Source organism: uncultured Chloroflexus sp. (assembly GCF_937129525.1).
Classification (GTDB): Bacteria; Chloroflexota; Chloroflexia; order Chloroflexales; family Chloroflexaceae; genus Chloroflexus.
In genome coordinates this window covers 1-41,712 of the sequence record NZ_CAKZNK010000082.1, presented here as the reverse complement: position 1 = coordinate 41,712, position 41,712 = coordinate 1, and the positions used below count along the sequence as shown (strand labels likewise).

The 41,712-nt window shown below is 56.8% G+C and carries 31 protein-coding genes; 21 read left to right on the top strand and 10 right to left on the bottom strand.

The window, feature by feature from the left end:
• From Q0650_RS10325 to Q0650_RS10300, 6 genes are all read right to left on the bottom strand, one after another.
• Positions 1-188 (bottom strand): hypothetical protein (locus Q0650_RS10325; RefSeq protein ID WP_298818640.1); only part of this gene is annotated, 188 nt, incomplete at its 3' end.
• A gap of 332 nt (positions 189-520) precedes the next feature.
• On the bottom strand, positions 521-1,519 hold the full coding sequence (locus Q0650_RS10320) for a ribose-phosphate pyrophosphokinase (protein ID WP_298818638.1): 999 nt from the start codon (positions 1,517-1,519) through the stop codon (positions 521-523).
• A 30-nt stretch (positions 1,520-1,549) separates the two neighbouring features.
• Positions 1,550-2,020, bottom strand: a complete 471-nt coding sequence (locus tag Q0650_RS10315) for a hypothetical protein (RefSeq protein WP_298818636.1) — start codon at positions 2,018-2,020, stop codon at positions 1,550-1,552.
• A gap of 355 nt (positions 2,021-2,375) precedes the next feature.
• Positions 2,376-3,269: a hypothetical protein gene (locus Q0650_RS10310; RefSeq protein ID WP_298818634.1), complete on the bottom strand. Its 894-nt coding sequence runs from the start codon at positions 3,267-3,269 to the stop codon at positions 2,376-2,378.
• 3 nt (positions 3,270-3,272) lie between these two features.
• Positions 3,273-3,686, bottom strand: a complete 414-nt coding sequence (locus tag Q0650_RS10305; protein WP_298818632.1) for an HIT family protein — start codon at positions 3,684-3,686, stop codon at positions 3,273-3,275.
• Positions 3,683-4,702, bottom strand: a complete 1,020-nt coding sequence (locus Q0650_RS10300) for a lysylphosphatidylglycerol synthase transmembrane domain-containing protein (protein WP_298818631.1) — start codon at positions 4,700-4,702, stop codon at positions 3,683-3,685. Before Q0650_RS10300 ends, Q0650_RS10305 begins: the two co-directional genes overlap by 4 nt.
• 398 nt (positions 4,703-5,100) lie before the next feature.
• Between Q0650_RS10300 and Q0650_RS10295 the strand changes: the two genes are divergently transcribed.
• The gene (locus tag Q0650_RS10295) at positions 5,101-6,894 is read left to right on the top strand and encodes a S8 family peptidase (RefSeq protein ID WP_298818629.1); all 1,794 of its coding nucleotides are present in this window, start codon (positions 5,101-5,103) and stop codon (positions 6,892-6,894) included.
• 46 nt (positions 6,895-6,940) lie between these two features.
• Here Q0650_RS10295 and Q0650_RS10290 read toward each other — a convergent pair whose 3' ends face one another.
• Positions 6,941-8,098 (bottom strand): sensor domain-containing diguanylate cyclase, encoded by a 1,158-nt coding sequence (locus Q0650_RS10290; protein ID WP_298818627.1) that lies wholly within the window; start codon positions 8,096-8,098, stop codon positions 6,941-6,943.
• A 115-nt stretch (positions 8,099-8,213) separates the two neighbouring features.
• Between Q0650_RS10290 and Q0650_RS10285 the strand changes: the two genes are divergently transcribed.
• Positions 8,214-10,622 carry a penicillin acylase family protein gene (locus Q0650_RS10285; protein WP_298818625.1) on the top strand — a complete coding sequence of 803 codons (2,409 nt, stop codon included), beginning with the start codon at positions 8,214-8,216 and terminating at the stop codon, positions 10,620-10,622.
• Between the two features lie 93 nt (positions 10,623-10,715).
• Here Q0650_RS10285 and Q0650_RS10280 read toward each other — a convergent pair whose 3' ends face one another.
• Both Q0650_RS10280 and Q0650_RS10275 read right to left on the bottom strand, forming a co-directional pair.
• The gene (locus Q0650_RS10280) at positions 10,716-12,140 is read right to left on the bottom strand and encodes a DNRLRE domain-containing protein (protein WP_298818623.1); all 1,425 of its coding nucleotides are present in this window, start codon (positions 12,138-12,140) and stop codon (positions 10,716-10,718) included.
• Positions 12,141-12,229: 89 nt separating this feature from the next.
• Positions 12,230-13,216 carry a GHMP kinase gene (locus tag Q0650_RS10275; protein WP_298818621.1) on the bottom strand — a complete coding sequence of 329 codons (987 nt, stop codon included), beginning with the start codon at positions 13,214-13,216 and terminating at the stop codon, positions 12,230-12,232.
• A gap of 198 nt (positions 13,217-13,414) precedes the next feature.
• Here Q0650_RS10275 and gmhB point away from each other — a divergent pair, with 198 nt between their 5' ends.
• The 16 genes from gmhB to Q0650_RS10195 all read left to right on the top strand — a co-directional run bounded on the left by gmhB (position 13,415) and on the right by Q0650_RS10195 (position 36,438).
• Positions 13,415-14,020, top strand: a complete 606-nt coding sequence (gene gmhB / locus Q0650_RS10270; RefSeq protein ID WP_298818619.1) for a D-glycero-beta-D-manno-heptose 1,7-bisphosphate 7-phosphatase — start codon at positions 13,415-13,417, stop codon at positions 14,018-14,020.
• A 12-nt stretch (positions 14,021-14,032) separates the two neighbouring features.
• Positions 14,033-15,610: a biotin/lipoyl-binding protein gene (locus Q0650_RS10265; protein ID WP_298818617.1), complete on the top strand. Its 1,578-nt coding sequence runs from the start codon at positions 14,033-14,035 to the stop codon at positions 15,608-15,610.
• A 10-nt stretch (positions 15,611-15,620) separates the two neighbouring features.
• Positions 15,621-17,657 (top strand): tyrosine-protein kinase domain-containing protein, encoded by a 2,037-nt coding sequence (locus Q0650_RS10260; protein WP_298818615.1) that lies wholly within the window; start codon positions 15,621-15,623, stop codon positions 17,655-17,657.
• Positions 17,658-17,716: 59 nt separating this feature from the next.
• Positions 17,717-19,615, top strand: coding sequence for a hypothetical protein (locus Q0650_RS10255; protein ID WP_298818641.1), 1,899 nt, complete (start codon positions 17,717-17,719; stop codon positions 19,613-19,615).
• A gap of 16 nt (positions 19,616-19,631) precedes the next feature.
• On the top strand, positions 19,632-22,097 hold the full coding sequence (locus Q0650_RS10250) for a hypothetical protein (protein WP_298818613.1): 2,466 nt from the start codon (positions 19,632-19,634) through the stop codon (positions 22,095-22,097).
• 36 nt (positions 22,098-22,133) lie between these two features.
• Positions 22,134-23,300 carry a DUF1624 domain-containing protein gene (locus tag Q0650_RS10245; RefSeq protein ID WP_298818610.1) on the top strand — a complete coding sequence of 389 codons (1,167 nt, stop codon included), beginning with the start codon at positions 22,134-22,136 and terminating at the stop codon, positions 23,298-23,300.
• A 91-nt stretch (positions 23,301-23,391) separates the two neighbouring features.
• Positions 23,392-24,501, top strand: coding sequence for a glycosyltransferase family 4 protein (locus tag Q0650_RS10240; protein WP_298818608.1), 1,110 nt, complete (start codon positions 23,392-23,394; stop codon positions 24,499-24,501).
• The gene (locus tag Q0650_RS10235; protein WP_298818606.1) at positions 24,498-25,943 is read left to right on the top strand and encodes a flippase; all 1,446 of its coding nucleotides are present in this window, start codon (positions 24,498-24,500) and stop codon (positions 25,941-25,943) included. Before Q0650_RS10240 ends, Q0650_RS10235 begins: the two co-directional genes overlap by 4 nt.
• 11 nt (positions 25,944-25,954) lie before the next feature.
• Positions 25,955-27,286, top strand: a complete 1,332-nt coding sequence (locus Q0650_RS10230) for a glycosyltransferase family 4 protein (RefSeq protein WP_298818604.1) — start codon at positions 25,955-25,957, stop codon at positions 27,284-27,286.
• The gene (locus Q0650_RS10225; RefSeq protein ID WP_298818602.1) at positions 27,283-28,206 is read left to right on the top strand and encodes a glycosyltransferase family 2 protein; all 924 of its coding nucleotides are present in this window, start codon (positions 27,283-27,285) and stop codon (positions 28,204-28,206) included. The genes Q0650_RS10230 and Q0650_RS10225 overlap by 4 nt, the downstream gene beginning before the upstream one ends.
• Before the next feature lie 21 nt (positions 28,207-28,227).
• Positions 28,228-29,418: a glycosyltransferase family 1 protein gene (locus Q0650_RS10220; protein WP_298818600.1), complete on the top strand. Its 1,191-nt coding sequence runs from the start codon at positions 28,228-28,230 to the stop codon at positions 29,416-29,418.
• Between the two features lie 114 nt (positions 29,419-29,532).
• A complete protein-coding gene (locus Q0650_RS10215) occupies positions 29,533-30,750 on the top strand; it encodes a glycosyltransferase family 4 protein (RefSeq protein WP_298818598.1) in 1,218 nt (405 codons plus the stop codon).
• The gene (locus Q0650_RS10210; RefSeq protein WP_298818596.1) at positions 30,731-31,672 is read left to right on the top strand and encodes a glycosyltransferase family 2 protein; all 942 of its coding nucleotides are present in this window, start codon (positions 30,731-30,733) and stop codon (positions 31,670-31,672) included. Before Q0650_RS10215 ends, Q0650_RS10210 begins: the two co-directional genes overlap by 20 nt.
• 12 nt (positions 31,673-31,684) lie before the next feature.
• Complete coding sequence (locus Q0650_RS10205) at positions 31,685-33,097, top strand: O-antigen ligase (protein WP_298818594.1); 1,413 nt, start codon at positions 31,685-31,687, stop codon at positions 33,095-33,097.
• Positions 33,094-34,740, top strand: coding sequence for a glycosyl hydrolase (locus tag Q0650_RS10200; protein WP_298818592.1), 1,647 nt, complete (start codon positions 33,094-33,096; stop codon positions 34,738-34,740). The genes Q0650_RS10205 and Q0650_RS10200 overlap by 4 nt, the downstream gene beginning before the upstream one ends.
• Before the next feature lie 21 nt (positions 34,741-34,761).
• Positions 34,762-36,438: a hypothetical protein gene (locus Q0650_RS10195; RefSeq protein ID WP_298818590.1), complete on the top strand. Its 1,677-nt coding sequence runs from the start codon at positions 34,762-34,764 to the stop codon at positions 36,436-36,438.
• Between the two features lie 6 nt (positions 36,439-36,444).
• On the opposite strand, the gene Q0650_RS10190 is transcribed toward Q0650_RS10195, so the two are convergent.
• Positions 36,445-37,920, bottom strand: a complete 1,476-nt coding sequence (locus tag Q0650_RS10190; protein ID WP_298818589.1) for a hypothetical protein — start codon at positions 37,918-37,920, stop codon at positions 36,445-36,447.
• 356 nt (positions 37,921-38,276) lie between these two features.
• On the opposite strand from Q0650_RS10190, the gene Q0650_RS10185 reads away from it, so the two are divergent.
• From Q0650_RS10185 to Q0650_RS10175, 3 genes are all read left to right on the top strand, one after another.
• Complete coding sequence (locus tag Q0650_RS10185) at positions 38,277-40,043, top strand: PQQ-binding-like beta-propeller repeat protein (protein WP_298818587.1); 1,767 nt, start codon at positions 38,277-38,279, stop codon at positions 40,041-40,043.
• A complete protein-coding gene (locus tag Q0650_RS10180) occupies positions 39,997-40,824 on the top strand; it encodes an alpha/beta hydrolase (RefSeq protein WP_298818585.1) in 828 nt (275 codons plus the stop codon). The genes Q0650_RS10185 and Q0650_RS10180 overlap by 47 nt, the downstream gene beginning before the upstream one ends.
• Before the next feature lie 688 nt (positions 40,825-41,512).
• The coding region (locus Q0650_RS10175; protein WP_298818583.1) for a hypothetical protein at positions 41,513-41,712 on the top strand (200 nt) is incomplete at its 3' end.

Here is a 41,712-nt window from a genome sequence, read left to right as displayed (position 1 = left end):
GCAATGCGGTCGTGTCTAAAGAGGAAAGAGCGGCGCAGGGTAAAAGGGGAAAGGGCTGGCCAGCCCCAGCAGGGCAGGGGTGGAAGGGCGTAGCACATCCGGGCACCGCTCGCAAGAACGAGAGCGCTGGCGCGCGCCAGCAGGGCAGGGGAAAGGGGTGAAATGGTGATTCGCCGGACAGATGTCACAGACGCTACCTTTGCGCGGGGAAGGTAGCGTTTCTACAAACGGCTGTTCACGATGCAATGCGATACGATGTGATGTAGAGATACGATGTAGAGACGTTGCAATGCAACGTCTCTACATCCCTCGTGAGGCAGCCGATCACCGCTGCCCGCCCCTCAACCGTCGGGCCGTCTCTGCGCAGCGGTGGCGATTGGCAGCCACAAAACCGATTCTCGTCAACAGGGAGCATGTGGGAACGAAAACTGCGAGACAGGTGTTATTGCATAGCAAGGTGATTCACTGCCAGCATCCAGGGGCGACGCGAGCGCCACCCCTGATCTTGTCGGCGCTACGCTCAACTAAGAGCCGGATGGCGGCGATGCTGGAAGATGGTATCAACACTGACACCACTATGAATGCGCTGAATCACTTCGGCGATCAGCGTGCTTACAGAGAGGATGGTCAAACCGGGCCAGCGCTGTTCGGGGGCAACGGGGAGGGTATCGGTCACCACCAGCTCGCGGATTGAACTGGCTCGCAATCGTTCGATAGCATTGCCAGCAAAGACCGGATGGACGCAACAGGCATAGATCTCACGCGCACCCTCGCGCTCGAGCAACTGCACAACTTCGAGGATGGAACTACCGGTCGCAATCTCATCATCAACGATAACACAACGCTTGCCACGCACATCACCGATCAAATTCAAAATTTCAGGCACGGTCAGCGAACCGTCGCTGCGATCAAAATGTTGCAAACGGCGCTTTTCGGCAATTGCCAGCGGCGCGTTCAACGCCTCGGCAAAATTACGCGCGCGTTTGGCAAAACCGACATCAGGCGAGACCACGATCAGGTCATTCCACCCCTTATCGGAAAAATAGCGCACGAGCAGGTTCATCGCAGTTAGCTCATCCATGGGGATGGAAAAGAAGCCTTGAATCTGGCCAGCGTGCAGATCAATCGTCATCACCTGATGCGCGCCGGCCACCTGGATCATATCGGCCAGCAACCGGGCCGTAATCGGCACACGCGGCTGGTCTTTCTTGTCAGTGCGACCATAGGCATAGTACGGGATAACTGCTGTAATCCGGCCAGCCGATGCCCGCTTGCAGGCATCGAGCATGATCAGCAGCTCCATGATCCGGTCGCTTAGATTGGGCATCGACAGTGATTGGATTACGAAGACATCTTTTTCACGAACACTTTCGTTCAGTTTGACAAAAATATTCTCATTGCTGAATTTCACAATAGTGACATCACCCAGTGGCACGCCAAGGCGCTCGCTGATCGCGCGCGCCAGCAGCGGATTGCCATTACCGGCAAAAATCCGCATCTCATCGAAGCGGCTCCCCATTCCGTTCCTCCTTACCCGGTGAGAGACAGTTCAGAAAACGCCTGCATCAATTGCAAACAATGATAGTACATCAGGTCGAGACAAATGCCATCCGGTTGGCAAACCGTCAACAATATGACCATCCTCATATGCGATGCGCAAAGCACTTAATGCCGGTTGTTGCAGAAATACTGTTAACAGTCGCGCCAGCGAGAGGGTATGCAACTGCGGCACGCGGGTCAAACCGGCGGATTGCGCAAAACTAACTGCCGTATCAGCGCTGAGGAAGGCAAGCAAGATGCGCGGGCGCACAGGTGGTGTAGCCGAGGTCGTTACAGGTGCATCGACTTTCGTTCCGACGCTGGCTGTACGATAAACGTATAGCGTTTGTGGCGGCGGCTGACTATCAGCAATCAGTCGCTCTCGGAATAATTCTAACACATGAGCAATCCGGGAAGGCTCACCTCCGGCCCGTCTTACAGCCGTGGTCAACATGGCCAGATCAACCTGCGCTGTCGCCATAATCACTCCACTGTTCTGGACATTACCGCTTACGGAACATTACAACAGCGAACAGGACTCAGACCGTCTCGGCTAATATGATGTATAGATAGACGCGGACATCACCGGTTCAGAAGCAGGCAAGATGTTTCTCAGAAAAGTGCGTTTATCCCTCGTTGCCTCCGACGTTCTGGCGGGAACAGAGCGATCATGGGCCGTATTCGTCGCGAACGATCCAGATTATATGCTGCCAGCTATGTGAAGCCAGCAGCAGCTCTTGTTGTGCCACCAACACCGGAGGCAGGTATTGGCGCATTCCGCCATAAACCCTGCGCGCGAAACGAAGTTTCAGGCGCACACGTTGGCATAGCCAGTTTTATTGCGAACCTTCTGTCGCGACAGAAGGAACAGGAGTTGGGCGCGGCTGCACCGTCTGCGGACGCGGTTCACCGAAGTATAGCGCCGACCCGAGCAAACCTAATTGCACTTCGTAGGAGGGGTCACTCGCCTCAGGATGCCATTCAAAGCGCGCGCGCTCGAAATACTGCACGCGAAAAGCTCTACCATCAGGTTGCACCTCATCAAACTCGGCGCTGATTGGATACCCAAACGACGTTAAACCGCCATTCTCTTCCCAGTAGCGCAAGAAGCGACCACCAACCGCGAAACCGGTTTCGGGGAAGTACCTCAGATCGGGTCGCGACTCAAAAGGTTCAGGACGCAGAAACGTCCGTCCGGCTACATATTCTACCCCAACCAGACCGATTTGAAATTCGTAGGGGGTGCCGCTCAATTCAGGCCAATACTCGACTCGGGCGCGCTCAAACCATTGCACTTCGCGCCCATCGAGGATCAGGAGCGGGCTGATTGGCAAACCCAATCGGCGCAATCCGCCAAGTTGTTCATAAGCAGCGGCAAAGCGTGGCGCCACATCAACAACCCTGGACGGAGAGTTCACCCCACTCCGATTACCCGGCGCAATCGTGGGCGACTGCAAGATCAGATCGCGCGGAGTGAGGCGGGTTTGCGCCGTACCCGGCAGGCGAAAACCACCGATGCCACCGATGATAAGGGCGAGGATGATCAGGAGCAGCAACACCAGCAATGCTACCATTCCCGACCGCAGGCGATTATTGCGCAGTGGACGCTGACGCAGCGGTCGCGTCTCCACGCCGGATGAAGGGGTGGTTGCCGCCGTTGCCGTCTTCCTACCGCCACCAGCAGTGGATGATGGTTGTCGATCAGAGGGAGGCGAAACGGTACCGCTCATCGATCACTCCTGGATATGAGCGATTATCTCGTCGGCAACTGCGCGCAAATCATCGGTAGTGGCTGAGCCAGGACGCCACAACTTCACCGATCGATCGCCTTCCCAGCGGGGGATGATATGGATATGGAAGTGAAACACAACCTGACCGGCAGCCGCGCCATTATTCTGAATGATATTGAAGCCATCGGGCTGGAGCGCCGTCACGATTGCCCGCGCCACCCGTTGGGTTGTGAGCGCAGTGGCGGCAACCAGCTCTGGCGGGAGATCGAGCAAACCGGGCAATTCTGGTTTGGCAATGACGAGCGTATGACCGCGCGCAGCCGGATTGATGTCAAGAAATGCCAGAGTCAAGTCATCTTCGTACAACTTAAACGCAGGCAATTCCCCACGCACAATACGGGTAAAGACCGATGTCATACCACCTCCGAAGTATCCAATGCCGTCAGATCGTCCTGAGTACCAGCAACCCGGCCAAGCCATGCCAGGGCGATGACACCGAGCAGCACGCCGAACCAGAGCGTGCAAAAACGAATGACAATGGTCGCGGTGGTAGCAGCACTTGCGCTCAATCCTACCAGCGCGAGCAACAGGCCCACACTGCTTACTTCAGACGCGCCCAAACCGCCAGGCAAAAACGAAACCAGACCGAAGAGAGTGCTGGCGGCAAAGATGAAGGTTGCCTGCAACAACAGCAACCACGACGGTTCACTACCAACTCCCATCAGCACAAAAAAGAAGGCGAGGCATTCGAAACCCCACGAGATGAAACTGATGAGGGTCGAAACCAGCAAGATGCGCCAGTGTAACAATTGGGCAGTCGTGGTATAGATTGTCTCAAGGCGCGGCGCAATCCGCGTACCGAGCGGCAGACGGGCAATGAGTCGGATGGTCGCAAAGGCCAGATCGCGGCGCTGCGCAATCACAATCCCGGCAACGGTCAGCACGACCAGCACAACGAAGAACGGTCGCGCCGGCGGATAGAGCGTCAGCCCCAGACCCATCAAGAGCAACATCGCGATGCCGTCGGTGATCCGTTCGGCCAGCACAATCGGCGCTGAGCGTGTAATCGGGGTAGCGTTACGCTGGCGCAAGAGAAATGATTTAAGAACTTCACCCATCTTGCCCGGCGTGACCGACATCACCAGACCGGCGGTGAAGATCAAGCCGCTGGTCGCGTGACTGATATTGCGATCAAGGCGCAAGTAGCGCAGGTAATAGTCCCACTTTAGCCAGCGTAACCAGTAGTTGATCACGGTGCCGATCAAGATCAGCGGCAATAGTCGCCAGTCAAAAGTGAGAAGGTCATTGCCAACAGCGCGCAAATCGCTGAAGAGGCTGATCACGATCACCACGGCCAGGCCGATTGCCAGTGATGTGAGAATCGATTTGCGCAAGCCGGCGCGCAGTGAAGTTGTGGGTTTTGGCTGTTCCATAACGACTTCAATTATAGCATAGTGGCGTAGTAACTATGCCCAATCCTTGCGGGGCCCGCTTCCAGGGTCGAAACCTGCGCTGTGCAGGCCCACAGCCTGCATGTTGATCGCGGCATTGAGATCACAGTTGATTACAAGACCGTAGACAGGACACTGATGAACGCACAACACTATTATCCAACGGCTACAGGGTTGCGACATTCCGCGTAAGACAATCTCGATTCTGGAGCGAGTCAAGGTTGATTCCAGCTTTGTGAAAGACGCAGCGCGCGACAAACCAACCCGATCCACGCAGAGAGCGCCAGGGTCATTGCATTGTAACAAAGCCTTGCATCACACAACTGCCAGTGATCAGCTACAATACCCTCAGATGTGATAGCCGCTTGCGAGGAAGACCAATGCCTGCCCGTTTCATACTCTTCTGTCTGGTTGCGCTCGCAATCAATCTGATACCGCCATCTCCGATCTACGCCAGAACGACGAATGATGTGATCGTCAAATTGACTGATCCCCAACATCTCGCTACGCTCACGCAGATGCTGCGAGTGCAGCACATCAGCCTGATTGGCGACCATACGTACCTGATGCGTTTACCTGCCGGCAGTTCAGCCGAACAATTCAGCCGAGCGGCGCAACGTCTGAGTGGCGTCATCTACGCGGTACCTGACTACGAACGCACTCTTGCGTACACTCCAAATGATACGCTGCGCGAACAACAATGGGCGCTGGGCACGATTGGCGCTTACGAAGCCTGGAATATTACCACCGGCGGTTCAATTGTGATTGCGGTGATTGATACCGGCATCGATGCCGGTCATCCTGAGCTGAGTGGGCGAATTCTGAGCGGTTTCAACGCGATTACAGGCAACACCGATACCACCGACGACAACGGGCACGGCACGGCAGTCGCCGGGCTGATTGCCGCTGCCGGCGATAATGGCATCGGTATTAGCGGAATCTGCTGGGGATGCATGATTTTGCCGGTGAAAGCCTGCTTCCGCAACGGTCGCTGTCGCGACTCGAGCGTGATCAGCGCTATCCGATGGGCTACCGATAACGGCGCGCGCATTATCAACCTTAGTCTGGGCGGCACGATTAATTCACCCGCGTTGCAAGACGCTGTGCGCTATGCGACGGAACGCGGCGTGTTGATCATCGCTGCCAGCGGTAACGAACGAACCGAAGGCAATGGGCCGAGTTATCCGGCGGCCTATCCCGAGACGGTGGCAGTTGGCGCTACCGGTTATAGCGATGAAGTCACCAGCTTTTCCAATACTGGACCGTATCTCGATCTGGTTGCGCCGGGAGTCGATATTGTCACCACTTTGCCGGGCAGCAATTACGCTATCGCTAACGGCACATCTTTCGCCAGTCCGCTGGTGGCTGGCGCTGCCGCGCTGGTCATGACAGTACGACCCGATCTGAGCAGTCATGACATTCGCTGTATCCTGTCCATTTCTGCCGATGATCGCGGCGCGCCGGGGCACGACGACGAGTACGGTTACGGGCGCTTGAATGTTTTCGCGGCAGCGCAGACCGCAATGACCTACGGCGGTTGTCCGCTTGGCGCGCCCAATTCGACTGCGCAGACTAACTTCGATCCCTTTGCGCGGGTCGCTCCGCCGGCTGATGGTCGCCTGTATTTCCCGGAAACCGGTCATACCCTGGGCGGCGGCTTTCGCGCTTATTGGGAACGAAATGGCGGCCTGCCGATCTTTGGTTTTCCAATCAGCGAAGAGTTTACTGAGATTGGCAGCGATGGTCGCCCCGTGACCGTGCAATACTTTGAGCGGCATCGCTTCGAGTGGCGACCAGAATTTGCGCCGCCATACAACGTACTCCTTTCGCGGATGGGCGATGATCTGTTGCGCCGACAGGGACGCGATTGGAATACGTTCGAGCGCACCGGCCCGCAACCTGGTTGTCTCTATTTCAGCGAAACGAATCAGGCGCTGTGCGAGCCGTTTTTGAGTTACTGGCAGCGTAATGGGCTGGAATTTGACGGTCGATCTGGCAAGAGTTATGCCGAGAGTCTGGCCTTGTTTGGGTTGCCCCTCTCGCCGCCGCAGCTTGAAGAGACGCGACCGGGTACGGTGGTGGTTGTGCAGTGGTTTGAGCGAGCGCGGTTTGAACTGCATCCTGATGGTCGGATTTTGCTAGGATTGCTCGGCAATGAGCTGGTTGGGCGGTAGGCGATAGGCGATAGCCGATAGCTGATAGGCGATAGGCGATAGCCCATCAGCTCGCAAACACACAGCAATTACGCCCATTCCGCTTGGCAGCGTACAACGCGCGATCAGCCTCTTCAATCAAATCACACACATCGGCCATCGTCTCAGTCAGGATCGCGCCGCCGATACTGATCGTTACCGGCTGGTACGGCCAGGCTGCCTGCTGCACAATCCGGCGGAGCCGTTCGGCCAGTACTTGCGAGCCTCCGTGGCTGGTGGCCGGCAAAATGACAGCAAACTCCTCACCGCCGTATCGAGCCAGTACATCGTATGTGCGACAACCCTCATTCAACAGTTTGGCCACAACGCGCAAAGTTTCATCACCGGCAAGGTGACCGAAGGTGTCATTGAACTGCTTGAACCTATCGACATCGATCAGCAGCAGCGCCAGCGGTGTCTGGTAGCGTCGGGCTCGCCCAAACTCTTCGCGCAACCGTTGATCGAAGCCGCGTCGATTGTGCAGCCCGGTGAGCGGATCGGTCAATGATTGCTGGCGGGTCTCGATGAGCTGCAATTCTAACTGCTGTAGATGGGCGTAGAGCGCCTGATATTCCCGGTCTTGTTGCAGTACACGCTGCTCTAAGCGCAGGATATTGCGGCGTAACTCGAATTGAACGATAACCTGGCGTGATAGCGCGCGCAACATCTCGAGCTGTTCGGCAGAAAGCTGGCGTGGTTGGCGATCGATGACACAGACGGTACCCAATGCCAGACCGCTGGGAGTCACCAGGGGAGCGCCGGCGTAGAAGCGAATATGCGGGTCGCCGGCGACGAACGGGTTGGTTGCAAACCGGGGGTCGCTGGTAGCATCAGGAATAACCATAACCTCATCCGGGTGGTTGATCGCAAATGCGCACATCGCGAGGTTGCGATCAACATCGCCAGCGGCGAAGCCGAGCTGCGCTTTCGACCATTGTCGGTTGTGGTCAATCAGGTTGACCAGCGCAATTGGGGTCTGGCAGATATAGGCAGCCAGGCGAACAATATCATCGTAGAACTGCTCGGGCAGCGTGTCGATGATCTGGTAGTCGGCAAGTTCGCGTAGCCGTTCCGGTTCGTTTGGTGGAATCGGCGCCTGAATCAATGCGTTACCTGATGTGTGAGAGGGCTGCACATCATTGCTCGACGACTGGTCTGGTTGGAAGTGGCAGCTACGGCGTGTCATATATATATCTTACACTAAATGCGGCACGCATGTACAGAGCCATATGCAAAGAAACAAATTGCTCCTGTGTTATAATCCTTTCCATTCATGGCACAGGCTTCGATGAGAGGCAACAATGCGGTTGCAAAAACGTTATCTCGGTCTGATACTGATCGGATTGATCGGATTGTTAGGATTAAGCGCTGGTGGAGGGTTCCTCTGGCTGCGCCGGTCGTTGCCACAGACGAGTGGCGAGATTCAAGTGACAGGAATTAACGCGCCGGTCACGATCACGCGCGACCGCGATGGGGTCACGCATATCAGTGCCACTACTGAAACCGATGCCGCTTTCGGGATGGGTTTTGCGCACGCCCAGGATCGGCTCTGGCAGATGGAGGTGCAGCGAAGGATCGGGCATGCTCGTCTATCGGAGGTATTTGGCGAGACAACGTCGCGCACTGACATGTTTCTCCGCGCGCTGGGCGTTGCCCGCGCAGCTCGTAACGCGCTGGAACGACTCGATAGAGAGACGGTCGCCATACTCGAGGCGTATGCGGCTGGAGTGAATGCATTTCTGGCTACCAATCCACCCCTTCCCGTCGAGTTTTTGATTCTGGGAGTGCAGCCAGAACCGTGGCAACCGGTAGATTCGCTGGTTTGGGCCAAGATGATGGCGTGGGATCTCGGTGACAACTGGCGCGATGAGATTACGCGCGCGCTGTTGAGCGCTAAGATTGGTCAGGAAGATGCTAATTTTCTGATGCAGACGTATACAGTCGATGGGCCGTTGATTCTGCCGGAGGGTGTGACCACAACTACGCCATCCGGCAACGATATTGCGCCCATTCAGCCGGTTACAGCTCAGTCAATGCTTGAAATCTGGGCGACGATCGAGCAGACGCTCGGACTCGATGATCTGCTTGCCGGCTCGAATAACTGGGTGATCGGTGGTTCTCGCACGGCAAGCGGCAAACCACTGCTTGTCAACGATCCGCACCTGGCCAATCGGATTCCCTCGATCTGGTATCTGGCGCATATCCAGGGTGGTCGGATCCATGCCATCGGCGCAACGTTGCCTGGCTTGCCGGTCATCGTGATCGGTCATAACGAACGGATTGCCTGGGGAGTGACGAATACCGGTCCAGATGTGCAGGATCTCTTTGTAGAACGGATTGACGCGCAGAATTTTGTCGAATACAACGGACAGCGCGAGCCGGTCACTCTGATCAGCGAGGTGATCAAGGTCAAAGACTCTGATCCGATCACGATGACGGTGCGCGTGACCCGCCACGGCCCGATTATCAGCGATGTGCAAAGCGATCTGCCTGACAACCTTGCTTTCCGCTGGACTGCGCTCGACGATGAAGATCCAACCATCCGCGCATTCATCAACATCAACCGGGCGCAGAATTGGGATGAGTTTGTGGCAGCGCTGCGCGACTATAAGGCGCCGATGCAGAATTTTGTCTACGCCGATGTCGATGGCAATATCGGCTACTACGCACCGGGGGCAGTACCGATCCGGCGAAATGGCGATGGACGGTTGCCGGTTCCGGGATGGACTGACGAATACGAATGGGTTGGTTACATTCCATTTGAACAGCTACCGCATATCTATAACCCGCCCAAAGACTATGTAGCCACGGCCAACAATCGGGTGGTCGATAATGAGTACCCTTACCTGCTGAGCACTTCGTGGGCAGCGCCGTTCCGCGCCCAGCGCATTATCGAGCTGATCGAGCAGGGCAACCGGTTTACTGTAGACGATATGCGCGCCATGCTGGGTGATGTTGTATCGGTGCAGGCGCGCGAGCTGTTGCCGATCCTGAGCAATGTCACACCGGCAGGAGCGCGCGAAGAGACGGCGCTGGCGCTCTTGCGCGGATGGGATGGCGCGATGCGCGGGGAGAGCGCGGCGGCTGCGGTCTATCAGAGCTACTATCTTGCCACGCTCGAAGCGGTATTTGGCGATGAGTTGGGCGATCTATTCACCAGCATCTATCGGAACCGGCACGACTTTCAGGCGCTGGCAATCCGTGCTGTGCTGCTAGAGGGACATCAAGAGTGGTGTGATAATGTGCATACGATTGATGTCAGGGAAGATTGCCCCACAACGTTAGCCAGCGCATTGGTGAAGGGTCTCGATGCGATGGCAGCGGCGCAAAATGAGAGTGATCCCGCGCGCTGGCGCTGGGATCGAGTTCATCAGGCGGTCTTTCCTCACAACCCCTTCAGTCAGGTAGGGCTACTCCAGGGTTTCTTCGAGCGACGCATTTCCAACGGCGGCGACTCCTTCACAGTGAACTTTGCGCCGGTGCGCGTCGCCGAGCCATATCTGCAATACAATGCGCCGTCATACCGCCAAATCATCGATCTGAGTGACTGGAACGGATCGCGATTTATGCATACTACCGGCCAGTCGGGGAATGTGCTTAGCCCGCGTTACAGTGATTATCTTGAACGCTGGCAGCGGGTAGAGGACATTCCAATGCAGTTTAGCGGTGAGATTGAGGGTGAGCGACTGGTGTTGCGGAATGGCAGGTAACGATTCCGCGCTCAGATGACGAAGACAGGGGCACGGCATGCCGTGCCCCTGGGGGTGAAAGGCGTACCCTGAACTGATCGATAGTGATTGCCGTTACGGCTGGCCAAGTGTCACGATCAGAAGAGGGCGATTTTGGGCATTCCAATCGCCGGTGCGACTGGAAACGAAATATTTCCCGCTGTGATAGGCGCTATCAGCGGAATAGAGCGCGAGGCGCAGCGGCTGGCCGGCAGCATAGGCGCGCGCGACACCGCGGGTGACATCGATCTCACGTTTGGGCAGATTGTTCCAGTCAGGGAGGCTGGTCATCACTCCGACCCAGCCGGAACCAATATTCTCGCGCGCGAGTGGCGCATTATTCCAGGTAAGCGCATTGGGATCCCAATCTTCGCCGACAATCATCGCCTGAATCAGCGAAGGTTGGGCCTCGGTCGGTTCTGCATTTCCCATCTGACTTAAGATGAGTTTCGCTGATACCACTACGCGCCCGGCAGGCAAACTGGTGAGGGGAAAGGTGAGGTAGTATTTGGCAAAACATGGCCAGTCGGCAATATCAGACTGGTTTTGGACGCTGACATCAGCTTTGTCAGGCGGTTGCGACCAGTTGCCCCACCGATCCCAGAAATTTCCATCGGCATTGCACATATTGGTATCCTGACCACCAACACCAGCATCGGCGACGGTGATACCGTTGAGGCCATGACGGATGCGAAACTCTTGCGTGGCGCTCACAGCAGGTGGAGTGTAGACCGGGAGACCGAAATTGAGCGTTGCCCATGTTGCCGGCGCGTCAGGATTCAGGGTCGGTGGCCATTGCTGATTGGCGATTGGGGTACCGGAGGCATCATCGCGATCGTGCAGGATCATGGCGATCCGCCAGCGCGTGCCGTCAGGCGGTCGCTGCGAAAGGCCGAGACTAGAGAACGGTATGCGCAAGGTCATCGCCCACCCCCGATCTTCGGTGTCGTTATTGTCGTTCAGGCGGTCGCCGCGCCAACCGGGGATGGATGTGAAGGCAATATTGGCCGCCGACCATGCGCCGCCATTCCCGCGTTGGCTTAATTGATAGGCGGCGTTCGGGGAAGGGTCGCCACGAAACTGGGCCACGAAGCGATAACTGCTGGCACTGAGCGACTGATCGGTACCGGTATCGATCAGCAATGTGGCAGCGTCCCAGGCAGTGAGATCGGCGCTAGACGGCGTCGTGTCATACCAGAGCTGGCGATCAAAGCTGGCCAGATAGAGATACAGTTCGCTATTGTTGAAGGCGATGCGCACATCGGTATAGTTGGTGGAGCGACTGAGCTGACCAAACCAGAAGATGGCCATCTCAGCGAAACGATCGTCAAGATTGGTATTCGGAAAATAGGGCACATTGACCAGATACTGCGGCTCGGCTGTCGGCGCAAATATGGCCGGCAACCACTGGCGGAAAGGTGGATTGTTGGCCGTTGTCAGGGAAAAGGTGCAGAGTAGAACGAGCGTGATCAGGACAGCGGGTGACAAAGTGCGACGCATCAGGGAATACCCTCCTCGTGAAGCCGGTTGAGCAGCGATCACGGCAATCGCTGCCCCCACCGCGCAACCACCCTGGGATGTAGTTGCTGCTACGTCTCTTCGACGTAGATAATTTTACTGCCCTGGGGTTCGAATTGCATGGGCACATAGCGCAACTCGGGTAAAGCGGCGCGAATCGCTTCGTGTTGATCTTCGAGGGCATAGAGGAGCAAAAACCCGCCGCCACCGGCGCCGAGAATCTTGCCGCCGACAGCGCCGGCGGCGCGCGCGCGCGCGTACCATTCATCGATTAGAGGGTTGGTAATGCCGCTGGCCAGTTCGCGCTTGCGCAGCCAGCCTTCGTGTAAAATCTCGCCAAACGCATCGAGATCATCGTTTTGCAGCGCGACCCGCAAATCGTGAGCCAGCGCCGCCATGCGACGCAGATGCTGGCGACGGTTGTCATCGCGTTCCGTGTTTTCACGCTGTTCGCGCAGGAGATCGTTGGTTTTGCGCGTGATACCTGTATAGAGCATTATGAGCCGACGCTGAAGACGCTGCTTCGTCTCTGGCCGACAGATGATTGGATCAACAAACACCGTTTCATCAGGATTAAACTGAATAAATTGTAGTCCGCCAAATGCGGCAATGTACTGATCTTGTTTCCCAATCGGCGCGCCGCAACGCTCAATTTCGATATAGCAAGCTTCGCGCGCCAGTCGCTCGGCGCCGACAAAGCGACCGGTGAAGGCGTAGAGGGCATTGAGCAGGCCAACAGTGTACGTGCTGGAGGAACCGAGGCCGGTACCCTGAGATGGAATGTCGGAAATCGAGGTGATCTCGATAGCGTGCTGACGATTGACCAGCCGCAATGCCTCGCGGATCAGTTGATGCTTGAGATCATCGACGCGATCAACAATTTCCGTGATCGAATAGCTGGCGCGAATCTGATGATCGAACTTCTCATTTACCGTGATGTAGATATATTTGTTGATAGCAGTGCTGACTACCGCGCCCGGTTCGTGGCGATAGAAAGCCGGTAGATCGGTGCCGCCGCCGGTAAAACTGATGCGCAATGGTGTCCTGGAAATAATCATACCCTGTCTCCTGTGACTGCAATTCGTTCAATGGTAACGCATAATCGGCACATTACCAGAGCAAAATGACAAGATTGTCACAATTCATTCCTAACCCTGTTAGCAGATCTTCAGCAAAACGATGTACTGTAACCCTGTCGTAGCCTGCCACCTGCTTACTATGTCTCCATCTGCTTGCAGCGCTAGGGGAGGGGTCTCATGCGCGCTGTCTTTCTCGACCGCGATGGCGTTATTAATCACAATCGCCCTGATCATGTAAAAAACTGGGAAGAGTTTCAATTTCTGCCGGGAGCTTTGACAGCGTTACGTCTCCTCAGTCAGACCGGCTATCGCATCTTTATTATCACGAATCAGGCTGCGGTAGGGCGAGGATTGATTTCCATTGCCACCCTTGAACAGATTCACGCGCGCTTGCGCGCGATCGCCGCTTATCACGGCGCGCAGATCGAAGATATTCGGTATTGCCCGCATCGACCGGAAGAACAGTGTCGTTGTCGCAAACCGCAACCGGGTATGCTGGAGGACCTGGCGGCAAGGTATCGGATCGACTGTCGCCAGGCGTATCTTGTTGGTGACGCGCTGAGTGACATCGCTGCCGGCAAGCAGATGGGATGTCAGACCATCCTTGTTAAGAGCGGACGCGGCACCGACGAACTACGCAAGCCGGAATTGCGACGCTATCAGCCAGATCATATTGCGTCCGATCTGCTTGACGCAGCGCGCTGGATACTGGTTGAAGAGACGACGCGCGCGCCGACTGTGGCCTTGCCGCTGGCAGCAGGCACACTGATGGCACCCCAATGACCAGAGGAACGTATGGAACGCTATGTATACCTTGCCGTTCGTTATATCCTGGCGATCGGACTTGCAATTGGGCTGAGTGGCTGTAGCATTGGTTCACTGGTCGGCGCGCCGACACCCGAACCCTGGACGCCACCACCAACGCCTGAGCCAACTGCGGTCGCGGTTGTGCCGACACCAACCGAACCGGCTGTTGTTGAACGAACGGTGGCCGTTGCGGTCGGAACTTTCGCCGATCGCCGCGAGTTGAGCGGCCAGGTGACTCCGGTGTTGGAGCGTGGTCTGGCATTTCGTCAGAGTGGGGTACTGCGGAACCTGTACGTTGAAGTTGGCGCGCAGGTTCAGACCGGTCAGTTGCTGGCCGAGATCGATCTTGGCACACTCGAAGATCAACTGCGCCAGGCGAAGATCAATGCCGAACAGGATCGGCGGACGATTGAGCAGGCGACAGCGCGCGCGCAAATTGAGGTGCGCGCGGCTGAAGTGGCGCTGGAGTCAGCCCGTGATCGGCTAGCCGAACTCACAGCACCGGCCTCGCCGACCGAGATCGCAGAAGCGCGCGCCGCATTGCAACGAGCGGAGGCGGCGCTGGCCCGCGCGCGCAATGACGCCTCGGCAGTAAAGACACGGGCCGAACGGACCCTGGCCGACCGGGTCGCCGAATTGCAGCGGGTTCAGGAGGCTTACGGTAATGCCCGCGCCCGACTGGAGGTAGAAGACACCCCCGAAGTTCGCGCGCTGGTTGATCGATTATCGGTGGAATTGCGCGCTGCCGAGAGCGCCGTGGCGCTGGCTCAAATCGAACTCGACACGGCGCGCGGCAACGAGATTGCGGCGGTGCAGGCCGCCGAAGCCGATGTTACGCTGGCCCGCACCCGGCTTGAGCGTCTGCTCAATGGCCCCGATCCATTTGAAGTTGCGGCTGCTCAGCGAGCGGTGCAGCAGGCACAGATACAGCTTGATGCCGCGCGACAGCGCACCGCGCCCGATCCGTTGCTGGTTAAGAGCCTGGCAGCTTCCGAACTGGCAATTAAGTCGATTGAGCGTCAGATCGAAGATCGGCGCATTTACGCGCCGTTTGATGGCTCGATTACCGCTATCGAAGCGCTGGTGGGGTTTCCGGTAGAGGCCGAAGTGCCGGTCTTGCGACTGATGGATAACTCGGGCCTCCAGGTCACCGTCAGCGGCCTGAGTAGTGATGATCTTCAGCGAATTCCCGATGGCGCAAGGGTTGCGGTGCAGTTTGTGCGTTACCCCGGACGCACCTTCAGTGGCGTTGTTCGCAAAACGATAACGATGGCCAATCCGCTCCAGGGGACGGAATTACAGATTGCCTGCGATTGTGGCGATCTCCCGCTGGTTATTGGCGATCCGGCGCTGGTGACGATTGATTTTGGTCAACGCGAAGGCGCGCGCTGGCTACCACTGGAAGCCATTCGACGCGATGGTGGAACCTACGTGTTGGTGCCAACCGAACAGGGTCCGCAACGAGTTGACGTGCAGATCGGGCTGGTAGCTGATGGCAAAGTTGAGATCATAAGTGGACTGGAAGCGGGCGATCTGGTCATTTTACCCGTCTCTGGTTCAAATTGAGGAGAGAATCATGCTCACTTGGAGCGACATCTGGTCATACATCCGTATCATGCTGCGCTGGTGGTGGGTTGCCGCGCTTGCCACTATCCTTGCCGCCGGAGCTGCACTGATCTTTGTGATGCGACAGCCCGACTACTATGTCAGCCGGGCAACCTTGCGAGTTGGTGATACGCTCTCAACCGCAGCGCCCGATCCGCAAAGTCTGGGACTGAGCAATACGGTTGCCGGTTTTTACGCCGAAATGGCGAAACGCGCAGTGATTTTAGCGCCGGTAGTGGAAAAGCTGGCTCTGCCATTTCCATGGCAGGTGATCAGCACCTATATGCTGTCAACCGGCGTCAATCGGCAGGCCAGTTTGCTGGAAATAACGATCACCGATACGAATCCGCAACGCGCGGCAGCAATTGCCAATGCTATCGCCAGTGAACTGATTGTGTTCGGGCCGAATTCACCTGAGAATATCGCAGCCCAGCGCAACCTGCTGAATGAGCAGATCGAGCGCAGCCAGCGTGAGATTGATTTTCTCGAACGCCAGATCGAGCAGACCCGCGACATGATTACGCAGGCGACAAGCGCGACCGACCTGCGCGAAGCGCGTAACCGGCTCCAGGAACTTGAACTGTCGCTCAACAATGCGCAAAATGCATATGCCCAATTATTGCGCTTGCAAAACACCAACCTGGTCAACACGCTGGCAATCTTTGAAGCGGCACAGGCGCCGGCTGCTCCATTGCCGAATAAACGCAATCTCACCGTTGCTATAGCCGGACTGGCCGGATTGTTATTGGGACTGATCGCATCGTTTGGGCTAGAAGCGATTGATACGCGCTGGCGTAATCACAATGACCTGCGGAGTCGGTTTGGCTTGAACTTTCTCGGTAACGTGCCGGGTAGACGACCATTGGTCAGTTTGAGTGATGAAACGGCCCAAATGCGCGCTTCGGCGGTGAAAGAAGCGCATACTCAGATTGTCCTGGCCGGATTGCCACGCAATGCTCGCATATTGATGGTGAGCGGGCCGCGACCATCAGATCAACGTAGCGCCCTGGTCGTTGACCTGGCGTACTGCTACACGTTATCTGGTTATCGGGTATTGCTGGTTGACGCCGAAACCGAGCAGGCAACCCTCAGTAACCTTTTCGGCGATACGAGCAAAGTTCTGCAACCCATCACGATTGAAGGCGAAGCGCAGGTCTGGTCAAGCTTACAGGCAACGCCGCTAAAACACGTATTGCTGCTGGCGCGCAACACTGACGAATCGGGTCGGCCATTGCCGCCATCACAACCGTGGCCGGTACTGGTCGAGGGCTTGCAACGCGCCGCTGACATCCTGATCTTTGATGGGCCATCAACCTTAAGCGGTGTTGAAGCGGCGCTGCTGGCTCCGCTGGTCGATGGGGTTGTGCTCGCGCTTAAGCCAGATGCAGATAGCAGTCTTGACATTCAGCAGAGCCTGAAACGTCTGACGTTGAAACGAACTGACAGCGTGCTCGGCGCGGTGATGCTGACCGATGAATTCGTTCTCCCGCAAGCGGATCGGCCACGCCTACCGCTCCCCACATTGCGCTGGCTATTGAGCGATACGCCGTTACGATTACTGTATCCCGGCAAAACAGCGCAGACTGGAAACAATCTCGATCAGCAAGCTGAACACGATACTCAGCACACCGAAGCTGAAGCCAACGTTATTCAGCAACCGATTGAGCCGATAGATGCCGCTTCCCAAACGATCGCAATGCCAACGGGAGACGACCGGCGTATTATCATCACGCCATCACCCGCTGATGACTCGATCGTCGTTACGATGTCGGTAAACGAAGCAGAGCAGAGGCACGAATCGGTTGAGATCGGCCTTACCCGCGCGGTGGGTGAAGCCCTCGCGCGCCCACATGATGAACCGCTTGAGGCAAGGCAGGCTCGCGCAGTGGGAGAAGCGCGCCATATTCCAGTCAACACACAAATTGCCGCCAGCGAAGAAACTGTATTACCAGCATCACCAAAAGTCCGTCGCCGACGAACGCGCGATAGCCGCCGGCGCCGAACCTGACACCGACGCTTATGCACTATCTGTACCGATCGGTTACGAGACGAACCTTTTTGACCGGTATGTTGACTGCTGCCGGTTTGGGGGCCCTCGCTACATACAGTGCCGAGCACTGGCCGCTGTCGGAACCGAACCTGACCTCGTACCCTGTTGAGATAGCGCCGGTCAACGGCGTGGCGCCACTCTTGCTGGTTACCGACCCGGCGCCACGGCCTGATTTCACTGCTTATCTGGGCGAAATTCTGCGAGCGGAGGGATGGCTCGGTCTGCGCCAGATCAGGTTGCGCCAGCTTGATCGACCGATTGAAGGCGCCGTAGTCGTACTGGGTTCGACACCACTCGGTACCGAAGGGAAAGAGTGGCTACGCCAGTTTGTCAGCGCTGGCGGGGGATTGATTGGAATCCGACCTGATCCGGCGCTGGCCGACGTGTTTGGGGTTGCTTACACCGGCACGGCGCGGATTAACGATTTCTTCAAACCGACAGCAGCGACCGGAATAAGTGGACCGCTTCAGCTCCATACCGTCTATGACCGAATCGAATTGCGTGGCGCGGAGATCGTCGCAACGAGTGGCAACGGCGATCCGCTGGTGACGATACATCGATTCGGGGCCGGCATGGCCGCGCTGTGGACGTTTGACCTGGCGCGGACGATTGCGCTGATCCGACAGGGTAATCCGACCTGGAGCAATCTGGAGCGGGATGGGATGGATGGCGTGCGGGCCAGCGATCTGTTTACAGGATGGATCGATCTGGAGCGAATTGCGATCCCGCAAGCTGATGAGCACCAGCGGCTTTTGAGCCGCATGATAGAAGAAGTCAGTCCGGTACCGTTGCTACGGCTCTGGTATTTGCCAGATAACGCACCGAGCGCAATTATCGCTACCGGCGACGCTCATGGCAGTCGAGTCAGCCACATCGAACAACTGCTCCGCATCGTCGAACGACATAGCGGTACGGCTTCGATCTACTACACGCCACCACCGACTGATGCAAATGGCAGACTGGCGCGTAAGCTGCGCTGGATGCTCGGTCAGACACCGCTGATCGGCTCTCACATTGGCGGTGATGATCCGCTACCGGCACCGTATCACGTCGCCGCCTGGCGCGAGCGCGGCCATGAGTTCGGTATGCATCCATATGTTGAACATGGTCTGGCGGAGGGGTATTACCGGCACTGGAGCGAATTTCTAAAACTCGGCTACGGCCCGGTACCGCCTACTGTGCGCACTCACCGCATTCTCTGGCACGGTTGGGTCAAGAATGCCGTGGTGCAGGCTGCATATGGCATTCGCATGAATCTTGATCACTACCATAGCGGCCCGACGGTGCGTAAAGCCGATGGTACGTGGACGATGGGCTATCTGAATGGGAGTGGCTTGCCACTGCGGTTTGTTGATGAAACCGGCACTGTGATTGATGTCTATCAGCAGGCGACCCATCTGGTTGATGAGCATCTGATGCCGGTGTTTCAAACCGGCTACGAGGTTGGATTGGATGGCGCCGGCGCAGCAGCGCAGACTATTGCGCTGGTAGCCGCCGGGATCGATCGCTATCCGACGGCGTTTGGTTTGCAATGCCATGTTGACCCATTCTTGCTGGGTGAGCCGATTGCCGGTGAAGTCGCGCACTGGCTCGATGCGACACTGGCTTACGCTGAGGGGGCGCGTATTCCGATCATGGCTGCCGAACGCTGGCTCCGCTTCATCAATGCGCGCAATCAGAGCGATTTCAGCGATCTTAACTGGAATGGGCAACGACTGAGCGGTGTAATGACCACTCCGTCTGCACCGCTGCCACTCACGCTTCTCATCCCGGAAAGCCATCGCCATACTCGCTTACGGGCCGTACAGGTCGCCGATAACCGTCAGGCGCAACAGCAACGGACGATTGCCGGCAAGACATATCGAGCCGTAAGACTGGTCAGTGGACAACAACAGGTGATCATCGATTATAGTTGAACGAAGTGAGCATTGTATGACGTTTCCAACGCTGCAATCATCTGGCAAGTATTTCGGTCTCACGCTCTTGAGTGGAAGCATCCTCGCGCTTCAGATCTCATTCACCCGCATCTTCTCGCTGATGATCTGGCACCATTTCACTTACATGGTGATCGGTATTGCCTTGCTCGGTGGTGGTGCGGCAGGCACGTTCCTCGCAGTGCGGCGTTGGGGACCTGATAAACTGCAACAACAACTCGGCTGGTTGGCGTTACTGTTTAGCCTGACCAGTCTGAGCAATCTCCTCGCTATCAGCACGATTGCCATCGATCCACTCCGCGCTGCGCAGATCGTTTGGGCGATCATCGGACTCGGCATCTATTTCATCTGTCTGTTCAGCACCTTCTTCACCGGCGGACTCGTGATTGCAGCCATTTTCGGGCGTTGGGCCGGCGCGGCGCATCGGCTCTATTTTGCCGACATGCTGGGGGCAGGATTGGCGACGGTAACCGTATTGCTGGTCATCGAGGCGCTCGGCGGCCCAGCGGTGATCGGTCTGGTTGGATTGATTGGCGTGGTAGCTGCCGCTTTGCTCGGCTACAAAGCGAAACCTCGCTGGCTGTTGCCGGCAATCATGGTTGTGGAAGGATTGCTGCTGATTGCGCTTATTGTTCGTCCGCCAACCCTGGCCGTGCCCGGCTCGAAAGAGCTGGGGTGGGCGATACAGGCGCAGCAGGCAACACCTGAGTTTACGCGCTGGGATGCTGTGGGACGGGTCGATGTGATGCCGGAGATCATCGTCACCGAACCGATGATTGTTGGCGCAGTCAGTTCGAGTTACCCGCAAGAGGGCCGACCTGAATTGCCGCTGAAGCTGGTGACCATAGACGGCACCTCGATGACCGGCATGTATCAGTTCGACGGCAGTGAACGCGATCTGGAACGGTTCCGCTTTCTCGATCACGCCATCATTAGCGCAGTGTATCAATTGGGGGTAGAGCGTCCCCATGCGTTGTTGATCGGTGTCGGTGGCGGGCTTGACATTCTGCTGGCGCGCCGCTACGACGCCGAACGGATCACGGCTATTGAACTCAATCCAACTATTGTCGAGCTGCTCAAAGGGCGTTACGCCGACTACACCGGTCGCATCGCCTATCACCCATCGACCGAACTGATCGTCGCCGAGGGACGCAGTTTCCTCAGTCGCGCGACCGAACGGTACGATGTGATTCAGGGCATCGGGCTAGACAATCTGGCTGCGTTGTCGGGTGGCGCTTACGTGCTGGCCGAGTCGTACCTCTATACCGTTGATGCCTTTGAGCAGGCACTGCATGCGCTGACACCAAACGGGGTAATTTCCTGGACGCGCGATGTTAACAGTCCACCCCGTGAAATGCTCCGCTTGACCGGGCTGGCCGCCGAAGCGTTGCGGCGGATGGGGGTGAGCGATCCGGCGCGCCATATCGTCGTTATCGCCAATGAGAGCGGGAGAAATGCCACACTGCTGGTCAGCCGGTCGCCGTTCCGCGCAGAACAGATCGAACAACTGCGCGCATGGGGGGAAAGTCACAACTTTACAATGCTGCATGATCCATTCTCCCGGCTCGATACGGTCTTTGCCGAATATCTGCACGCGGCTGATCCACGCGCTTTTGAGCAGGCATATACTTTCCAGATCTTTCCGGTGACCGACGATAACCCCTTCTTTTACAACTACTTTCGCTGGGAGAGTCTGCACTTCGACCGCAACTATGAAGGTCGGCTCAACCGTTTCCCGATCGGCAATCTGATCTTGATCACGATGGCCGTCTTTGCGCTTGGGGCTGCCATTACCTTCATCATCTGGCCACTCGCGCGTTACCAGCGTGACGGTCTGCGCATACCCGGCGCTGCGCCGGCTCTGGCGTATTTCAGTCTGTTGGGAGCGGCCTACATGTTCATCCAGATCGTCTTGATCCAGCGTTTCACCCTCTTTATCGGCTATCCGATCCACGCTACAACGACAACGATTGCCAGTATGCTGGCCTTCGCCGCTGTGGGCAGCTTGCTGTTTAGCAAATATGTACGCTCCGCGAGCAGATTACGATTGGTAGGACTGGGGATCGCCGGACTGACCACGCTCTACATCTTCGCGCTACCGGTTTTGTTTGATATGTGGCTCCAATGGCCGGATCCGGTGCGAATTGTGGTCAGTGCGGCACTGATTGCGCCACTGGCCATCATGCTGGGGATTCCCTTTCCGGCGGGATTGCGGCAACTTAGTAGCCGCGCGCCTGAGCTGGTGGTATGGGCCTGGGGAATGAACGGTGTCTTTTCGGTGCTGGGTTCGGTATTGGTGATTGTGGTGAGTATGGCGAGCAATTTCACAACTGCAATGTTTGTCGGCGCAGCCGGTTACGCGGCAGCGGCTATCGCAGGCGGTACGCTCTGGCGCGTGGCGGTAGAAGGCAAACAGGCGCTTTCAGCTCCAGCCGAGGCGAAGGCGCTGGTGAAGACCCCATAAGCCCGTCAACGCGGGATGCCGTCAGGAGGAAACGTCATGAGCAGCGTGAGCATTACCGGAGAAACCAGGGCGTCGGTTGCGGCACAGAGCGCTACAGGGCAGCGGATTGTGGCCATCGACGCGCTTCGCGGCATTGCGCTGCTGCTCATGGCGCTCGATCACAGCGCATTTTTCGTCGGTGCCAGTATGCAGGCCGAGTCATACGGCGGACAGCCGGTAGTATTGCAGAGCGCAGCGTACTGGCTGAGTGGCCTGCTCACCAATCTGGCCTCGCCGATCTTCTTCTTCCTGGGCGGTTATAGTCTGGCCCTCTATGCCGCTGCGCAAGCGCGACGCGGGCAGCCGCAATATACCACGACCAGATTTATGGTGATTCGGGCGCTGGTCATTCTCTTGCTCGATGTGACGGTTTGCGCCTGGTTTTGGCGCGGCGCTACGCCATACGTACACGTGCTGACCAGTATCGCCGCAGCAATGTTGATCCTGGCCGGATTGCGTCACCTGCTCTCTCCGGGTCAGATCGGGGTGTTGGCAATTGGCACACTGCTGCTTCATCAGGCGATCATCGGTTCCATCGCTACTGAGCTGGCAAACAATGCGCCACAATCGTTCTGGCAAGCCTTTTGGCTCACATACAGCTACGACACCCGGCCTGCCATCGGTTTTGCCGTGCTGGGATGGGGGCCACTGCTCTGGCTCGGTTACGCGCTCGGGCACTGGCAGGATCATCCAGCGTTACGACAACCGCAACGATGGGCGCAGATCGGGATCGGTTTGCTGGCCCTCTGGTGTGGATTACGGCTCATCGGTGGTTTTGGTGATCTCGGCTCATTTGCAACAATTGGCGGCACACCAGTCCATCTGTTTGTCATGAGCAAAGCGCCACCCAGTTTGAGCTACTTCGCATTCAATCTAGGTCTTGCCGCATTCCTGCTGGCACTCGCTTATGCGCGACCAACTCTCTTGACGACAGGTTGGTTGCGCTGGCTCCCGCTGGTTGGTCAGGTATCCCTCTTCTTCTACGTTGCTCATATCGTGCTCTACCATCTCATTGCTCTGCTGCTTAGCCTTCTGCCAATGAGTGGCCCCCGCATCATCTGGGGGTACAGCGCCTGGTTGATCGGCCTGGCCGCGCTCATCCCGCTTGGTTACTGGTACCGTCAGCAACGCAAGCGCTATCCACGTCTGTTGAGCTACTTGTGATAGCGCGTGCAGGAAGCGGGGTGACGATGGAGTCATCTCGCGACAGTTCTCTGTTTAGCAGGATGTTAAGAGGGAATGGTAGGTTAGAGCTATGGGCAAGCGCTTACCGAAAACGCTGGTCGTGGCTACCAATCCACCGGTGCCGGAGCTGGCAGCGACTGTGAGCGCCGGCAAGCATCCGCGGGTTGATTATCTCGAGCTGGCCGCGCACTTTCGCCGTCAGCACGTTGATTACGGAATTGTGCGACCGCAGCGGCTAGTGCAGCACCTCGAGCAGATGTTGCGGATGGATCTCCGGCTGGCAGCTCGGGTCGCCTGGCTGGTGCGACGAGAAGGTTACGAGGCGGTGGTCAGCCTGTCAGAACGTGTCGGAATCCCACTGGCGTTGCTGCTACCACGCGCGGTACGCCATCTGGTCATCTTCCATCATGGCATGTCGGCGCAGAAGCTCCGCCTGATCCGTGCCTTGAAGTTGCAGTACCACTGGGATGTGACGGTAGCGATCAGTCAGGCCGAGGCTAAGGGCATGCAACGCGCATTGAACATAGAACCACAACGGATGATAGCGCTCCATACACCGGTTGACACCAGCTTCTACCGGCCAGCTATCGGCGCGACGACAGCTACGGTCGTACAAAGTCTTGGATTATCACACCGCGACTACCCGACCTTCATTCAGGCGATGCGGCGCTTACCGCATATCCCATGCCACTTACGGGTGGGAAGTAGCTGGGTCAGCGGCGCTGGTGGGCACGAGCGGGAACAGCTTCCGGCAAATATCAGTCTCGAACTTTTCGTGCCGATCGATCAGTTGCGTTTGTGCTATCTGCAAAGCCGGATCGTCGTCGTGCCAATCCGACCAACAACCCAGTGGAGCGCCGGCTGCACCTCGGTTCAGGCCGCGCAGGCCATGGGGCGACCGGTGGTTGCTACGCGCCGTCCAGGTCTGGCCGAATATGTGATCGAGAACGAGACGGCGCTACTGGTTGAACCGGGCAATGCCGAACAGATGGCCGCTGCGATTGCCACGCTCTGGGATAACCCGCAACGCGCCGAGCAGATGGGTCGGGCCGGACGCGCGCTGATGAACGAGCGTTTCGCGTTCGATCAATGGATGCAGCACATGACCGGTCTGGTGGAGTGGATGATGGATTGCCCGATCAGGGCAGTAAATGCAGGAAAAACAGGTTCAGTTGCATGAATCAGCTTGTCCGCACTGTGTTACGCAATTCGGTTGCCGGCATGGTCGCTCAGCTCGCGATCAAGGTACTTTCGTTCTGTTTTTCGATCATGATTGTGCGGCAGTTGGGCGCAACCGACTTCGGGCAATACGCTGCCGTGATCGGCTTCGGCAGCGTGTTCCTGTTTATCGCCGATCTGGGTCTGGCGCCGTACACTGTGCGGGAAGTTGCCCGTCTGCGCACCGAACCGGATAGCCTCAACCAGATTCGCAATCTCTACGCCGATATATTGAGCTTGCGCTTAATCCTGGCGGTGGTGGCCGGTCTGATGGTGATTAGCGCTGCCATCCTGACCGGTCGGCCATGGTTGATGATCGGCGCCATCGCGCTCAATGCTATCACCCTTCTGATGTATGCAGTACATGGCAGCAGTGAGGCGGTACTGGCCGGGTTTGAACGCCTCGATCTGACTGCCGGGATGCAGGTGGTCAACCAGTTGATATTTGTCACTCTTGGCGGATTGGCGCTCTGGCTAGGGCTGGGTTATTATGGCCTGATCTTGGCCACAATGATCGGTGTTGCGACGATGACCACAATGGTCGCGCGCGCGTTGTGGCGTCTGGGGGCGCGACCGGGACGCTGGCAACGCGAGCGCTGGCTGCGTCTGTTGCGCGCCGCTTTTCCCTTCGGAGTAATCGGGCTGACCCTCGGTCTGTCATACCGGTTTGACACTGTGGTCTTGAATGTGAGTTTCGGGGATACCGAAACCGGTTACTACAATGCGGCCTACAACCTGATCTTCGCGCTGGTCACCCTTTCAAATGTTCTCAATACGGCGTTATATCCATCGCTTTCCCGGCAGGCTAAACTCGATCCGGTTCATTTGCCGCGCATCTACGAACGGATTCTGAGCTATCTCCTGATTGTTGCCCTTCCGATCACAGCCGGCGGATTCATTCTGGCAGAACCAATTGTCAGCCTGCTGTTCGGCGACACCTATACCGCCAGCGCTCCCCTCCTGGCAGTGCTGATCTGGACATTGCCGCTCATGTTTCTGACCGAATTTCTCGGCTACGTCGTGGTGATTGCCGATCGAGAAGCGCTGGTTGCGCGGGCGATTATGGTTAGCAGCGCAGTGAATGTAGTGGCAAACCTTCTCTTCACCCCGCGCTACGGCGCGCCGGCAGCAGCCTTGATCACCGTGATGACCGAAGCGGTGCTCGCCATCCAGTACGGCTGGCTGCTGCGTGATCAGTTGCGCTTGATGCGCTGGCAACCGATTGGGCGGGCTGCCATTGCGGTCTTCCTGATGGCTATCGCCGTCTACCTGGCGCGGGAGTGGCCGGTGTTGCTGGTTATCAGCGGTGGCGGCGCGATATACGGCAGCTTGCTTGTCGGATTGCGGGTCATCGGGGCGGAAGAAGCAACCTTTGTGCGTAATATCCTGACAGCGCGTCGGTAGGAGAATGAGCAATGCGTATCTTACTGACCGTCCACCATTTCCCTCCTCGCTATAGCGCCGGCGCTGAGTTGTACACCATGCGACTGGCGCGCGAGCTGTTGCGGCGCGGTTGCGAGGTTGAAGTGGTCTGCGTTGAAACGCTCGATCCAGATCAGGCCTTCGGCTTGCGGGCTGAACGCGATCGCTACGAAGGGATTCCGGTGTGGCGCCTGCACCTCGGCTTACGCGATGCGCCGGCGCACTGGAGCTATGCTAACCCGGCGATTGAAGCGTGGTTGAGCGAACGGATGCGCGTCTGGCAGCCGGATATTATGCATCTGCACAGCGGCTACCTGATCGGCGTTGGCGCGCTTACTGCTGCGCGCGAACAGGGCATTATTTCGGTTGTTACCCTGCACGATTACTGGTTTCTCTGCCCGCGGATCACGCTGTTGCGCGGCGACGGTTCACTCTGCCACCAACCACCCGCCGATCCTGCTGAATGCGCCTGGTGTTTGCAGCTCGATCAACGACGTTATCGGCTACCGGAACAGATCAGCGGCGGCCTGGCCGGCAAGGCCTGGATAGCGCTGGCCGGACATGCTGGCCGCGCCGCTCTGCGCGAACGGCGCGAAACGCTGCGACAAGCGCTGAGCCAGGCCGATCTGGTCATTTCACCATCGCACTTTCTGGCCAGTCTGTTCAGCGATCTGCTTGCGCCTGAGCAGTTGCGTGTCTTGCGAATCGGGATTGATCATTCGCGTCTCAGCTCGATCAGGCCGGTTCAGGCAGGTCCCATCTTACGATTGGGCTATATCGGTCAGATTGCGCCACACAAAGGGATTCATCTGCTAATCATGGCTCTGAAAAGTTTGCCACGTGGCGAACCAACTGTTGAATTGACAATCTTTGGCAATACCGGGCAACATCCGACCTACACACGCCACTTGCGACAATTGATCGGCGACAACCCGCACATCCATCTGGCCGGCAAGTTTAGCCACGATCAATTGCCAGAGGTGCTAAGCAAGGTCGATGTGGTGGTTGTGCCATCGCTCTGGTACGAGAACAGCCCGTTAAGCATTCTGGAAGCGCATGCTGCCGGGCGACCGGTCATCACGGCGCGCCTGGGTGGAATGGCCGAACTGGTGCGCGATAACGTCGATGGGCTGCATTTCACGCCCAATGATCGACGCGATCTGGCCCGTCAGTTGCAGCGGTTGCGTAGCGAAAAAGGATTGTTAGAGCGGCTCCAACAAGGGATTCAACCGCCGCCATCGATCGATGATGAAATGAAGATGCTGATACAACACTACACAGCGTTGCTTGAACGCCGCGCTTCAATTCGGGGGCAGAGCCAATGACACCGCGCATTGCGATTGTCGTCTTAACCTACAACGGAGTAGCCGATACGCTGGCCTGTCTTGCCTCGCTTGGCCGGCTCACCTATCCGGCTGGCGCCCGTGATGTGATCGTGGTGGACAACGCCTCACATGATACCACCGTCGCGCAAGTGCGCAGCACATTTCCCCAGGCAGTGGTGATTGAGAACGGCGCTAATCTCGGTTTTGCTGCCGGCAATAACGTTGGCCTCCGGTATGCGCAGCAGCAAGGTTACGATTATGTCTTGTTACTCAACAATGACACCGAAGTTGCGCCGGATATGCTCGATCAGCTTGTAGCAGTCGCGGCTGCCGATCCGACCATTGCCGCCGCAGGGCCGATCATCTACTACCACGCTGCGCCGCAGCGGGTCTGGTCGGCGGGAGGGAGCATTGACTGGCAGCGCGGCATTTGCCTGATGGCCGGTGAAGAAGAGGATTACGGTCAGTACGTGGCGCGGCGGGTTGATTTCGTTACCGGTTGCGCGATGCTGATCCGGGTGGATGCGCTGGCGACGGTTGGTCTGTTTGATGAGCGATTCTTTATGTACTTCGAAGAGACTGAATGGTGTGTCAGAGCAAGCCGGGCCGGTTATCACTGCTATTTCACACCGGCGGCAAAGGTCTGGCACAAGATTCCGCTCAACGCCCGCTTTGACCGCGAATATCTGGCGTACTACATGACGCGCAACCGACTCCTCTTCCTGCGCGCAACCAGGGCGAGCTGGCAAACGTGGCTCAATGTGCTGATCGCGCAAGATCTGCGCACATACCTCAGCCTGTGGTTGCGGCCAAAGTGGCGGACACGCAAAGGGCGGATCGGCATGGGGTTGGGCTGGATCGATTTCTGGCGCGGGAGGTTTGGGCCGGCGCCGGCCCTGGTGATGAGAAAGGCAGACTGATCCGGATAGGAGATGACAAGCATGGCCGACCATTCGATCAGGCGACCGCTGCGGATCGGCATTGATGCCCGCTACCTCTCGCATGGGCTGGTAGGAGGCATTCATACCTATCTCACCAACCTGTTGCCGGCGCTCTTCGCCGTCGGCAGTCGTGAGCAATTCGTGCTGTACGCCGACGCTAAAGCGCCGTTTGAGCTACGCGAGCTACCGGCTAACGTAACGCTTCGCATTCTGCCATACCGAAATGCGTTATCGAGTATCAGCAACGACATCCTGGGTCTGCGACGAGCAATGGCAGCGGATCGGATCGACGTGGCGCATTTCCCGGCTAATTACGGATTTGGTCCGCCTGGCGCGGCAACGGTGATCACATTGCACGATGCGATCAACGTGATGCCCTGGCATGAGATTATCGCCGGTCACAACAAAGACCCGCGCTCGATTGCAATGATGACCTATCTTCATGTAATGACACGGCGCGCAGTCAGGCAAGCGCGCAGGCTTCTAACGGTGTCACACCATGCGCGCAACGACATTCTGCGCTACTGTCACTATGATGCAGCGGCTATCACGGTGACACCACACGGCCCACCGCCTGACATTCGGCGGATTACTGACGAGCGCGCGCTTAACGAGGTGCGGCAACGGTACGGTTTACAGCGACCATTTGCGCTGGCCGACGGGCTGAAAAACCCGGCTGTGCTGGCGCGAGCCTGGCCACTTTTGCCGGCAGACTTGCGCGCGCGGTATGAGATTGTCTTTTTTGCCCGACGAGAACCGTGGCCAGCAGCGCGGGCAGCGGTTGAGGCCGGCTACGCTCGCCTGATCCTGCGACCGCCGCGATCAGACCTGATCGCTCTGTTCTCAATGGCGGCGGCGTTTGTCTTTCCGTCATGGTTTGAAGGGTTTGGCATTCCCCTGCTAGAGGCAATGATCTGTGGCGCGCCGGTGATCGCTTCGGATCGCGGCGCGATCCCGGAAGTGGTGGGTGAAGCAGGATTGATCGGCGATGCCGAGGATGAACAGACCCTGGCCCGCCATCTTACCGCCGTACTCGGCGATCCGGAAGTGGCCGAACGGTTGCGTCAGGCCGGCTGGCGGCGCGCGCAACAATTTTCCTGGCAGCAGACAGCTCGACAAACGCTGGCCGCCTACTATGCAGCAGTCGCGCGCGATGATCGCGCCAGGGTCTGGATTGGAACGGCGCCGTGATCTGAACTGCTGTCTGATCGGTCTGGCAGTTTGACAGGAAGAAGAACGACCGCCAATCGCTGTATCGAGCTGGAATGCCATACACGATGATACTGGTTAGACCCAGAGGAGCCAATGCGTATCCTTATCCTCTCGACATGGTGGCCGGAACCCGATGACAATGGCTCGCGGATGCGCGCGATGGCGATCTTGCGCAATCTGGCTGCCCGGCACGAACTCCATCTGCTGGCATTTAGCCAGGGATCGCCGGCAGAGGTGCAGGCAAACGAGATCAGCCGACTCTGCCGGTCGTGGCGGGCCTTTCATCGGCCTGACCGCCGGCTCACAGTTACCGATCGGCTGATCAGCCTGACCAGCGTCAAACCGGCGTCGATCCGGGTCCGCTGGAGTCAAGAGTTTGCCAACGCTGTCTTGCAGGCAGCAAAACGCTGGCAGCCGGATGTTGTGCTGGCCTTACAGATCGATGTTGCGCTGTACGCCCGGTTGACACCTCATTTGCCAGCAGTTCTGGAAGAACTTGAACTGGCTACGATTCTGGAAGATTACCGGCGACAAACCGGTCTGCGTCGGTTGCGCAGTTTATTGACGGCCCTCCAGTATCGGCGTTATGTTGCCGCATTGCTTCCTTCATTTCAGGCCGTGACCACCGTCTCGGAACGCGAAGCCGATTTGATCCGACAGGTAGCCGGTAATCATACGACGCAGATAGCAATCATCTCCAATGGCGTTGATGCCGGCGCATGCGCCGCATACAGCTATCAGCCTCAGATTAACACATTGATCTATCCGGGCGCGCTCTCATACAGCGCGAACCTTGACGCTGTTAGCTTCTTCCTCAGCCAGATCTGGCTCCTGATTCGCGCCTGGCATCCTCAGGCGCGCTTTCGCATCACCGGCCCTGTAACCGACGAACAACGCGCAGCATTACCTGCGTTGCCCGGCGTTGAGTTTACCGGTTATGTGACCGACATTCGGCAGGTGATTGCGCAGCATATGCTCGAAGTGGTACCGCTTCGCGAGGGTGGTGGCACGCGGCTGAAGATTCTGGAAGCGCTGGCGCTGGGAGTACCGGTAGTCAGCACCAGCAAAGGCGCCGAAGGGTTGCGCCTCGAAGATGGAAAACACTTGCTGATTGCCGACACACCGATAGATTTTGCCGGTAAGGTCAGTCGCCTGCTTGCCAATCCGTCGCTGGCGCGACAGCTCGGCGAAGCCGGCCAGAAAGTCGTCGCCGAACGCTATGACTGGCAGGTGATCATTCCGGCGTTGCACGATCTACTGGAAACGATTGTTAATCAGAGGACACAGCGCTATGTCATGGCCCATCCCTGATGTCAGTATCGTTATCGTCAACTGGAATACCCGGCAACTGCTGCTCGATTGCCTGGCGGCACTACCGGCAGCAACTGCTGGAATCGAGCCTGAAATATGGGTCGTCGATAACGGTTCACACGATGGGAGCGTTGCCGCCGTCGCAGCGGCGTTTCCGGAGGTCTTTATTATTGCCAATCCTGACAATCGCGGCTTCGCGACTGCCAACAATCAGGCAATTCGGGCCAGTAGCGGGCGCTATATCTTCTTGCTCAACAGCGATACGGTGGCGCAACCGGGATCGATTGCCGATCTGGTTTGGTTTCTTGACGCGCATCCAGAGATCGGGGTCGCCGGCCCCCAGCTCTTGAATGCGGATGGCTCATTGCAACCATCGTGGGCATTGTTTCCCAATTTGTTGACCGAACTGACCGGCAAAAAAATTCGCTGGCGAAAGCCTTATCCAACCAGAGATGGAACACCGGCTTACGAAACCGACTGGCTCGACGGCGCAGCAATGTTGTTGCGGCGGGAAGTGGTCAGGCAGGTCGGTCTGCTCGACGAGTCGTATTTTATGTATACTGAGGAAGTAGACTGGTGTTATCGGATCAAACGCGCGGGATGGCCGATCTGTTATGTACCGTCGGCTCGCATCATCCATTTTGGCGGCCAGAGCAGTAAACAGGCAGCAACGCGCATGAAAGCTGAACTCTACTTCAGCAAACTGCGCTTTTTCGCCAAACATTACGGCAAAGTCATGACGCTTACGCTCAGCATAGGATTGCAGATGATCTTCTTCGGCAAACTGACACTGGGTAGCCTGCTGCTGATACTCGGTGGTGGTTACCATCCGCTCGGTAAGCTGTTTGTGCGCGATGGCGGCTGGCTGTGGGCGGCAATTGGGCGCAGAGTGCAACAACCACTGCTCCCAGAACGTTTCTAAAGGTCTGATCGCATGGCATCGCTGCTCAGTCGCATCGAAACACCGACATGGCTCGAACGCATCCCGCGACCGCTGCTCATCGGCGGAGTCGTGAGTGGAATTGCGCTCTACAGTGCAATCATTGGCGCGCTGTTTGGCAGTGGACGCCAGTTAGTAGCGCTGGCGCTGACCGCAGCGCCGCTTGGGATCATCGGGTTAACGCTCATTCTCTATCGGTTTGAGTGGTTTGTGCTCATGCTTCCACTCACCGGCCTGGCTATGCGTCCGCTGGCAGTGCCGGCGGGGAATGGCAGCGAATTACCGATCAGCATGCTCTTGACGCTGGCGCTGGTCGGAATCTGGATTCTGACCATGATCAAGCGGCAACGCTGGCAACTGGTACCATCACCGCTTAACAAACCGCTGATAGCCCTCATGGGGATCACCATGGTTTCGACCGTATGGGGGCTGTTGTGGTCAGATCCGATTCTCAACTGGTACATCATGGGCAACTTTCGCCTGGCGCAGATTGCTTCGCTCCTGTCATTTCTGGGATTGATGTGGACACCCCTGCTGGTAGGCCGGTTCATTCAGCACGAATGGCAGATCAAAGCCTATCTTGGCATGTTCATCGTTTGTGGCGGGTTGATGACCGCAGCCCAAACTTTTAGCATCAATCATGGTTTTTTGACCGATGCCGGGTTGTGGGGGCTATGGTTTGCGCTCCCACTGGCGGGGGTCTGTTATCTCATGCCGAACATCCACTGGGGGTGGCGACTGGCCGGGAGCGCGCTTCTGGTGTGGCATCTCTGGCTGGCAGCGGTGCGTAACTCACTCTGGATTTCAGGCTGGCTGCCAACCCTGATCGGATTGCTGGTCATGTCGTTCTTTGCTTCCCGCCGCATCTTTTTCATTCTCGTTATTATTGCTGCGTTGAATCTTGCGGTTGGACCTGGGCGCCACTATCTCGATCAGGTGATCAACGACAATATTGAAGAAGGCGGCCTGGGCAGATTGGAAATCTGGCAGCGCAATCTCTGGGTGGCGCAGCAGCACTGGTTATTTGGCACCGGCGTTGCCGGTTATGCGCCTTACAATATGACCTACTTTCGCGATGATGCGCGCTCGACCCACAACAACTATTTTGATATTCTGGCGCAGTTTGGCGTAGTTGGTCTGGGAATCTGGTTGTGGTTTGTGATCGCCAGCCTCTGGTACGGCTGGCGCGCGATCAAACTGGCCCCGCCTGGCCTCTTGCGCGCGACTGCGATCATCGCCACTGCCGGATGGATGGCTGCTCAGGCGGCGATGATGCTTGGCGACTGGATCTTGCCCTTTCTGTACAATCAGACTGTGGCCGGCTACAAGCACGCGATGTATAGCTGGGTCTTTGTCGGGCTGCTTATCAGCGTGCATCAATTGTCGCAGCGGGGTGAGGCGGCATGAAGATACGGCTGGCGCTTATCCTCCTCATGTGCTCTGCTTTGATCGGTATCGGCTACAGTGGTTCTGCCCACAGTCAGGGATTCTGGTCGAAGCCGATTGAAATTTCACCATTGCAATACGGTCAGGCGCCGTTGGAACAACTGGAGCGCCGATACGGCTGGTCGTGGCTGCCCGATACAGCATTAGGGCCGGATGGTAGTCTGCATATCGTCTGGTACGGTGGTCTCATCGTTGATCAACGGGCGGGTGGCACAATTGATCTGCTGATATATCGTCGCCGTAACGCCGATGGTTCTTGGACTCCGGTGCGTGAATTGATTGCGCCCGGGGTCGGCGGCTATACAGTGCGCGCCGGCATTGCGCTCGGTCGCGATGGCAATCTACATCTGCTCTACCGGGCCGGCACTCAAATTCGCTATGCGCGCGCCAGATGGGATGACGCTGACCAACCACAAGCCTGGTCAGACGAGCGCTTGATCAGCGATTCGGGCTATTACGTGGCGCTGGCAGCCGATCTGCATGGCGGTCTGCATGCCTTTTGGAGCGATATTGTGACCGAAAATACCAATCCACGCTGTTACCAGTGCGGCGAACTCTTCTACCGTCGCTCTATCGATGGCGGCAACACCTGGTCACCGGTTGTCAATCTCTCGCAGAGTGAGGATGGCGACAATCGTCCGCAGGTGTTGGTCGATGCATTCAATCGGATTCATGTGGTTTGGGATGAAGGAGCAGACTGGTATGCCGGGCAGGGGCAACCGCACTATGGGGTTTACCGCCGCTCTGACGATGGCGGATTGACGTGGACTGAACCGGTCAAGTTTAGCCTGCCGCCAACAACTGTACAGGCCATACGCCAGCAACTACGCGGAGCGAGCGATCTGCAGGGGCCACCGCTTGAGGCGGTGCAGCAAATCGCGTTGACCGTGGATAGCGCCGGAAATCCCTTTGTGATCTATCGTGGAGTTCGCAACGATCGTCTCTACTTTCAGCGCTCACTGGATGGCGGCAACACCTGGACGGCAGCAGTTGAGATCCCTTATGTGCGCGCCCGCAATATTGAAGACAACAATCTCGACTACTACAGCCTGGTCAGCGATAGCGCCAACAACGTGCATGCGCTGATCACCGGTTTTACCGGGGTTGTTGATTCAAACAGACCACCAGCCCTGATTCACATGACCTTCGACGGAACACGCTGGCTGACGCCGGGCATCGTCATGCAAAGCAACCTCTACCCGGAATTACCCCGACTGGAGATCTACAACGGCAATCAGCTTCATGCGGTCTGGTTTACCCGATCAAAGCTATTTAGCAGCGATAGCGACAGGCTCGAAGAGCGGGCGATTCACCAGATCTGGTATAGCACTGCGCAACTCAATCTACCGGCCCGTCCAGGCCTGCCACTCTTCACGCCAACACCGTTACCGGCGACGCCAACCACAATCGCCGCCGTAGCCGTTGCGCCGACGGCTACGCCGATTGCGCTACCCGACGAGATTCGCAACGCTCCGGCGTTGCAAGAACCAGTGCGTTGGGAGCTACACGGATTAGAGGCTATCGGCGCGGCACTGGCCTTAACAGTCATTGGAATTGGCGCAATTACCGGTTTCATTATGGTCATACGGTCACGCCGACCATAAGAGACCAGCAGGAGCATTGCGATGGCCATCTCGCAACCGACCAATCTGAGCGCGACGAGCCAGCGTGTCGAACCGCGGCTGAGCATCAACGCGGCGGAAGGGCGCTTTTACGGATTTGTCATTCTCGGTCTGATGCTGGTGATTTGGGCGCCGATTGTGTTTGCGTTCGTCACAGCGCCACCGGATCGGCAGTTTATGGGCGTGATCGACGGAGTGCCGGATCACAACCAGTATTTTGCCTGGATGCGCAGCTTTACGCAGGCCAACCTGGCTGCCAACCGACTAACGCCGGAGGTAAACGAACCGGCATTCTTCAACTTACTCTGGTGGGCAACTGCCCGGTTAAGCGTCATAACCGGTATCTCATACATCACGGCATACACTATCCTGCGGCTGATTGCCATTCTTTCACTCTTGGGGAGTCTGCTCATCTTTTTACCGCTGATCAATGACCATTCCCGCCAGCGCCAGATCGCATTCTGGCTAATCTGCACCGGTAGTGGGTTGGGAGTGATCTGGATTGTGGTCAAATACCTGGCCGGTTTGCCTGAAGCGCCCTTCCCGATCAGCATCTACACGGTCGAGCCGAACACCCTGGCGATCATGCAAGCCTTCCCGCACTTCACGATGGCCCTGGCGCTGATCATCACTATTTTCAGCCTTATGCTGCTGGCATGGCAGCGAAAGCAATCACGTTACGCTGTAGCGGCGGGTATTGTGGGAGCGGTGTTAGCGCTTCAACACGCCTACGATCTCTTGATTGTCTACGGGGCCCTGGGTCTCTTCGGCTTGCTGATCTGGTGGCGTGACCGTCGCTTCCCCACCCTCCTCTTCCAACAGGGTGTCATTCTGGCAATCTTTTCGGCGCCGGGGGCGCTCTATCTGGCTTATCTGGTCACCAGTGAACCAACCTGGGGGCGCAAACTCGATCAATTCGATAACGCCGGCGTTTTTACGCCCAATCCGGCACTGCTGGTCATCCTGCTGGGGGTGCCGTTGATCCTGGCCCTGGCTGGACTGCGCCGTCAAATGTTTCGCAGCAACGATGATCGTGAGATCTTTCTGGTTTCGTGGTTTGTCATCCACTTCGCGCTGATGTATCTACCGCTCAAGTTTCAAATTCACATGCTGCTCGGCTTACAGGTACCGATGATGCTGCTGGCAGCGCGGTTTATCGACGAACGCCTGATTCCACGTCTGCGCCAGCGAGGACGAACGGCGCTCGTGGTTGGAATGATCGCTGTTTTTGGTCTCAGTATGGTCACCAATGTGTACATACAAAGCTGGCGTTTCGTCTATCTGTCGCGTTACGAACAACCGCACTACTTGACCAACGACGAGATCGCTGCCTTGCAATGGCTCCAGCGCCACACGACTATCAACGATGTGACGCTGGCCGAGATCGAATTTGGCCAATTTGTGCCGGTCTGGAGCGATGCGCGAGCCTACCTTGCCCACTGGGCCGGCACGCTTGATTTCTTTGTCAAACGTGACAATGTGCGGATTGTTCTCGATCCGACCACGCCGCCAGAGCAGCGCCGGCAGATTTTGACCGAATTCGACGTATCGTATGTCGTGATGCGAGACAAAGACGGCTCACGTCAGGCTTTTCAGCAGCAAAGCAGCGAAGATGTGCAGGTAGTGTATGAAAATGAGACGGTTACAATTTATCGCGTCATTGCGCTGCGTGACAGATAAGCCTGCTTAACGATCATCTGGGAAACGCTTCAGCCGGTACAGGCAATACGTTCCAACCTGAAAGACCGGTTCGTACCACATGTGCAATCTATCCGGCGGCTCCATTTCGACCACCCGGTTTTCGGAGCCATCGAGCAGATAGGTTGCTTGCAAATCGGTTATGCTGCGCATTGCCGGTAGTTCGAGCGTTTTGCCGATCTGCTCGGCGATTTTCACTGCATAATACTCTTCAGGAATAGGAATAAAGAGACGGTCGCTATACATATGCACTTCCCACTGACCTGAAACGATCCGCTCTACAGGTGGAACATTGGCGTCAATGTAGGTTGCCATTGTGATGGCGGCAGTATCAACCGGCTCGAACACACGCCGAACGGTATTTTGGGCCGGCCATACGAGCACGATGATCAGGATTGAAATGACCAGCGCAACCAACGCCAGCTTCGTTGGTCGGTGTTGTGAACAGACAAGCTGGTTTCGTGTCCATTCCATCAGATCGCCGAGCGCCACTGCCAGTAGTATGCCACCGATGGCCCAAATCGGATACGCATACCGTGGCCAGCCGATGGAACCTCCGGCATACCAGGCCATCCAGATCAGCACGAAGACAATCAAGAGTTCACTACCCACACGACGAGGCGGTCGTACCGCCAGCGCATAGAGGGCAAGGGGAAATACCACCAGCAGATTGTGTTCGTAGAGAAATTTCAGGTTATTCCACCACAATGTGGGAGAAAACACGATAATTCTGCTCAGCGACAATTGCAACAGATCATATTGACCGGTTGCCGTTACGCCTGCTGCCCAAGACATTACGATCTGGAAGCCAGACCAGAGTGCAAATGCGGCGATGCAGAGCAGTGATGGCACAATCAGGAAAGAGCGAGCGAGATATTCGTGGCGATGAGCCAACCAGACGATGGTCAACGTCGCCACAATCATTGGCGCGAAGAGGTCTTTCGACCATACGGCTAAGACAAATGCAATCCAGGCCACAACCATTGCGCGCGAGCTTCCCGTTGCCGCGCGCGACCACCGCCAGCAGCCGAGAATGAAGAAGCCAAGCGCTGGCAGCTCACCGTATACCCACCGGCCCATGGTCACCGTATTCAGCCAGGGGGGACCGAAAAACAGCCATAACCAGACTGCGAGCAAGGCAATTCGCGAATCGTACCAGTCACGCATTGACCGGTACACAATCAGCGTACCAAGCACAAGCAGAGCGCCCATCACCGAGCGCGCCAGGATCAGTGATGGCTCAAACAGGGCAAAGAGCGCCATGATCGGCAGCAATACGACCGGACCGGTTGAGTCGCGCCAGTAGGCGTGAAAACCATCCTGGGTTAAGATTGCCCACCGCCCATAACGAACAACGTGTTTGATGAAATACAGTCGAAAACCTTCGTCGAGCGCCAGAAATTCAGGAAAGCCGGATAGATTGCAAAACGCCAAAAAAACGACCAGAAAAACAAAGGTTAGCACTAAACCTGCTTGGAGCACATTCCGCCAATACAATCGCTCTGCTACTATCATCGCTGAGCTTATCCTTGACGAGACAGTGTTTGCCTGTATACAGGTTTATCGAGAAACAAACAAACTCCAAAACACGAATTATCGCGATAAAGCTTTATTAGGAAATACTCTATCACTCTTACAACCATAAAAATATATAGAAAAAGTTTATTTTTCAAACTTTATCAGACACTAATAGCATCAATATCAGAACAAAAAGGTACCTTAGTACTATTCAACCGGCTGGTAAAGAACACTACAATGAATGATGTCATTATTCCCACCGTCACAAACATCCCAGCCCAACAAGTGAAAGAAGAGGGTCTATGAAGGTCTTCCTTCGCCTCATTACAATGCTTTGGCTGGTCGGTTCTCTGCTGGCTTGCGCCGCAAGCGTAGCGCCAATCTCTTCCGGTTCGATAGCGCTGCCAACACCCACATCAACATCAACCGCCACTCCGATTCAGCTCACCCAAACTGTAACCCGGACATACCTCCCACTCATCATTGGGCAACCGCCACCACCGCCACCCTCGCCGGCAGGCTGGTACCAGTTGGCCGGCAACCCACAACGCACCGGCTATTCCCCGGTAACCGTTCAGGGGCCATATCAGTTTCGCTGGATCTGGAACGGACCGGCTGGAGGCGGCGATACCGGGCCGGCATCAGATCATCTCGGCCTGCCCAAGGCGGTGCAGCCGGTCATCGGTAACGGTCTGGTGTTTGTTGGTCATAGCGATGGGATCGCGCGCGCGCTCCGCGTCAGCGATGGCAGCCTGGCCTGGAGCCGTTCAGTCGGTGGGCAGGTGCTGGGCACAGTAGCCTATCATCCCGGTCTGCGGCGGGTATTCGTGGGATCAACGAACGGTCGTCTGTACAGCTTGAACGCTAACGATGGCACCATTGTCGGCTCGTTCAACGTCGGCGGCCCCATTGAGATGTCGCCACTGCTGGTCGATGATGTCATCTTTGTTGGATCGATTATTAACAAGGGGCGAAACAACGGCGAAGGCACCAGCGGCCAACTGGTGGCACTCAATACCGCCGATCTGAGTCTGCGCTGGCAATACAATGCCAATGCCGGGTTGCTCGCTTCACCTGCCTATACCGCGCGCAACGGCGGTATGATTATCATCGCTGCCGAAGACAAGACAGTGCGCGCGCTCCGCGTCAGCGATGGTAGCCTGGTCTGGAGCCGAACGGTGAACGCTGGCCGCGATCCACAGCGACAGTGGACGGCGTTCCCGGATACCTATCCGGCAGTGTCGGAAGTTAACGGGGTCGTCATCATTCGTTCGTACTTTATGTGGCAACTGACATGGGCGCCTCCGATCCAGCAAACCGCGACGGTGGAATCGATTCGAACATTTCTCAGCCAGAATCCTTCTTATCAGTCCTTCTTCGTGCTCGATCTGGATACCGGTCAGCCGCGCTATGTAGCGCCGGTGTTGGGCGGCGGTATCGGCAATAACGATGATTACTACTCAACGCCGCCGCAGGCAGTGATCAGGCGGTTGAGTAGTGGCAGTGAGGTAGCGTATGTAACGTGGCGGAACAGCCAGGCCTGTCTTGACCCGAACAACTGTGACAGCCGCGAAGAAGGGGCAGTAGGTGAGATGGATTTAACAACCGGTAACATCCGGTTCATCGATGTTGACAAAAACGGCTGGCAATGGCGCATGCCGGTCGATGAACTGGGATCGATGACGATGGCCGGGGATGCACTCTTCTACTCGCACTGGATGTCGATGGCTGGAGTAAAGATTACCGATCGCTCACCGGCGCGCGGGAGCAGCGTGAGCAACCCGATCTTGACCAGCAAGCTGGTTGCAGTCACCAATTCGCTCGCTCCGGGAACATGCAACCAGCGAAATAGCGCGCAACATTACTGCCCAACCACCCACTACGATGCCGGTGGGGGCTATCTGCTCGGACCAGGATTCTATATCTACTATACCAGCCGTGTCGTCTACGATGAATTTTTTACGCCGCCGGTGTTTGGGCCGGCAATCGATGAAAACGGGGTTATTTACTGGAAGAGTGTTGATGGCGCCATTATTGCCCTTACGCCCCAGAGCGCCACTACGCCATAGCGGAATTGTTGGGCTGCTCACACTACTCTTCGTGATTGGTTGCGCCCCGGTGCCCCGACCGGAGGCGCGACCGACTCCGGATCTCGATCCGATCAGCGCCGAACGACGCGCAGTGCGCTTTGCTGCCGGTGATGGGATCATGCTGGCTGGCGAACTTACACTACCACGCAACCGGTCTCAGCCGGCTCTGGTCGTCATCATTCATCATTCCGGGCCGGTCGATCGTGACGCCTACGGCTACCTGGCCGAACTATTGGTGGCGCGTGGGTATGCGGTCTTCCGCTTTGACAAACGCGGCACCGGCGATAGCGAGGGTGTATATGGGTGTTGTGAAGCGGAAGATGCGCTGGCAGCCTATCGCGCGGCGGTAGCGCAATCTGGCATTGACACACGACGAGTATTTATCGTGGCCCAGAGTATTGGCACGCGCTATGTCGCGGCATCGTTCGCTGACTATGTTGCTGCCACACCGCCAAAAGGGGTTGCGCTACTCTCGAACTTGCTGGGGCCAGACGAAGTTATGGCGATCGTTGCGCCCATTCACATCATTGTTGCCGACAGCGAACCCGACCTGCAACGCATTGGACCTGATGCGGTTGCCGCTCACAATGCGCGCTGGCCAAAAAGCGCAAGCCTGTACATTGCCGAAGGGGCTGAACATACGCTGTTTGACATTCGCGACGGGCCGATTGATTGGAGCGATCCGGGTTGGGTGCGACGCTATCATCGGGGCGCAATGACAAGCTTGCTAGACTGGCTGGATGCGCAATCGCAACCGTGACATTGACGAAGCATATGAAGGACTGAGTGATAGTTTAATTGTTACTATAGTTTTACATTAATACCACCATTCCACCTGCGTAACGCTTCGCGCTACCGTCTCGCCCCGGAGAGTGCCGCACCTGAATACTGCTTGCTCGTTCGCGAGAGACTTCGCAGAGCTGTCGCGTCCCGGAGAGATACTCTGTTTTCGTTGCAATCCTCCTGAGATTGACACCTCTAGATGCATGCGTCAGCTCCCCACTCAAATATTATGTAAATATTTTTTCCCAAGCAAGAGGGGCAGTCGCTAACGCCAGAGTGTGCCGATACCGCGTCATTCACGACACGGCGCGCAACTCAGTAATACATCGACCACCCTCATATCTTATCGCTTACCAGTGCATCTATGAACTGCAACGATCAACCACCAAAGCGAAGTCTGGTATAAAGTAAAGATTTACCAGTTAAATAACTGTGCAAATTATCAGTGATTTCCGCAAATTACTGATAGTATTCATCAGAACAAAGAGTCGGCTCTGCCGATAATACAGCATCTTTATCCGATACTGGCGAGATCGCCTCTGTAACGAAATAATGTCGCTGTCCGAGAATGACATAATTTTCATCTCTGTGAAAAAATTTTTCAAAAGACCTTTAAACTTCCTTCTTACACTGACACTACCTGGTGTCAGATGGGGAGGGGTGCATTGAATACTCAGCGAATACCACCGCAATTCCTCAGGCTATGCAGTTCACTTATTGGAACAATTGTTCTGATTTGGATCATTGCTGGCCTGAATCCGGCAACACCGGTCTCTGCCACCATCCCCAATCGACAACCGTGGGTGCATCAGCCGGGGATATGCCCCCCCGCGCTGGAAGGCGCCGTCTTCGGGCGCGCCATTGA

Bases quoted from the DNA above. Each gene is read 5' to 3' on its own strand.
- Q0650_RS10180 (WP_298818585.1), top strand. From the start codon at position 39,997: ATGGCGCCATTATTGCCCTTACGCCCCAGAGCGCCACTACGCCATAGC.
- Q0650_RS10285 (WP_298818625.1), top strand. From the start codon at position 8,214: ATGCGGTTGCAAAAACGTTATCTCGGTCTGATACTGATCGGATTGATC.
- Q0650_RS10205 (WP_298818594.1), top strand. From the start codon at position 31,685: ATGGCATCGCTGCTCAGTCGCATCGAAACACCGACATGGCTCGAACGC.
- Q0650_RS10235 (WP_298818606.1), top strand. From the start codon at position 24,498: ATGAATCAGCTTGTCCGCACTGTGTTACGCAATTCGGTTGCCGGCATG.
- Q0650_RS10185 (WP_298818587.1), top strand. From the start codon at position 38,277: ATGAAGGTCTTCCTTCGCCTCATTACAATGCTTTGGCTGGTCGGTTCT.
- Q0650_RS10310 (WP_298818634.1), bottom strand. From the start codon at position 3,269: ATGAGCGGTACCGTTTCGCCTCCCTCTGATCGACAACCATCATCCACT.
- Q0650_RS10195 (WP_298818590.1), top strand. From the start codon at position 34,762: ATGGCCATCTCGCAACCGACCAATCTGAGCGCGACGAGCCAGCGTGTC.
- Q0650_RS10255 (WP_298818641.1), top strand. From the start codon at position 17,717: ATGTTGACTGCTGCCGGTTTGGGGGCCCTCGCTACATACAGTGCCGAG.
- Q0650_RS10210 (WP_298818596.1), top strand. From the start codon at position 30,731: ATGTCATGGCCCATCCCTGATGTCAGTATCGTTATCGTCAACTGGAAT.
- Q0650_RS10250 (WP_298818613.1), top strand. From the start codon at position 19,632: ATGACGTTTCCAACGCTGCAATCATCTGGCAAGTATTTCGGTCTCACG.
- Q0650_RS10215 (WP_298818598.1), top strand. From the start codon at position 29,533: ATGCGTATCCTTATCCTCTCGACATGGTGGCCGGAACCCGATGACAAT.
- Q0650_RS10225 (WP_298818602.1), top strand. From the start codon at position 27,283: ATGACACCGCGCATTGCGATTGTCGTCTTAACCTACAACGGAGTAGCC.
- Q0650_RS10245 (WP_298818610.1), top strand. From the start codon at position 22,134: ATGAGCAGCGTGAGCATTACCGGAGAAACCAGGGCGTCGGTTGCGGCA.
- Q0650_RS10240 (WP_298818608.1), top strand. From the start codon at position 23,392: ATGGGCAAGCGCTTACCGAAAACGCTGGTCGTGGCTACCAATCCACCG.
- Q0650_RS10220 (WP_298818600.1), top strand. From the start codon at position 28,228: ATGGCCGACCATTCGATCAGGCGACCGCTGCGGATCGGCATTGATGCC.
- Q0650_RS10265 (WP_298818617.1), top strand. From the start codon at position 14,033: ATGGAACGCTATGTATACCTTGCCGTTCGTTATATCCTGGCGATCGGA.
- Q0650_RS10260 (WP_298818615.1), top strand. From the start codon at position 15,621: ATGCTCACTTGGAGCGACATCTGGTCATACATCCGTATCATGCTGCGC.
- Q0650_RS10305 (WP_298818632.1), bottom strand. From the start codon at position 3,686: ATGACATCGGTCTTTACCCGTATTGTGCGTGGGGAATTGCCTGCGTTT.
- Q0650_RS10295 (WP_298818629.1), top strand. From the start codon at position 5,101: ATGCCTGCCCGTTTCATACTCTTCTGTCTGGTTGCGCTCGCAATCAAT.
- gmhB (WP_298818619.1), top strand. From the start codon at position 13,415: ATGCGCGCTGTCTTTCTCGACCGCGATGGCGTTATTAATCACAATCGC.
- Q0650_RS10315 (WP_298818636.1), bottom strand. From the start codon at position 2,020: ATGGCGACAGCGCAGGTTGATCTGGCCATGTTGACCACGGCTGTAAGA.
- Q0650_RS10300 (WP_298818631.1), bottom strand. From the start codon at position 4,702: ATGGAACAGCCAAAACCCACAACTTCACTGCGCGCCGGCTTGCGCAAA.
- Q0650_RS10290 (WP_298818627.1), bottom strand. From the start codon at position 8,098: ATGACACGCCGTAGCTGCCACTTCCAACCAGACCAGTCGTCGAGCAAT.
- Q0650_RS10280 (WP_298818623.1), bottom strand. From the start codon at position 12,140: ATGCGTCGCACTTTGTCACCCGCTGTCCTGATCACGCTCGTTCTACTC.
- Q0650_RS10275 (WP_298818621.1), bottom strand. From the start codon at position 13,216: ATGATTATTTCCAGGACACCATTGCGCATCAGTTTTACCGGCGGCGGC.
- Q0650_RS10320 (WP_298818638.1), bottom strand. From the start codon at position 1,519: ATGGGGAGCCGCTTCGATGAGATGCGGATTTTTGCCGGTAATGGCAAT.
- Q0650_RS10230 (WP_298818604.1), top strand. From the start codon at position 25,955: ATGCGTATCTTACTGACCGTCCACCATTTCCCTCCTCGCTATAGCGCC.
- Q0650_RS10200 (WP_298818592.1), top strand. From the start codon at position 33,094: ATGAAGATACGGCTGGCGCTTATCCTCCTCATGTGCTCTGCTTTGATC.